50 protein-coding genes and 1 pseudogene (1 of these 51 running past the window's edge) are annotated in these 57,671 nt (G+C 55.0%); 27 read left to right on the top strand and 24 right to left on the bottom strand.

All coding sequences use genetic code 11. The features are described from left to right. The 3 genes in view from bcsA to bcsR are tightly spaced (at most 3 nt apart) and all read right to left on the bottom strand, a layout consistent with a single transcriptional unit that may run on beyond the window. A protein-coding gene (bcsA, locus tag EAH77_RS16600) for a UDP-forming cellulose synthase catalytic subunit (RefSeq protein WP_140473926.1) crosses the window boundary here: on the bottom strand, positions 1 to 1,618 show its 5' portion. 995 nt of this gene lie to the left of the window's left edge; the window shows 1,618 of its 2,613 coding nt (coding positions 1-1,618); it begins with the start codon at positions 1,616 to 1,618; the stop codon falls past the left edge of the window. Continuing rightward, positions 1,615 to 2,325, bottom strand: a complete 711-nt coding sequence (bcsQ, locus tag EAH77_RS16595; RefSeq protein ID WP_140473925.1) for a cellulose biosynthesis protein BcsQ — start codon at positions 2,323 to 2,325, stop codon at positions 1,615 to 1,617. Before bcsQ ends, bcsA begins: the two co-directional genes overlap by 4 nt. 3 nt (positions 2,326 to 2,328) lie before the next feature. After that, positions 2,329 to 2,532, bottom strand: coding sequence for a cellulose biosynthesis protein BcsR (gene bcsR / locus EAH77_RS16590; protein ID WP_140473924.1), 204 nt, complete (start codon positions 2,530 to 2,532; stop codon positions 2,329 to 2,331). A gap of 259 nt (positions 2,533 to 2,791) precedes the next feature. Here bcsR and bcsE point away from each other — a divergent pair, with 259 nt between their 5' ends. Genes bcsE through bcsG form a run of 3 tightly spaced genes read left to right on the top strand, consistent with a single transcriptional unit; the run spans position 2,792 to position 6,317 of the window. Then, complete coding sequence (gene bcsE, locus EAH77_RS16585; RefSeq protein WP_140473923.1) at positions 2,792 to 4,411, top strand: cellulose biosynthesis protein BcsE; 1,620 nt, start codon at positions 2,792 to 2,794, stop codon at positions 4,409 to 4,411. Between the two features lie 17 nt (positions 4,412 to 4,428). Continuing rightward, on the top strand, positions 4,429 to 4,671 hold the full coding sequence (gene bcsF, locus EAH77_RS16580) for a cellulose biosynthesis protein BcsF (protein ID WP_140473922.1): 243 nt from the start codon (positions 4,429 to 4,431) through the stop codon (positions 4,669 to 4,671). Further along, entirely contained in the window at positions 4,668 to 6,317 is a 1,650-nt protein-coding gene (bcsG, locus tag EAH77_RS16575; protein ID WP_140473921.1) for a cellulose biosynthesis protein BcsG, read from the top strand. Before bcsF ends, bcsG begins: the two co-directional genes overlap by 4 nt. Here the strand turns inward: bcsG and xdhC are convergent. From xdhC to EAH77_RS16545, 6 genes are all read right to left on the bottom strand, one after another. Next, positions 6,272 to 7,093 carry a xanthine dehydrogenase accessory protein XdhC gene (gene xdhC / locus EAH77_RS16570; protein ID WP_140473920.1) on the bottom strand — a complete coding sequence of 274 codons (822 nt, stop codon included), beginning with the start codon at positions 7,091 to 7,093 and terminating at the stop codon, positions 6,272 to 6,274. The genes bcsG and xdhC overlap by 46 nt on opposite strands. A gap of 11 nt (positions 7,094 to 7,104) precedes the next feature. Next, positions 7,105 to 9,495, bottom strand: a complete 2,391-nt coding sequence (gene xdhB / locus EAH77_RS16565; protein ID WP_140473919.1) for a xanthine dehydrogenase molybdopterin binding subunit — start codon at positions 9,493 to 9,495, stop codon at positions 7,105 to 7,107. Beyond that, positions 9,488 to 10,894 carry a xanthine dehydrogenase small subunit gene (gene xdhA / locus EAH77_RS16560; protein ID WP_140473918.1) on the bottom strand — a complete coding sequence of 469 codons (1,407 nt, stop codon included), beginning with the start codon at positions 10,892 to 10,894 and terminating at the stop codon, positions 9,488 to 9,490. The genes xdhB and xdhA overlap by 8 nt, the downstream gene beginning before the upstream one ends. Beyond that, positions 10,891 to 11,523 (bottom strand): TetR family transcriptional regulator C-terminal domain-containing protein, encoded by a 633-nt coding sequence (locus EAH77_RS16555; RefSeq protein ID WP_140473917.1) that lies wholly within the window; start codon positions 11,521 to 11,523, stop codon positions 10,891 to 10,893. Before EAH77_RS16555 ends, xdhA begins: the two co-directional genes overlap by 4 nt. Beyond that, positions 11,523 to 12,866: a guanine deaminase gene (gene guaD, locus EAH77_RS16550; RefSeq protein ID WP_140473916.1), complete on the bottom strand. Its 1,344-nt coding sequence runs from the start codon at positions 12,864 to 12,866 to the stop codon at positions 11,523 to 11,525. Before guaD ends, EAH77_RS16555 begins: the two co-directional genes overlap by 1 nt. A 120-nt stretch (positions 12,867 to 12,986) precedes the next feature. Continuing rightward, positions 12,987 to 14,159, bottom strand: a complete 1,173-nt coding sequence (locus EAH77_RS16545; RefSeq protein ID WP_140473915.1) for an ROK family transcriptional regulator — start codon at positions 14,157 to 14,159, stop codon at positions 12,987 to 12,989. Between the two features lie 307 nt (positions 14,160 to 14,466). On the opposite strand from EAH77_RS16545, the gene EAH77_RS16540 reads away from it, so the two are divergent. The 13 genes from EAH77_RS16540 to EAH77_RS16485 all read left to right on the top strand — a co-directional run bounded on the left by EAH77_RS16540 (position 14,467) and on the right by EAH77_RS16485 (position 28,917). Continuing rightward, positions 14,467 to 15,705 (top strand): extracellular solute-binding protein, encoded by a 1,239-nt coding sequence (locus EAH77_RS16540; protein ID WP_140473914.1) that lies wholly within the window; start codon positions 14,467 to 14,469, stop codon positions 15,703 to 15,705. A gap of 78 nt (positions 15,706 to 15,783) precedes the next feature. Next, a complete protein-coding gene (locus EAH77_RS16535; RefSeq protein WP_140473913.1) occupies positions 15,784 to 16,686 on the top strand; it encodes a carbohydrate ABC transporter permease in 903 nt (300 codons plus the stop codon). Then, positions 16,683 to 17,522 (top strand): carbohydrate ABC transporter permease, encoded by an 840-nt coding sequence (locus EAH77_RS16530; protein WP_140473912.1) that lies wholly within the window; start codon positions 16,683 to 16,685, stop codon positions 17,520 to 17,522. The genes EAH77_RS16535 and EAH77_RS16530 overlap by 4 nt, the downstream gene beginning before the upstream one ends. A 42-nt stretch (positions 17,523 to 17,564) precedes the next feature. Next, the gene (locus EAH77_RS16525) at positions 17,565 to 18,518 is read left to right on the top strand and encodes a carbohydrate kinase family protein (protein ID WP_140473911.1); all 954 of its coding nucleotides are present in this window, start codon (positions 17,565 to 17,567) and stop codon (positions 18,516 to 18,518) included. Continuing rightward, positions 18,519 to 19,607, top strand: coding sequence for an ABC transporter ATP-binding protein (locus EAH77_RS16520; protein WP_140473910.1), 1,089 nt, complete (start codon positions 18,519 to 18,521; stop codon positions 19,605 to 19,607). Between the two features lie 999 nt (positions 19,608 to 20,606). Further along, on the top strand, positions 20,607 to 22,184 hold the full coding sequence (locus EAH77_RS16515; RefSeq protein ID WP_140473909.1) for an ABC transporter substrate-binding protein: 1,578 nt from the start codon (positions 20,607 to 20,609) through the stop codon (positions 22,182 to 22,184). Positions 22,185 to 22,212: 28 nt separating this feature from the next. After that, entirely contained in the window at positions 22,213 to 23,178 is a 966-nt protein-coding gene (locus tag EAH77_RS16510) for an ABC transporter permease (protein WP_194150519.1), read from the top strand. 11 nt (positions 23,179 to 23,189) lie between these two features. Beyond that, complete coding sequence (locus tag EAH77_RS16505; protein ID WP_140473908.1) at positions 23,190 to 24,155, top strand: ABC transporter permease; 966 nt, start codon at positions 23,190 to 23,192, stop codon at positions 24,153 to 24,155. A 9-nt stretch (positions 24,156 to 24,164) separates the two neighbouring features. Beyond that, a complete protein-coding gene (locus EAH77_RS16500) occupies positions 24,165 to 25,151 on the top strand; it encodes an ABC transporter ATP-binding protein (RefSeq protein ID WP_170215679.1) in 987 nt (328 codons plus the stop codon). Between the two features lie 10 nt (positions 25,152 to 25,161). After that, complete coding sequence (locus tag EAH77_RS25560; protein ID WP_241673474.1) at positions 25,162 to 25,473, top strand: hypothetical protein; 312 nt, start codon at positions 25,162 to 25,164, stop codon at positions 25,471 to 25,473. Beyond that, complete coding sequence (locus EAH77_RS16495) at positions 25,371 to 26,246, top strand: ABC transporter ATP-binding protein (protein ID WP_241673481.1); 876 nt, start codon at positions 25,371 to 25,373, stop codon at positions 26,244 to 26,246. The genes EAH77_RS25560 and EAH77_RS16495 overlap by 103 nt, the downstream gene beginning before the upstream one ends. Further along, positions 26,243 to 27,433: an amidohydrolase family protein gene (locus EAH77_RS16490; protein WP_140473907.1), complete on the top strand. Its 1,191-nt coding sequence runs from the start codon at positions 26,243 to 26,245 to the stop codon at positions 27,431 to 27,433. Before EAH77_RS16495 ends, EAH77_RS16490 begins: the two co-directional genes overlap by 4 nt. After that, complete coding sequence (locus EAH77_RS16485; RefSeq protein ID WP_140473906.1) at positions 27,433 to 28,917, top strand: chlorohydrolase family protein; 1,485 nt, start codon at positions 27,433 to 27,435, stop codon at positions 28,915 to 28,917. Before EAH77_RS16490 ends, EAH77_RS16485 begins: the two co-directional genes overlap by 1 nt. Positions 28,918 to 28,955: 38 nt before the next feature. Here EAH77_RS16485 and EAH77_RS16480 read toward each other — a convergent pair whose 3' ends face one another. Continuing rightward, positions 28,956 to 29,357 carry a nuclear transport factor 2 family protein gene (locus EAH77_RS16480; protein ID WP_140474084.1) on the bottom strand — a complete coding sequence of 134 codons (402 nt, stop codon included), beginning with the start codon at positions 29,355 to 29,357 and terminating at the stop codon, positions 28,956 to 28,958. Positions 29,358 to 29,538: 181 nt separating this feature from the next. Between EAH77_RS16480 and EAH77_RS16475 the strand changes: the two genes are divergently transcribed. Then, positions 29,539 to 30,804, top strand: coding sequence for an amidohydrolase family protein (locus EAH77_RS16475; RefSeq protein ID WP_140473905.1), 1,266 nt, complete (start codon positions 29,539 to 29,541; stop codon positions 30,802 to 30,804). A gap of 65 nt (positions 30,805 to 30,869) precedes the next feature. Here the strand turns inward: EAH77_RS16475 and EAH77_RS16470 are convergent, their stop codons facing one another. Together EAH77_RS16470 and EAH77_RS16465 are read right to left on the bottom strand one after the other, a co-directional pair. Further along, on the bottom strand, positions 30,870 to 31,565 hold the full coding sequence (locus EAH77_RS16470; protein ID WP_140473904.1) for a GntR family transcriptional regulator: 696 nt from the start codon (positions 31,563 to 31,565) through the stop codon (positions 30,870 to 30,872). Between the two features lie 205 nt (positions 31,566 to 31,770). Next, on the bottom strand, positions 31,771 to 32,421 hold the full coding sequence (locus EAH77_RS16465) for an SDR family oxidoreductase (RefSeq protein ID WP_140473903.1): 651 nt from the start codon (positions 32,419 to 32,421) through the stop codon (positions 31,771 to 31,773). 168 nt (positions 32,422 to 32,589) lie between these two features. Here EAH77_RS16465 and EAH77_RS16460 point away from each other — a divergent pair, with 168 nt between their 5' ends. The 3 genes from EAH77_RS16460 to EAH77_RS16450 all read left to right on the top strand — a co-directional run bounded on the left by EAH77_RS16460 (position 32,590) and on the right by EAH77_RS16450 (position 36,005). Then, entirely contained in the window at positions 32,590 to 33,045 is a 456-nt protein-coding gene (locus EAH77_RS16460) for a MarR family winged helix-turn-helix transcriptional regulator (protein WP_241673473.1), read from the top strand. Positions 33,046 to 33,223: 178 nt separating this feature from the next. Next, positions 33,224 to 34,927 (top strand): MFS transporter, encoded by a 1,704-nt coding sequence (locus tag EAH77_RS16455; RefSeq protein ID WP_140473902.1) that lies wholly within the window; start codon positions 33,224 to 33,226, stop codon positions 34,925 to 34,927. Positions 34,928 to 34,964: 37 nt separating this feature from the next. Beyond that, positions 34,965 to 36,005: an HlyD family secretion protein gene (locus EAH77_RS16450; protein WP_140473901.1), complete on the top strand. Its 1,041-nt coding sequence runs from the start codon at positions 34,965 to 34,967 to the stop codon at positions 36,003 to 36,005. Positions 36,006 to 36,011: 6 nt separating this feature from the next. Here the strand turns inward: EAH77_RS16450 and EAH77_RS16445 are convergent, their stop codons facing one another. The 5 genes from EAH77_RS16445 to EAH77_RS16425 form a co-directional block, all read right to left on the bottom strand. After that, on the bottom strand, positions 36,012 to 36,689 hold the full coding sequence (locus tag EAH77_RS16445) for a methionine ABC transporter permease (protein WP_431306775.1): 678 nt from the start codon (positions 36,687 to 36,689) through the stop codon (positions 36,012 to 36,014). Next, positions 36,680 to 37,669: a methionine ABC transporter ATP-binding protein gene (locus EAH77_RS16440; protein WP_140473900.1), complete on the bottom strand. Its 990-nt coding sequence runs from the start codon at positions 37,667 to 37,669 to the stop codon at positions 36,680 to 36,682. The genes EAH77_RS16445 and EAH77_RS16440 overlap by 10 nt, the downstream gene beginning before the upstream one ends. Continuing rightward, entirely contained in the window at positions 37,666 to 38,511 is an 846-nt protein-coding gene (locus EAH77_RS16435; RefSeq protein WP_140473899.1) for a MetQ/NlpA family ABC transporter substrate-binding protein, read from the bottom strand. The genes EAH77_RS16440 and EAH77_RS16435 overlap by 4 nt, the downstream gene beginning before the upstream one ends. A 62-nt stretch (positions 38,512 to 38,573) precedes the next feature. Next, a complete protein-coding gene (locus EAH77_RS16430) occupies positions 38,574 to 39,599 on the bottom strand; it encodes an isopenicillin N synthase family dioxygenase (RefSeq protein WP_161985818.1) in 1,026 nt (341 codons plus the stop codon). A 318-nt stretch (positions 39,600 to 39,917) separates the two neighbouring features. Then, entirely contained in the window at positions 39,918 to 40,799 is an 882-nt protein-coding gene (locus EAH77_RS16425) for an NAD(P)-dependent oxidoreductase (protein ID WP_140473897.1), read from the bottom strand. Between the two features lie 134 nt (positions 40,800 to 40,933). On the opposite strand from EAH77_RS16425, the gene EAH77_RS16420 reads away from it, so the two are divergent. Next, entirely contained in the window at positions 40,934 to 41,317 is a 384-nt protein-coding gene (locus tag EAH77_RS16420) for a protein YebF (RefSeq protein WP_241673472.1), read from the top strand. Positions 41,318 to 42,154: 837 nt separating this feature from the next. Further along, positions 42,155 to 44,260, top strand: coding sequence for a TonB-dependent siderophore receptor (locus EAH77_RS16415; protein WP_140474080.1), 2,106 nt, complete (start codon positions 42,155 to 42,157; stop codon positions 44,258 to 44,260). A gap of 53 nt (positions 44,261 to 44,313) precedes the next feature. Here EAH77_RS16415 and EAH77_RS16410 read toward each other — a convergent pair whose 3' ends face one another. Further along, a complete protein-coding gene (locus tag EAH77_RS16410; RefSeq protein ID WP_140473896.1) occupies positions 44,314 to 45,429 on the bottom strand; it encodes an ABC transporter substrate-binding protein in 1,116 nt (371 codons plus the stop codon). A 47-nt stretch (positions 45,430 to 45,476) separates the two neighbouring features. Then, a complete protein-coding gene (locus EAH77_RS16405; RefSeq protein WP_161985817.1) occupies positions 45,477 to 46,031 on the bottom strand; it encodes a GNAT family N-acetyltransferase in 555 nt (184 codons plus the stop codon). 246 nt (positions 46,032 to 46,277) lie between these two features. Here EAH77_RS16405 and EAH77_RS16400 point away from each other — a divergent pair, with 246 nt between their 5' ends. Then, a complete protein-coding gene (locus EAH77_RS16400) occupies positions 46,278 to 46,544 on the top strand; it encodes a DUF3811 domain-containing protein (protein WP_140473894.1) in 267 nt (88 codons plus the stop codon). Positions 46,545 to 46,728: 184 nt separating this feature from the next. Here the strand turns inward: EAH77_RS16400 and bioD are convergent, their stop codons facing one another. The 3 genes from bioD to EAH77_RS16385 form a co-directional block, all read right to left on the bottom strand. Further along, entirely contained in the window at positions 46,729 to 47,415 is a 687-nt protein-coding gene (gene bioD, locus EAH77_RS16395; RefSeq protein WP_140473893.1) for a dethiobiotin synthase, read from the bottom strand. A gap of 209 nt (positions 47,416 to 47,624) precedes the next feature. Next, positions 47,625 to 48,845, bottom strand: coding sequence for a sugar metabolism global transcriptional regulator Mlc (gene mlc, locus EAH77_RS16390; protein WP_140473892.1), 1,221 nt, complete (start codon positions 48,843 to 48,845; stop codon positions 47,625 to 47,627). A gap of 153 nt (positions 48,846 to 48,998) precedes the next feature. Then, positions 48,999 to 49,904, bottom strand: coding sequence for a LysR family transcriptional regulator (locus EAH77_RS16385; RefSeq protein WP_140473891.1), 906 nt, complete (start codon positions 49,902 to 49,904; stop codon positions 48,999 to 49,001). Between the two features lie 130 nt (positions 49,905 to 50,034). On the opposite strand from EAH77_RS16385, the gene EAH77_RS16380 reads away from it, so the two are divergent. Then, positions 50,035 to 51,354 carry an MFS transporter gene (locus tag EAH77_RS16380; protein ID WP_140473890.1) on the top strand — a complete coding sequence of 440 codons (1,320 nt, stop codon included), beginning with the start codon at positions 50,035 to 50,037 and terminating at the stop codon, positions 51,352 to 51,354. 150 nt (positions 51,355 to 51,504) lie between these two features. After that, positions 51,505 to 52,455 (top strand): DNA replication terminus site-binding protein, encoded by a 951-nt coding sequence (gene tus, locus EAH77_RS16375; RefSeq protein ID WP_140473889.1) that lies wholly within the window; start codon positions 51,505 to 51,507, stop codon positions 52,453 to 52,455. A gap of 304 nt (positions 52,456 to 52,759) precedes the next feature. On the opposite strand, the gene fumC is transcribed toward tus, so the two are convergent. After that, positions 52,760 to 54,157, bottom strand: a complete 1,398-nt coding sequence (fumC, locus tag EAH77_RS16370; protein WP_140473888.1) for a class II fumarate hydratase — start codon at positions 54,155 to 54,157, stop codon at positions 52,760 to 52,762. A gap of 299 nt (positions 54,158 to 54,456) precedes the next feature. On the opposite strand from fumC, the gene manA reads away from it, so the two are divergent. Together manA and EAH77_RS16360 are read left to right on the top strand one after the other, a co-directional pair. Then, positions 54,457 to 55,632 carry a mannose-6-phosphate isomerase gene (gene manA, locus EAH77_RS16365; RefSeq protein WP_140473887.1) on the top strand — a complete coding sequence of 392 codons (1,176 nt, stop codon included), beginning with the start codon at positions 54,457 to 54,459 and terminating at the stop codon, positions 55,630 to 55,632. 152 nt (positions 55,633 to 55,784) lie between these two features. Next, complete coding sequence (locus tag EAH77_RS16360) at positions 55,785 to 57,332, top strand: YdgA family protein (protein ID WP_140473886.1); 1,548 nt, start codon at positions 55,785 to 55,787, stop codon at positions 57,330 to 57,332. A gap of 54 nt (positions 57,333 to 57,386) precedes the next feature. Here the strand turns inward: EAH77_RS16360 and EAH77_RS16355 are convergent. Beyond that, positions 57,387 to 57,671 (bottom strand): annotated as a pseudogene (locus EAH77_RS16355) (IS4 family transposase); the annotation flags it as partial.

The raw sequence follows: 57,671 nt of genomic DNA, 5'->3' as shown, positions 1-57,671 counted from the left end.
GGAAAATCAGCCGTGGGATCCCGGCCAGAAAATGCAACATGGCGTTGGCGTAACACAGCCGTTGGGCCAGTTTCAAACCTTTACCAAACAGCGGATTATCCAGACGAAAAATTTGCACCATACCGCGCGCCCAGCGGATACGCTGATTGACATGGGCTGACAGGCTTTCTGTCGCCAGCCCCGCCGCTTGTGGGATCCGAATGTACGCTGACGTATGCCCATGACGGTGCATCCGCAGCGAGGTATGGGCATCTTCGGTCACCGTTTCTACTGCGATACCGCCAATTTCATCCAGCGCCGAGCGGCGTAACACCGCGCAGGAACCGCAGAAGAAGCTGGCATCCCACAGATCATTACCGTCCTGCACCAGCCCGTAAAACAGTTCGCCTTCATTGGGTGTGCGGCGCATACGGCCGAGATTACGTTCGAAAGGATCGGCGGAGAAAAAGTGGTGCGGCGTCTGCAACATGCCCAGTTTTTTATCTTTGAAGAACCAGCCGACGGTCAGTTGCAGGAAGGAGCGAGTCGGCACATGGTCACAGTCGAAAATCGCCACCAGTTCGCCCTGGCACGCTTTCAGCGCATGATTAATGTTGCCCGCTTTGGCGTGTTCATGCGTCTCACGCGCAATATATTTCACGCCGATTTGTCGGGCGAAATCGGCAAACTCAGGCCGGTTGCCATCATCCAGCAGCCAGACGGTGAGTTTCTCTTTCGGCCAGTCGAGCCCCAGCGCAGCATACAGTGTCGGTTTCACGACGCTGAGACTTTCGTTATAGGTCGGTATCAACAGGTCTACGCCAGGCCAGCTGGAGATGTCGTCCGGCATCGGCACCGGTTTGCGGTTAAGCGGCCAGATGGTCTGGAAATACCCCAGCACCAGGACGGTCCAGGAGTAGGTTTCGGCACCGAGCAACAACAACCCGCAAATCAGGCTGACCGGATCGTCCCAGTTGAGTGTCGAGGTATAACGCCACCACAGATAACGACAGGAGATGGTCAGTGACAGCACGATCAGCATCAGTGCCGGGAAGCGCCCCGGAATGCGCCGCACCAACATGGCGATGCTCCACAGCAGTACCACGAAAACAAATTGCGCCAGATAATCGAAGGGCTGGGAAATACAGAACATCGCCAGCACGGCGGCGAACAGCCCACCGATGATCATCAGCCCCCGGCGGACAATCAGCGTCATACTGCGCATCTGCCCCACCACTTTTTTCTCCAGCGGGCTGTGCGACAGACGGTTGGGAATGGAATCCAGCCATTGATGCGCTTTCTGCCTGACCTGCTGCGGCCAGTCGCTGAAAGTGAGGCGTTCACGCAGTCCGCCCGCAGGAGTGATCAACAACAGCCACAGGGTTTGCAGCAGATAACGTAAAGGATCAAGAGGACGCGGATGCAGTGCCGAAATATGCGGATACCAGTGGTAACGTTCAGCCCGCACGCGCTGCCAGGCCGGAGATTCAAAACGCAGTAGTAACCACCCCAGCGCGGCACAAAACACCATCAATACCGCAGAGAAAGAGGACGCGCCGTTCTGCCGGTACAGGCGATAACGATTTTGCAACACCGTCGCCACCGGCGGCATCAGAAAAGTGTGTAGCAGGCGGCTCATTTAACCGTGCTCCGTAAATTAATCAGACACCAGTTAGCCAACGTGGTGACATCCTGCGTACTTTTGCTTTGCGGGTGCAGTTCACCGACCGGTTGCTTACCGGCCAGGGATTCCGCCATGGCTTCATCACGATGAAGAATAAACGGCAGCAACCGGGGCAAATTCTTTTGCCACAGCAGCAATAAATCCTGCTGTAGCTGACTGCCGGGTGCGAACTGATTGACCAGATAGTGGCTATTGGCCGGTAATGCCTGCTGATGGAGACGGACGTGGGATTGCGTATCTGCCTGTAGCAACGTCAGAGAGTGATCAGCCAGGGAAACCGCCGCCCGCAATGGGGTCTCGGCCGGGACATCCAGCAGGATCCAGTCGTAAATGGCCGTATTGCGAATTTTGGTCAAATTACTTTGCCAGTCACAATTGACCAGCCCTTGTTCGGCATCAGACAACTGACCAAAAGGCAAAAAATCGAGGCGGGAATTGTAGCGCAACGCCCCCTGCTGCCAGCCTAGTCCGGCGCGTTCTGCGGTGGCCCAGCCACGCGGTGAGTCATAAGGCATGGCGAAATGCAAACGCAGGAGATTGGCGGCTGAAAAGTCGATCGCCAGCACTTTCTCGCCCAGTTGGGATAATGCCCAGGCCAGTGCCGCCGTGACTGACGTGGTGCCGGTCCCGCCGCGGATCCCTTGCAGAGCAATGACTGACATAAATCAGGCCTCTCTGGCGGATTCTGGCGTATGGACTTGCGCTAATTCGGCCAATAAGGGCCAACGGTGCAGGATTTGTGGGATTTTCTGCTGACTGGCAATGTCGATATAATGTAATTCTGGTAACGAAAAAAGGTGGGTCAACACAACGAAATCATCATTTTTATCTTTGTTGGTATCATCGCCGACTATTCTATTTTGTTGCATATGATTATTACCCCAATTACACACCACGCCATTTGACAGACAACATCTCGGCTCTCTCTCAATATAGCTGAAAAATACTCGATTCTTTTTTCATCAGTATTATTATTTACAGCGCTGACTGGTTATTTAATCTGGCGATGTTAGAATTTATTATACTCACATTTTGAATTATGCCCCAAGCAGACTTTCAAGCAAAATGCCCTGAGATGCATCGCAGGCAGATCGACCAGACAGACTTTAATTCAGGCAAACCAAAAAAATGGCACTTTCCTTCTCTTTCGGCATGAAGCAATTTTGGAATGAATCGGCTGAAATGCAGGCATCAGGCCTGTACTGGGTTAACGCTGACAGCCAGGACGCCGCGTATCAACTCGGCGGCCAGGTGCTTGAGGCGCAGACTGAAAAAATCGTCACGACGTGTATTTTCCCTAAAGAAAATCCCATTTCCGGCGAATCTGCTTTTGCTCTTGGAGCAGATAATATTTTTATTTCCAAGCTGTTATCTAAAAAAGGCACACCCTCTTATTACCGCATTGCCGCTGGCAATCACGCTTTTCTGGCACTGCCGGATGACTTGAATAGGGTCAGGAATACTCACAATCAACTGATTGTCCTATTATTTCCCGCTATTGCCTGGCAAAACTTGAGCAGCAAAGATTTCAGCGGGTGGATAAAAACCATGTCAGCGTTAGCATTGCGTAAAAATTGTGCACTGCTTATTATCTGTCACGGTCAAACCAGCAGTGTCCTCAACGCGCAACTTAATTCGCATCACCGATTAATATACGGATTTTCGAGCTTGCAGACGGATATTGAGCCGGCCCAACTGGTGATGTCCTGGTGGCATAATAATTTTGGCGTAGAAGCGAATATTTCTTATTCTCTGCAAAAACGTGATCCCGGTTGGAAAATAATGCCCCAATCTGCTGAATTTGCCGCCGCCAATACCCTTAATGATGACCAATGGCTCTATCTTGCACAGCGTGACGTGCTCGAAGGTGCACCGCCCTTGTCCGAAAACTGGCAGTTATTTGACGACAACGTCGTGCTGACCGAGCGCGGAATGCATGCGCGCTCCGCGACCTTAATTTTCTCCCTGAATAATAATGATGAAGTGGAAGCTCTGGCGCGGCAAATTCACTCTCTGCGCATTCAGCGTGGCAGCGGACTGAAAATTGCTGTGCGTGAAATGAACGCCTCACTGCGCTATATCGATCAACGCTTGTTGCAGGCCTGTGGCGCAAACCTGGTGGTTCCCCATGCCGCACGGCTTTCCAGCTTTCTCACTCTGCTCGATGACATCCAACAGTTGAGCTTTACCCGCCATGTGTCCGAAGACATTGAGCAACTGCTTTTGGGACGCTTGCCGACGCACCATAAAGGTTTCCTGCCGTTGCCGACTTTTTGCGACGTGATGCAGTCCATCTGGAGCCACACCACGCTGGTGACAGAAGCGCGTGGGCTATTGATCTCCCTGCGGCCGGTTTCAGGCATTACACCGCAGCAGGCTATTTCGCTGTGCCACCTGCGTCGTGATGGGGATGTGATAACCCTCACCGAGCGCCATCTTTATCTTTTTCTGTCAAACTGTCAGGTCAGCGATCTGGATAAGGTGCTGGATTCTCTGTTCAGTTTGCCGACAGATGAAGTGTTCGTCAGCCGGATTTTCTGGCATCAGGAACGTGATATTCAGTCTGAAATTCGCCGTCTGCTGGCGAAAAAGACTTTGACGGAACAGGTCGTCTGGCCAATACAGACCAATACACCGGTTGTTGCATCGCAACCACGGGCCATGGTTCATCTACCGGAGCCGTTAACGCTCGCGCTCAGTGATGTTCCCATCGCCCGTTCCGTGGCAGAAGCGACGCTTCATCATTAGGGTCAGGAATCGTTGTTATGAACATCATCGACATTATTGAGATTTTTGTTATCGCTGCGGTGATCTTCATTCCTTTTGGAATGATGTTGCACCGGCGGCTGCCGGTATGGAAAAGAGAATTTGCTGCACGTTATCTCTCACCGCGCTATCTCACCCCGATCACGGCTAAGAACCTCAACACGCATCACGCGAACGCCTCTGACCGTCGCGCAGCGACAGCCCCTCTTTCTTCGAACGGGAAATCGAATACACCATCATGAATGACCTTAATTCCGGTTCACCTCAGTGGCGGGTCTGGCGCGGTCTTGGCGCCTGGAACTACTATTTCCTGCTGAAATTTATTCTGCTCTGGCAGGGCTACCTCAATTTTGATGCGCTGAGTAACCTGATCTTTGCCGCAGGCCTGCTGTTTCCGTTGCCGTCGCTGCGTCTGCATCGCTGGCGGCAGTGGCTGGCGCTGCCGTTCGGTCTGGCGCTGTTTTACCATGATACCTGGCTGCCGGGCTGGCGTTCGATTGTCAGCCAGGGCGCTGAGGTCACCGGTTTTAGCATGAGCTATCTGCTTGAACTGGCCGACCGTTTCATCAACTGGCCGTGGGTCGGCGTGGCGTTCGTGCTGCTGGTTGGATATCTGTTTGTTGCGCAGTGGGTCCGTATCACCACGCTTACCGTTGCCCTGCTGTTGTGGCTCAACCTGAGCATGCTGGTGCTGCCTGGCTTATCGCCTTCAGCAGTTTCGGCGGTAGCCAACACCGCGACGCCAGCCAGTGCGCCGTCTGCCGGAACCAACGCGGTGGAAGCATTGCCTAATACCGTCAGCGGTCCGCCAACCAATGACAACCTCAACGCCTATTTACAGCAGTTCTATCAGCGTGAACGCACCCGGCAGACCACGTTCCCGGCGGCCTTACCCGCAGATGCCCAGCCTTTTGACCTGTTGGTGATCAATATCTGTTCGTTGGCCTGGGCCGATCTCGACGCGGTGAATTTATCAAACTCGCCGCTGTGGGCGCGGTTTGACATGGTGTTCAGCAATTTTAATTCCGCCACTGCCTACAGCGGCCCGGCCTCTATTCGCCTGCTGCGTGCCAGTTGCGGTCAGACCTCGCATCACGACTTATATCAGGCGGCGGGTCAGCAATGTTATCTGTTCGACGCTCTGGCTAAGTTGGGTTTCAGCTCACAGCTGACGATGGATCACACCGGTGAATTTGGGAATTACATCAATAACTTACGTGACGATGCCGACATGCAGTCGCCGATTATGTCGCAGGTGGGCCTCAGTCACGAACTGACCTCATTCGACGGCTCACCGATATTCAATGACGGCGAGTTATTCAGCCGTTGGCTGGCGAATCAGCAAAAAGCCGGGACGGCGCGTACCGCCACTTTCTTTAACCTGATCCCGCTGCATGATGGCAATCGTTACGTCGGCAGCAACAAAGGTGCGGATTACCATTCACGGGCGCAAACCCTGCTTAAACAGCTCAACACGTTTATGGATCAGCTGGAGAAATCAGGCCGCAAAGTGATGCTGGTCGTGGTGCCGGAACACGGTGCGGCGCTGGTCGGTGACAAAATGCAGATCTCCGGCCTGCGCGATATTCCAAGCCCTGGCATCACCCACATTCCTGTCGGCGTGAAGTTCTTCGGTATGCAGGCTCCGCACCCCTCTGGCCCGCTGAAAATCGACCAGCCAAGCAGTTATATGGCGATTGCCGAACTGGTCTCCCGCTCGGTAGATGGCAAACTGTTCGTCGCCCCGAGCGTCGACTGGAAAACCCTCTCCGGTGACCTGCCACAAACCCCGCTGGTGTCCGAGAATGAAAACTCCGTGGTGATGGAATATCAGGGGAAAATTTACATTCGTCTGAATGGTGGCTCATGGGTGCCGTACCCGCAGTAAGGCGTGGTCTGCCCATACGTTGCGATGATTTCCCCCGCGACGGCCACCGCGATTTCTGCCGGGAGTTTGCCTTTTACATCGGGTAGCCCTACCGGGCAACGCATGCGGGCAAGCTGTTGATCACTGATGCCTTTACCACTCAGGCGGTAATCGAAGCGTTTGCGTTTGGTCTCTGAACCGATCAGACCGAAATAGCGGAAATCGCCCCGCTTCAGAATGCGTTCGCTGAGGGCGAAATCGAGCTGGTGATCGTGCGTCATCACCACGAAAAAGCTGTTGGCGGGCATTTGCGCCACCGTACCTTCGGGTTCATCGTCGATGATGCAGGTGATCTGTGGGCTGACCTGCGGCGGAAATTCGCTGGCACGGGCATCGACCCAAATAATGCGGCACGGCAGCGTGCTGAGAATAGAGACCAGCGCCCGTCCGACGTGGCCTGCGCCGTAGACCACTATCTGCGGTTGCGGTTGTCCAAGCGGTTCGAAGATCACCGAAGCCATGCCGCCGCAGCACTGCCCGAGACGTGCGCCCAGCGAGAAGCGTTCGAAGCGGCTGGTGTGCTGGTTTTTCGCCAGCATCTCACGGGCAATGGCGATCACCTGAAACTCCAAATTACCGCCGCCCAGCGTATAAAAAATCTGCCCGGTGGTGACAATCATTTTGCTGCCGCCATCGCGCGGTGTGGAACCCTGATGCTCCGCCAGCGTCGCCACAACACAGGGCTCTCCCTGACGCTGCAGGTCAGATAAGGTCGCTATCCAGTCGTCATTACGCATAGATACCTCCGTTAACGGGCTGCTACTACAGCATTTGGCGTGACGTTGTCACGAGCAGTTTGTAACAGCGTAATAGCCTTCAGAACCCGTTCCGGCGTGGCCGGGGCATCGAGAACCGGTACCTGACCGGTGATGCCGCAGCTGGCTACCGCGTCTTTCAGCGCACACCACACGGCGATCCCGAGCATAAACGGCGGTTCGCCGACGGCCTTGGAATGGAACACCGTGTCCTCCGGATTTTTGCGGTTCTCGACCAGCTTCACCCGCAGGTCGTGCGGTACGTCGCCAATCGCCGGAATTTTGTAACCCGCCGGGCCGCTGGTTGTCAGCCTTCCGGCATCATTCCATACCAACTCTTCGGTCGTCAGCCAGCCCATGCCCTGCACAAAACCGCCCTCCACCTGACCGATATCCATCGCCGGGTTCAGCGAGTCGCCGACGTCGTGCAAAATGTCAGCCCGCAGCAGTTTATATTCACCGGTTAAGGTGTCGATCAACACTTCGGCACAGGCCGCACCGTAGGAGAAGTAATAGAACGGATGACCGGCGGCTTTGCTGCGGTCGTAGAAAATCTTCGGCGTTTTGTAGAACCCGGTGGCCGACAGCGATACCTGATTCAGCCAGCACTGCGTGGCGATCTGTTCAAAGCTGAAATACTGCTGCTTCACCCGTACCTGACCATTGCTAAATTCGATGTCGTCGACTTCGGCCTGGTGAACCTTCCTTAGCATCTCCACCATGCGCCCTTTAATGATCTCGGCCGCGTTTTGCGCCGCTTTGCCATTTAAATCTGCGCCAGATGACGCCGCCGTTGGTGAGGTGTTGGGCACTTTGCTGGTATCGGTTGCCGTGATCTGAATCCGGCTGATGTCCACCTGAAACACTTCGGCCACCACCTGTGCCACTTTGGTGTTTAGCCCCTGGCCCATTTCGGTGCCGCCGTGGTTGAGCATAATGCTGCCATCGGTATAAACCAGCACCAACGCCCCGGCCTGATTGAGGAAGCTGGCGGTGAACGAAATACCAAATTTCACCGGCGTCAGCGCTAACCCTTTCTTCATCCAACGGTTTTGTTGATTAAATTTTGTGACCGCGTCACGTCTTGTGGCATATTCCGCACTGCTTTCCAGCTCCGCCGTCATCTCGGCCAGCAGATTTTGCTCCACCGGCTGGTAATAGTGAGTCACGTCGCGCCCCGCACCGCCGTAATAATTCGCTTTGCGCACCGTCAATACATCTTTACCCAGCCAGCGGGCGATGTGGTCGATAATATGTTCAATCGCTACCATGCCCTGTGGCCCGCCAAACCCGCGATAGGCGGTGTTCGACGCCATATTGGTTTTGCAGCGCAGGCCGGTGATGGTGGCGTCGCCGAGGTAATAGGCGTTGTCGGCGTGGAACATCGCACGATCGACGATAGAACCGGAGAGATCCAGCGAATAGCCGCAGTTAGCCGCCAGTTGTATCTCGATGCCGTGCAGTACGCCGTCGTCGGTAAAACCGACGTCATAACGCACATAAAACGGGTGGCGCTTGCCGGTGATCAGCATGTCATCCTGCCTGGAGAGGCGCATTTTCACCGGTCTCCCGGTCAGGTGCGCCGCCAGCGCGGACAGACAGGCAGTGCCTGCCGCCTGCGTCTCTTTGCCGCCAAAACCGCCGCCCATGCGGCGCATGTCCACCACCACTTTATGCATCGGCAGACCCAGCACCGAGGCCACCAGTTTTTGCACTTCGGTCGGATGCTGGGTTGAGCTGTAAACCAGCATCGCACCGTCCTCGCCGGGCATGACCGAAGCGATCTGGGTTTCCAGATAAAAATGCTCCTGGCCACCGATCTCCAGTTCACCCTGTAAACGGTGCGGCGCACGGGACAACGCGGCGGCGGAATCGCCACGCTGATGCTGATGCGGCGCTTCGACGTAGTGTTCCAGCGCCAGCGCCTGTTTAACGGTTAACACCGCATCAAGCGGCTGATAATCGATTTTCACCTTGCCGATGGCTTGCCGTGCGGCCTCCTGCGAGGTGGCGGCTACCACCAGAATCACCTGTCCGACATATTCAACTTTACCGTCGGCCAGCAGCGGATCGCCGGTGGTCAGCGGTGCGATGTCCGGGTTGCCGGGAATGTCTGCGGCAGTGATCACCCGCACCACGCCTGTGACGTTGTAACATTCTCCAAAATCGATATGCAGGATTTTGGCATGGGCGTGCGGGCTAAGCAGCGGTACTAAATGCAGCTGATTGGGGAATTCCAGCCGGTCATCGAGGTACACCGCTTCGCCGCTGACATGTTTGGCGGCGCTCTCATGTTTAACACTTTTACCCACGCCGCTGTTCAGCCCGGCGCGGAACAGCGCTTCCATCTCCTGCTGGGTGAGTGACGTTTTAGATTCAGACATAGTGGGTCACCCGCATCAGGGTTTCAGGGGAAGTGAGTTCGATATGGCAGCGGCGCAGCAGGTTTTTCGCCACCTGCATACGGTATTCGCGGCTGGCGCGGAAGTCGCTCAACGGTGAGAAATCCAGCTCCAGCGCCTGCGCTGCGCGTTCGATGGTCGCCAGTTGCCACGGCTGGCCCAGCAGCCCGGCTTCGCAATGCGCCGCCCTTTTGGCAATTTCCGCCATGCCGCCGAAGGCTACCCGCGCATGCACCACCACGCCCTGCTGTACTTCAATTTGAAGGGCAGCGCACACCGCCGAGATATCATCTTCCAGCCGCTTGGAAACTTTATACACCCGCAGATGGCGGGCGCTGTCTGCCGTGCGGGGAATGCGGATCTGTTCGATAAATTCACCCGGTTGTAACGCGGTTTTCTTGTAGCCGAGGAAAAACTGCTCCAGCGGTAAATGCCGCTGAACCTCACCACGACGCAGTACCAGCGTGGCACCGAGCGCCAGCAGAACAGGAGTACCGTCACCAATCGGCGAGGCGTTGGCAATATTGCCACCAAACGTGCCCTGATTACGGATCTGCTGCGACGCAAAACGCGCCAGCAACTGACCAAAATCAGGAAATTCCTGCTGTATCAGCGGCATGCAGCGACTGATAGGCGCAGCGGCCCCGATCAGCAGTTCGGTTTCTGCCAGGCTGACCTGTTGCAGCTCCGGTATGGCACTGAGTGAAATCAGTTCTGGCAGCCGCTGGTAGCGCTGGGTGACATCGAGCGCCAGATCGGTGCCACCGGCAACCAGCCGTGCATCGGGGTTGGCCAGGTAATGCGCCGCCAGCGCCGCAATATTTTTCGGGATCTGCGCTGTTTCAATGCTTTTCAGCCGCTGCACCGTTTGTTGCTCTGCCCGGTCAAACTGGTCCGTTTCCGGTTGTTCGCACAGCTGCTGCGCGGCGTCCATGATCGGCCGGTAGCCGGTGCAACGGCAGAGATTGCCAGAGAGCGCCTGCTGCGCCTGTTCACGCTCGAAAGTTTGCCGCTGTTTCTCCAGTGCGAACAGCGACATCACAAAGCCCGGCGTGCAGAAACCGCACTGAGAAGCGTGATTGTCTACCATCGCCTGCTGAACGTGATGCAGTTCGCCCCGATGTTTCAGATCTTCAACGGTGATCAGCTGCTTGCCGTGCAGCGCAGAGACAAACGTCAGGCAGGCGTTGACCGTCTGGTAGTGCAGCTTTTCGCCGTCAACCTGTGCCAGCACCACGGTGCAGGCCCCGCAATCGCCAGAGGCGCAGCCCTCTTTGGTACCGCAGCGCCCGGCATCACGACGTAAAAACTGCAACACCGTAGTGTCGGCGGGCAGATCGATAACGCTGTGCAGACGGTTATCCATCAGGAATTGGGTCATATTTTTCCCCCTTTACAGCCATGTAAAATCAGCGCTGTGACTTCACTGATGATGTGCTCGCGGGTGTCGCAGTCAGCCGTGTCGCGGTACATGTGTTTCACCTGCACGGCAAAATCGGCGTAATACTGCGTGATGGCCCAGATGTGCATGATCAGCAGGCGGGCATCAAGGGCGCGTATCTCGCCCTGCGCTATCCACGTGTTGATCAGGTTTTCTTTGTTGATGATGTTGGCGGTGGCCTGTGGCCAGTATTTGTGCAGGTAATGGCCGCCGCTCAGCACTTCGCTGGTGAAAATGCGCGAGAGTTCTGGCTGTTCGAACGAGAAGTGCATTTTGTTGCGGATATAGCGGCTAAGCACCGCCGCCGGTTCGCTCAGCGTCGGGTCGAACTGAATAATATCGGCCCACACCTTCAGGACCTTTTGCAGCAGCTCCTCGTATAACTCCTCTTTTCCGGCGATGTAATAATGCAGCTGGGTTTTCTTCATGCCCGCCCGCAGCGCGATGCTCTGCGTCGTCGCGCCCTGAAAACCCTTCTCGCTGAACTCGGCAATGGCTGCCTGGTGAATACTTTCCATGGTGCGTTCACGCGCTACGCGCACTTTGCCGCTGGTATCCTGCATGACCATCAGGCCACCTCCTGCGCATCGCGCTGATAGACCGGCTCGCCGTCGACAAAGGTGCTGAACACATTGCGGTCATCGCCCAGTGTCATCAGCACAAACAATTTTTCGGCCAGCGTTTTGCTGTTCCCAGCCCGTAGTTTTTGCAAGGCACTGACACCCGGTTCGAGCACCACGAAATCCGCCTCTTTGCCGGAGGCAAAATTGCCGATTTTGTCATCGAGATGCAGCGCCCGCGCACCGCCTAACGTGGCGTGATAAAAGGCTTCAAACGCGGATAAACGGTAGCGTTGCAGTTGCCCGACTTTGTAGGCTTCAGACAACGTTTCCAGCATGTTGAAAGTGGTGCCTGCGCCAACGTCGGTCCCCATACCAACGCGGATTTTCTTCTCCCACGACTTTTGAATATTGAACAGGCCGCTGCCGAGAAACAGGTTGGAGGTCGGGCAAAACGCGATGCTGGAATCGGTGTCGTGCAGGCAGTCCCACTCACGCTCTTCAAGGTGCAAACAGTGAGCAAACACGCAGCGTTGACCGGTCAGGCCGTGCTGGTGATAGACGTCGAGATAGTGTTCATGGTCCGGGTACAACGCCTTCACCCAGCTGATTTCATCGGCGTTTTCGCTCAGGTGGGTGTGAAGGTAGAGATCGGGGAATTCCTGTTTCAGCAGGCGCACTTTTTCCAGTAACGCGGCGGAAGAGGTAGGCGCAAAGCGTGGCGTCAGGGCGTAGCTCAGGCGTTGGCGGTTGTGCCAGCGGCCAATCAGGGCACGCGTGTCGCGCTCGCTCTGTTCAGGGGTTTCCAGTAAGGCGGCGGGCGCGTTTTGGTCCATCATCACTTTGCCTGCGATCAGGCGCATGTTGATGTCTGATGCCACGCTAAACAGCGCATCCACCGACTGCGGGTGCACAGTGCCGAATACCAGCGCGGTGGTGGTGCCGTTGGTCAGCAACTGATCGATAAAGAAACGTGACATGCGCGCCGAATGTTTTTCGCAGTGATACTGCTGTTCGGTCGGAAAAGTATAGCTGGCCAGCCACTCAAGCAGCTGTTCGCCGTAGGCACCGATCATTTCGGTTTGCGGGTAGTGAATATGGGTGTCGATAAAGCCGGGCACAATCAGCTTGTCGCGAAAGTCATCGATCTGAAGTGCGTCGGACCGGGCGGACTGCGCCAGCACCCTCTCCCCGTCGAGCCAGCTGCCGAGCCACAGAATATGACCGCCGCTGAGCAACATCAGCCCATCTTCGATGTAGCGCACATGCGCATCAAGATCTTCTGGCCGTAACACCGGCTCACGGATATCAAAGAAGTTTCCACGTACTGCGCGGGTGATGATTTGACTCATGGCATTTACCTTCTCTGCAACATTCTTATTGATAATTAATAACAGAACGTCTGCAAAGCTTATGCCAAATTTGACCGATCGGTCAGACCGGTTGGGTGTTTTTGTCGAACCCGTAATGCGTTATTTGAGCAGCACCTCATATTGCGGGTTGAATTCATCGAAGATCGGCAGTGCAGCGGCACCCAGCGCCGCCGTGTTGGTGCCCGACATGCCGAGGCGCAGGCGCATGCCCTGCGGGTAACGGCTGCGCACCGAACTGTAGAGCGGCGACAGGCGTTTGATCAGCTTCTCGACCAGCGGCTGCGGCATCATGCCGCCAATGATCACGCACTCGGCGTCGAACACGCACTCCATAATATTGATGGCCTGACAGGCCGGTTCCACGGCGGTGTCCAGCCAGCGGTCGAAGGTTTCCTCGTCAACTTGCAGCAGATCTTCCGGGGTGGCGCTGACCGGATCCAGCCCGCAGGCTTCATAGGCCGCCTGCAATGAAAGATAGCGTTCGAGGCAGCCGTGGTTGCCGCAATAGCACTCGCGGCCGCCCGGTTGCACCACCATGTGGCCAACCTCGCCCGCATTGTGTGCATGACCGGTGTAAATCCGCCCGTCGGTGAAGATGCCTGCGCCGAGGCCGGTACCGATATAGAGATAAACAAACGAAGTGAGCTGCTTGGCAATACCGTGAAAACGTTCGCCGATGGCGGCCACGGTGGCATCGTTCTCCAGCCGCACCGGCCAGCCGCTGGCGGCACTCAAACGCGCTTCCACATCGACATTATCCCAGCCGTGCAAGGTAGTGGGCCCTGCGGACGATATCCCCTCAACGCCAAACGGGCCCGGCATGACGATGCCGATGCCCAACATTTTCCGCCAGTCGATTTTCACCTGTTGGCGCATTTCTTGCAGTATTTGCTCAATCAGGGCCAGCGTCGGTTCGGGCTGCGGTTTTTGCACCGCCACCAGATGTCGAAAACGCACGGTTCCGGTGAGATCGACCAGCACAATCAGCAGCGATTGATGATCAAGATGGATGCCTATCGAATAGGCGCTGTCAGGATTGAGTGTCAGTGGCGTTGCTGGTTGCCCACGACCGCCCGCCCTGCGTGGCAGATGCGAGGAGAGGATCCCCGCGCCTTCGAGTTCGGTGGCGATGTTGGAAACGGTTTGCGGCGTCAGCGACGTTAAACGGGCGATTTCAGCACGGGTCAGCTCGCCATTAAGACGAATCGCTTCGATAACCACGCGGCGGTTGTGAGCGCGGGCGTGTTCGAGGTTAGTACCAGAAGTTGTCATAACTGCCTATGCACCAAGGGAAAGCTTGCAGGCAGTATGCTGGTAGATAATTGAGCAATCAAATTGATTTTATAATTACGATAGGCTGGCTGAATGTGTTCAGAATGACGGCGCTATCACAGCAATGAATGTTATGGTCGTGTTAATACTATGCGACAGAAACTATTCAATACTGACGCTTTTCCCTATTATCACGTGTAGCAACGGGCAAGGATGCTGCTCCACCGCGGAGCCGACGGCGGGATATTTTTACCGCCGATTAAAGCAATCAAATTGATTTAATAATCCTAACGACCGGAGACTAACGATGAAGATTCGATTAACCCCTGCCGCCACCTTATGTGCATTGGCTTGTTTTAGCGCCAGTGCACTGGCTGACACCACCCTCAGCGCGCTGTTTATGACCCAGGCGGCCTACAGCGAAGCGGACATCCGCGCGATGACGGCGGAGTTCACCAAACAGCATCCTGATATCAAAGTGAACCTGGAGTTTGTGCCTTACGAAGCGCTGCATGACAAAATCGTTGCCGCACGGGGTGCCGGTGCCAACGGCTATGACATCGTGCTGTTCGACGCCATCTGGCCAGCAGAATTTAACAAATACGGCCTGTTGCAGGACGTCACCTCGCGCATCACCGCCGATGAAAGCAAAAAAATCTTCGACGGCGCGATCTCCACCGTGACCTACAAAGACAAACGCTGGGGCATGCCGTGGATCCTCGACACCAAATATCTGTATTACAACAAAGCCATGCTGGCAAAAGCGGGGATCACCACCCCGCCGGCGACCTGGGCTGACGTCGAGAAGCAGTCTGAGATCCTCAAAGAAAAAGGCATCGTTAAGTTCCCGCTGGTCTGGAGCTGGTCACAGTCCGAAGCCCTGCTGTGCGACTACACCACGCTGGTGTCGGCGTTCAAAGGCAGTTTCTATCAGGACGGTAAGCTGAACTTCACCAACTCCGGTGCCATGAAAGCCATCGACTTCATGAAAGAGACGCTGGACAAAGGGCTGACCAACCCGAACTCACGTGAGTACCTGGAAGAGGACGTGCGTAAGTCCTTCTCCAACGGTGACGCGGCCTTTGCCCTGAACTGGACGTATATGTACAACATGGCCAACGACCCGAAACAGAGCAAAGTGGCCGGTCAGGTGGGTGTGGTACCGGCTCCGGGTTCCGTGGCTGGTCAGGCGTCTGGCGTCAACGGCTCGATGGGCCTTGGTATCGCCAAAGCCAGTACCCACCCGGACCAGGCGTGGGAATACATTACCTATATGACCTCGCAGCCGGTTCAGGACAAATACGCCAAACTGAGCCTGCCAATCTGGAAGTCCTCTTATGATGACCCGGCAGTACAGAAAGATCAGGAAGCGCTGATCGCCGCGGCCAAAACCTCGCTCAACGTGATGTTGTCGCGCCCGGTCACGCCGGATTACTCGCGTCTGTCGAATATCCTGCAACAGAATATTCAGGGCGTGCTGCAAGGCAAAGTCACCGCCAAAGACGGCATGACCACGGCCACCGACGCCGCCGATCGCCTGCGTTAAGTTTCGTTTAAACAGCTAACACAATGCCCTGAGTATTCCAATACGAAGGGCAAATCAACACCACGGAACTTATTGAACATGCTCAGTCTTCCACAACGAGAACGCAGACAGGCCTGGGTGCTGCTGGCCCCCATGCTGCTGATGATGTTTCTGCTGACCGCCTGGCCGCTGGCCCGCACCCTGTGGCTCAGTTTTACCGATGCTGGCCTTATCGGTGACGGTTCTGCGCCCAACTGGGTGGGCAGCGATAACTTTATTTATGCCCTGACCGACCCGGATTTCCGTGCCGCGTTATGGCGCACGCTGTACTTCACAATTGTCTCGGTGATTTTCGAGGGCATTATCGGTGTGCTGGTTGCGCTGCTGCTCAATCAGCAATTCTGGGGCCGCAGCGCCCTGTGCGTATTGGTGATTTTGCCGTGGGCGCTGCCCACCATCGTCAACGCCACCCTGTGGCGACTGAACTTCAACCCGGATTACGGCAGTATTAACGCCCTGCTGACGCAAATCGGCGTGCTGGACAGCTACCGCAGCTGGCTGGGCGATACCTCATCGGCGCTCAATGCGGTGATGTTTGCGGATATCTGGAAAAATTACCCGCTGATCACTCTGCTGACCCTGGCCGCATTGCAGACCATTCCTGAGGACCTGTTTGAAGCCGCCCGCCTCGACGGCGCCTCACCGTGGCGGCGCTTTTGCAAGATTACGTTCCCGGCGATTGCCGCCCCGCTGGCCGTCGCGCTGGTGCTGCGCACCATCGACGCCTTCAAAGTCTTCGACATTATCTACGTCATGACCCGCGGCGGGCCGCTCGACAGCACCAAAACAGTCAGCTTCTTTGTATATCAGGAGTCCTTCAGCTATTTACGCGCGGGCAGCGGTGCGGCTTACGCCATTCTGATGACCCTGATTTGCGCGGTACTGATTTTGATTTATATGCTGATGTTACTGCGTCAGCGCCGTTCAGGGAGCGTGGAATGAAAGCCAAAATCCGTCTGATTCTGCGTTATGTGTTCGCCTTTTTACTGGCGATATCTATTCTCGGGCCGCTGCTGTGGATGTTCCTGATGAGCGTCAGCTCGGCGGAAGACCTGACCCGCATTCCGCTGGAGTGGCTGCCGCGTCACTGGGATTTCAGCCGTTACGCCAGTCTGCTGACCTTGCAGGCCGGGCAGCCCGGCGCGCTGTTCCTGCATGCGCTCGGCAATAGTCTGCTGGTTGCCTGCGCTGCCACGGCGGTCTCGCTGCTGCTGGCGATCCCGGCGGCCTACAGTTTTTCCCGCTATCCGGGCCGTAACGGCTGGCTGTTCGGCAGCCTGGCGATTTACATGGTGCCGCCGGTGGCCTTCGTGCTGCCGTTGTACTTCATCTTGCAAAAACTGACCCTGCTCAATACCCATCTGGGGCTGGTGCTGGTCTATTGCTCGATGATCCTGCCGTTTCTGACCTGGATGCTAAAAAACCAGTTTGACGCCCTGCCGATTGACATCGAACAGGCCGCACGCCTCGACGGCCTGCGGTTCTGGCAGGTGTTGTTGCGCATCACGTTACCGCTGGCCAAACCGGCGCTCGGTGCGTCGGCGATGTTTGGCTGGCTGCTGGCGTGGGACGAGTTCTTTTATGCGTTGCTGTTCACCAACAATATTGATGCCCAGACCTTACCAGTGACCATTGCCGGATTCACCGCCGGGCGTGCCACCGATGACGGCCTGATCGCCGCCGTCGGTATTCTGGCGGCCATTCCGCCGCTGTTTATTGCGCTATGGCTGCAAAAGACGCTGGTCAGCGGGTTAACCAGTGGCGGCAGTAAAGGGTAAGTCCCCGCGCCAGGGCTATTTATTCATGGAAATATTAAGCAAATGAAGAAACCAGAAACACAGGCCACCCTGTATGTGGTGGGTAATCTGAACGTCGATTTGATCATGAGTACGCTGCATCAGTGGCCGAAAAAAGGCACCGAAGCGATGCTCGACAGCAGTTCGCTGCGCCCCGGTGGTTCCGCCGGTAACTGCGCGCTGGCGCTGGCGGCGCTGGGCACACCGCACCGTCTGGTGGCCAACCAGGGTAACGATCAGTTCACCGGCTGGCTGGCGAGTCTGTTCCCGGAAAGCGCGCCGTACTGGCCGACCGCCAACTGTGAAACCTCGCTGACCTTTGGCGTGACGCATCCGGATCACGAACGCACCTTTTTCAGTAATCAGGGCAACATTGTTCGTTTAAACATGGACGACGTCCTGCTGCAACTCCCCTCTGAAGCCACACCCGGCGATTGGGTGCTGCTGTGCGGCACCTTCCTCTGCACCCGTCTGTTCCAGCAATATGCCTCACTGCTGGCGGCGCTGAAACAGCGCGGTTATCAGGTGGTGGTGGACAGCGGCTGGCCGCCGCAGGACTGGAGCGATGCACTGCGTCAGCAGATCGCGCCCTGGTTGCCCTATTGCGATGCGCTGCTGCTCAACGAAGTGGAAACACTGGGTATGGCTAATGGAAAAACGCTGGATGAAAGTGCGGCGCATTTGCTGGCACACATGGCACCGGGCGCGTTTATGGTGGCGAAATGCGGGCCGGATGGCGCACGGTTGTGGTCTGCGGGGGAATCATCACATCAGACCGCTGATGCCGTGACCGTGGTGGATACCATCGGTGCCGGTGACAGTTTCAACGCCGGTTTTCTGTCGGCGCTGGTTTACGGCCTGGACCATCAACAGGCGCTGCAATGGGGTGTGTGCGTGGCGGGCAGTGCTATCAGCAGCAACCCGCGAAAATACCCGAACTGGCAGACATTGCTTTCCCTCACGGCGGAGAAACAGTAAATGGCATTGGTTGAATTGGTTAAAGTCGCCAAAAATTATGGCAAACAGCAGGTGCTGAAACCGCTGGATCTCACCATCCAGGACGGCAGTTTCACGGTGCTGGTCGGGCCGTCTGGCTGCGGAAAATCTACCCTGCTGCGTTTGCTGGCCGGGCTGGAATCGCTGTCTGACGGCGATATTCTGCTCGACAAAGTGCAGATCAATAATTTTGATCCGGCCGATCGCGACATCGCGATGGTGTTCCAGTCTTACGCGCTCTATCCGCACCTGACGGTGGCCGAGAACATGGCTTTCCATATGCAGGTCAAAAAAGTGCCGAAAGCCGAGCAGCAAACCAAAGTGTTACAGGCGGCGAAAGTGCTGGGGATTGACCACCTGCTCAAACGGCTGCCGAAAGATCTCTCCGGCGGCCAGCGGCAGCGCGTGGCGATGGGCCGTGCACTGGTGCGTAACCCGAAAGTATTTCTGTTCGACGAACCCTTGTCGAATCTGGATGCACAGTTGCGTATGGAGCTGCGGGCTGAGATTAAATCGGTACATCAGCAGTTTCGCACCACCACCGTGTATGTGACGCACGATCAGGTCGAAGCCATGACGCTGGCTGACAATATTGTGGTGATGAAAGATGGCTATATCGTGCAGCAGGGTTCACCGCTGTCGATTTATGACCAGCCGGTTAACACCTTCGTGGCGCGGTTTATCGGTTCGCCGCCAATGAACTTACTGGCCGGCGTTTTCCTTAGCTTCAACGGTACGCCTGGCGTGGGCTGCGGTCAGTTGTGGTTCCCGCTGCCGGAAAAATGGTGGCCGCAGGCACGGCATTCAGAGGGCCAGCCGGTGACGGTAGGTTTACGGCCGCACGATGTCAAAATCGTGGAACACAGTCTTCAGCCTGCGGCAGAACTGCGTCTGCTGGAAGTCACCGGTGAAAGCAGCCTGTTACACGTCACCTGGAACGGTTTCCCGATGCATGTCCAGTGCGCCGGGCGCGCCAGCGTCAGCACCGATAAACCGGTCTGGCTGGAAGCCAACAGCGCCAATATTCATCTGTTTGATGCGAAAAGCGGGGAGCGGTTGCAAAGCGAGTAATTTTTCGTGGGCTTGCCGCCCACACCGTTAAGACCTTGGGCTGCCGCCCAAACCGGCTTACTTCAACTTCAACTTCAAGGTCGTGGGCGTCGGCCCACACCGACCAGAGACCCGCAGTCGCGCGGGCCTCTGGACTCCGCGCTTTTTCATGAGACACCGACAGCTTCGCCGCTGGCAGGGCACGTGTTTCAGCCACTTCCGTTCACGGCGCAAAATGTCACGGCTTCGCCGTCCCCGTATTTCGGGTTCGAGCCATAGGTCTCGAACCTCTCATCCGGTGCCATTTTTGACTGCGCCTTAGCGACTATGTAAGTCAAAAGACAAAAAGCAGAATGTAAAAAGTAAAAAAGAAGCATGGTCTGACTTTGAATTTAAAAAAGTGTGGGCCGCATTCAAAAATGGCGCTGGCAAGAGGTTCGAGCCATTTTTGACTGCGCCTTAGCGGCTATGTAGGTCAAAATATAAAAGACAATAAACCTATCTGGTTTTGATTTTAAAAAAGTGTGGGCCGCATTCAAAAATGGCGCTGAGCAAGAGGTTCGAGACCCTAGGCTCGAACCCGCAGCGAAGGCACCGCCTAAGCGGCGACATTTTGCGGCTATAACGGAAATACCTGAAACACGGCCATCCCGATTCAGCGATAGCGCGCAGTTAAAAAACGCAGGATTCCAAAGGAGGTTCGTTTAAACCTCCTTTGGGCCCGTGTGGGCGGCGAGCCCACGGTCTTGACCTTGAATTTAAAGATTTAAAGATTTAAAGATTGAAAAGCAGGTCCGGGCGGCAGCCCCCATCATTGCTAGCAATGCGCACCACCATAAGGCACCTGTGCACAAAAGGTGCACAACAACGTCAGCTCAAGCTGGTGTTTCCTGTTTATTCCCCTGTAAATCCACTATAAATGCGCAGCTGACTTTCTGGCACGATGGTTGCTTAATAAAATTGCTAGCAATGCAGCTAGTGACTACTTTTAAATAACCCGTGCCGTTAAAGGATGCTTCGATGAAAAAGTTTGTGTTGCCACTTTTGCTGACCTGCATGTCTGCTCATACCGCTCAGGCTGAGAATATCGTTCGCTGGGCGGTCGCTGCCGACATCCCGACGCTGGATCCTTACGCTTTCGCCTCCACCACCGCCCTGACCTTCCAGAACCATATCTACGAGGGGCTGTTGCAGCGCGATAACGACCTCAAATTACAGCCGACGCTGGCCCTGCGCTGGGAATACGTGAACGACACCACGCTGCGTTTTTATCTGCGTCAGGGGGTGAAGTTCCAAAACGGGGATGATTTTGACTCCGCCGATGTGGTCGCGTCGATTGCCCGCGTCACCGACCCCGATTCCGGTATCCGCGCTAACGCTTCCACCATCAAAGATGCCGTCGCCGTCGACAAATACACCGTGGATATTCATCTCAAACAGAAAAGCGGCATCGCGCTCAATGAACTGAGCGGCGTGATGATGATGGATAAAGAGTGGATGACGCAGCATAACGCACTCAAACCGACCAGCATGAGCCAGGGCACCGAAGGGTACGCCACCAACAATACCAACGGCACCGGCCCTTTTATGCTGATCAGCCGCCAGCGTGAAGCGCAGATGGTTCTGAAGAAAAACCCGACCTGGTGGAATGCCGCTCATTCGCAAACCAATATCGACGAAATCATCTTCAAGCCGATCACCTCCGACGCCACCCGCCTTTCCGGCATTCTGGCCAACGAGTACGATCTGGTGACCAGCGTGCCGTTGCAGGACATCGACCGCCTGCGCAAAGATGACAACATCCAGACGCTGGTCAGCCCGTCGCTGCGCGTGGATTTCCTGACCTTCAACCTGCGCGACACCCTCAATGCCGGTAACGTCAACGGCAAAAACCCGCTGAAAGATCTGCGCGTGCGTCAGGCGCTGATGATGGCGGTCAACCGTGAAGCCATTGTGCAAAAAATCATGCGCGGTATGACCACCGTCGCCAATACCTATCTGGCCCCGGCCATTCCCGGCTATGACGTAAGCCACGCCATTGATCTGAAATTCGACCCGGCCAAAGCCAAAACATTGCTCACCGAAGCCGGTTATGGCGACGGTTTCAAACTGGCGTTCGACTGCGTGGAAGGCTCTTACATGAACGCGCCGCAGTGGTGTCAGGCGGTGCAGAGTTACTGGGCGAAAATCGGCGTGAAAGCCACCCTGACCATGCACACCAACAGCGTTTACAACCAGATAACGGACAACGGCAAAACCGATGTCGCCGTACTCGGCTGGGCCAATCTGCCAATCATGGATGCGTACAGCATTTCGGTGCAGCTCTTGCATACCAATGACAACAGCGGGTTTGGCATGTTTAACGTTCCCCGTTACTCCAACCCGAAAGTCGACAGCCTGATTGAGCAGTCGATCCCGGAACTGGACGACGCCAAACGCGTCAGTCTGCTGCGTGATGAAATCAATCTGGCGCAGGCCGACTTGCCTTATATGCCAATGCACTTTGAGCCGGTGGTGTGGGTTGCGGGTAAAAAACTGTCGGTGAAGCAGAGCCCGGATAACGTAGTGCGCCTGTGGTACGCCAAAGTCAGTCCTTAATCTCCACCTTTTTTAGCGGGGAAAATCTATGTTGAGTTACCTGATTAAGCGGCTGGTGCAGGTGGTGTTTCTGATGCTGGCGGTGGCGTTTATCTCGTTCACCATGTTCCAGTATCTCGGAGACCCGGTGAATAACATGCTGCCGGAGAGTGCCACCCAGGCCGAACGTGAGGCGCTGCGCGGTAAGCTCGGGCTGACCGACCCGATGCTGATGCAGTTCTGGCGCTTTGTGGTGCGCCTGTGTCACGGCGATTTTGGCATTTCGTATTACAACCAGGTGGACGTGTTCCACCTGATCCTTGAACGCCTGCCCGCCACGCTGGAGCTGGTCGCCGTGGCGGTGGTGATTTCACTGCTGGTTGGCTTCCCGCTCGGCGTGTGGTCGGCTATCAGTAAGAACCGTTTCCTGCTCAGTCTGGTGCAATTTCTCTCGCTGCTTGGCGTTTCGCTGCCCAGTTTCCTGATGGGGATCCTGCTGATTATTGTGTTCTCCGTCTGGCTGGGGTGGTTTCCTTCCAGCGGACGCGGCGTGACCACGCATCTCGGCTACTGGAGCACCGGCCTGTTAAGCCTCAGCGGCTGGCGTTCCATCGTGCTGCCGGCGTTATCCCTGTCGCTGTTTATGATCACGCTGATCATGCGGCTGGTTCGCTCGGAAATGCTCGAAGTCATGCGCACGGATTACATTAAATTCGCCAAAGCCCGTGGCCTGCCGACCCGCAGCCTCTATTTTCGCCACGCGCTGCGCAATGCGCTGCTGCCGGTGGTGACCATTGTCGGTCTGCAAATCGGCGGGCTGATTGCCTTCGCGATTGTGACCGAAACGGTCTTTCAGTGGCCGGGCATGGGCCTGTTGTTCATTCAGGCAATCAACTACGTCGATATCCCGGTGATCTCCGCCTATCTGGTGTTTATCTCGCTGATATTCATTGTCATCAATACCAGTGTGGATCTGCTCTATTACCTGATCGACCCGCGCATGAAGAAATCCTGAGAGGCTTAACGATGAGTGAATTTTCTAATCCGCAGATTCAGGCGCCGTCCCTCTGGGCCCGGGCCAGACAGCGGCTGGCGGCCTTTCTCGACAGTGATTTTATCTACCGTTTTTGGCAGTCAAAAATCACCGTGCTGGCCTTCATCTGGACCGTCGTGCTGCTGGTTGCCGGGCTGTTCAGCCACTGGACGGCACCCTACGCGATTTTCGATGCCTCGAGCTTTGACCTGATGGACTCCGAACTGCCGCCGTCCTGGATGACCGGTGGTGAAACGCGCTTTTTGCTCGGCAGCGACGTTCAGGGACGGGATTTGCTGTCGCTGATGCTCTACGGCCTGAACATTTCGCTGATCGTCGGGTTAATTAGCGTGACGTTGTCACTGGTGCTCGGCACCCTGCTGGGCGTGCTCAGTGGTTACCTCGGCGGACTGGTGGATACGCTGATCATGCGCTTCGCCGATGCCATGCTGAGCATCCCGACCATTATGTTTTCCCTGCTGATCAGCGGCGTGGCGCGCGGGCTGTTGCCCAAAGACAGTCAGGCGATGATGGCGATGCCAATCATTGTGCTGTCGATCACCCTGACCGGCTGGATGCAGTACGCCCGCACCATCCGCAGCCTGACTATTCTGGAGAAGAATAAAGAGTACGTGCTGGCGTCGAAAATCAGCGGTGGGCGCAACCTGCACATTATGTTCCGGCATATTCTGCCCAACGTACTCAGCCCGATTTCGGTGCTGGCTACCCTGCATCTGGGGCTGGCGATCCTGACCGAGGCCACGCTGTCGTTTCTTGGCGTAGGCATGCCGCCGGACCAGCCATCGCTCGGTACGCTGATTAACGAAGGCAATCAGTACCTGTTCTCCGGCCAGTGGTGGGTGGTGCTGTTTCCGGCGCTGGTTCTGGTGACATTGTCACTTTCATTCAACATCCTCGGCGACTGGCTGCGCGATGTGCTCAACCCTAAATTACGCTAGGAGGCCGATATGCATCAGGACACATCCCCCGCACCGTCAGCCCCGCCGCTGCTGAGCGTCGAAGGTCTGAGCGTGGAGTTTATGCACCGCAAAGGCGCACTGAAAGCCATTCATGACGTTTCATTTTCACTGGCGCCCGGCGAAATTCTTGGCGTGGTGGGTGAATCCGGTGCAGGGAAATCCCTCACCGGCTCGGCCATTTCCGGCCTGCTGGAAGCGCCGGGACGCATCAGCACCGGGCAGATTTTTTTCAACGGCAGGCGCATCGATAATCTGAGCGAAGCCGACCGCCGACAGCTGCGCGGGCGCAAAATCAGCTGCATTTTTCAGGACCCGCTGACCAGCCTCAACCCGGTATTAACCATCGGCGAGCAGCTGACTGAAACCCTCCGCACTCACCTGCCGCTGAATGCCCAACAGGCCCGTCAGCGGGCGCTGGCGCTGATGGCGGAGGTGGGGATCAGCAGTGCCGAACAGCGTCTGGACCAGTATCCGCATCAGTTTTCCGGCGGGATGCGTCAGCGCATTATCATCGCGCTGGCGTTATGTGTTGAACCGGAACTGATCATCGCTGACGAACCGACCACCGCGCTGGACGTCTCGGTGCAGGCGCAGGTATTGAGCCTGCTGAAACGGCTGTGCAAACAGCACCGCGCCGCCGTCATGTTAATCACCCATGACATGGGCGTGATTGCTGAAATCTGCGACCGCGTGGCCGTGATGTACGCCGGTCGGTTGATTGAAATCGGCCCGGTGCAGCAGGTAGTGATGCAGCCGCAACACCCTTACACCCGTGGGCTGATGGCCTCGATCCCCAGCCTGACCGAACGCCGTCCGCGGCTGGCGCAAATTGAGGGCGCGATGCCGCGTCTCAATCAGTTGCCTGACGGTTGTGCTTTTCATCCGCGCTGCGTTAAACGCACCGCCCACTGCAGCACGCAACAACCCGCACTTGATGTGAGCGGGTTGTCGCGTGTCGCCTGTTTGAATCTGTGAGGAGCGGGTAATGAATACTGCAAAACAGCATGAGCCGGAAGGCTTACCCACACCCATCGTGCCCGCCAGCCGCCACGCGCTGATGGAGGTTCAGGATCTGCATATTCGTTTCGACGTCGCGTCGCCGGGGCTGTCTGGCCTCTTCAAGCGGCAGAAAAAAGCGGTGTTACAGGCGGTGAGAGGCATCAGCTTTACGGTCTATCAGGGGAAACCTTCAGCCTGGTCGGCGAGTCGGGTTGCGGCAAATCCACCGTCGCCCGCGCGCTCGCCGGGCTGTATACGCCAAGCGAAGGCAGCATTCACCATGCGGGGCGGCCACTGACCGGCGACAGTACCGCGTCCGGGCGCGGCATCCAGATGATTTTTCAGGACCCTTACGCCAGTCTCAACCCGCGCTGGCGCATTGAACGCATCATTGCCGAACCGCTGATATTGCAAAACCGCGTCGGCAATACGCGTCAGGCCCGCCCGCAGGTGGCTGCCGCACTGCGTCAGGTGGGGCTTGGCGAGGCCGATATGTTCCGCTTCCCGCACGAATTCTCCGGCGGTCAGCGCCAGCGGATCTCCATTGCCCGCGCGCTGGTCACCCAACCCGATTTCCTGATTTGCGATGAGCCGACCTCGGCCCTCGACGTCTCCGTGCAGGCGCAGGTACTCAACCTGATGAGCGACTTGCAGGATAACCTCGGCCTGACCTACTTTTTCATCAGCCATAATATGTCGGTGGTGGCGCATTGCTCCGACCGCGTCGGCGTGATGTACCTCGGACGGATCGTCGAGCTTGGCCCGGTGGAAGAGATTTTCCGCCATCCCGGCCACCCTTATACCCGCATGCTGATTGACGCCATTCCGAAAATTGGCGCCCAATCAGGTGACCGCCAGCCGATAAGCGGCGATGTCCCCAGCCCGCTTTCGCCCCCTGCCGGATGCGCGTTTCACCCGCGCTGCCCGCTGGCGAGCGAACTCTGCCGCCTTGAAGCGCCGCCGGTCAGCCGGTTATCTGAACAACACCATATTGAATGCCACCACCCGGCCGCCGTTGCGCGCCCTCATTTACAGGTTCTGACCGCAATTCACCAGGGAGAAGATCAATGAGTTTGTTAATCAAAAAGGTACGTCTGTACACCGCGCCGGAGCACAGCGTCGATGTGTTGATCGAAAACGGCAAAATCACCCGCATTGGCCCGGATTTGGCGGCTCAGGCTGAACAGGTGCTTGATGGGAAAAATCAGCTGCTGTTGCCGGGGTTTATCGATGGCCACGCGCATATCGACAAAAGTTTGTGGGGCCGCGACGAGTGGTACGAAAATGATGTACCGCGCAATCTGGCGGCGATCATCGCCAATGAACGGCAATTCCGCCGCGAAAACACCCTTGACTCACAGTTGCAGTCCGAGCGCGTAGCACGCCAATGTGTCAGCCGTGGCACGTCGTTTATCCGCACCCATATTGATGTGGATAACGAAATCGGTGTGCGCCATGTGGAAGGGGTGCTCGCCACCAAAGAGAAGCTCAAACATTTGGTTGGCATTGAAACCGTGGCGTTTCCGCAGAGCGGGATTTTGCAAAGCCCTGGCACCGAAAAGCACCTTGAGCAGGCGCTGAAAATGGGCGCGGACCTGATTGGCGGCCTGGATCCTTGCTCGTATGAAAAAGACCCGATTGCCCACCTGAATATCATCTTCCGGCTGGCGGCCGAGTACGGCAAAGGAGTGGATATCCATCTGCATGAACGCGGCGAAATGGGCGCTTTCAGCGTCGAGCGCATCATCGCCAAAACCCGTGAATTCGGACTGGCCGGAAAAGTGACCATCAGCCACGCCTTCTGCCTTGGGATGGTCGAGCCTGAGCAGCAGCAGATTTTCGCTGAACAGCTCGGTGAGCTGAATATTTCGATTGCCACCACCGCGCCGGTGGATGTCGCCGTGCCGCCCTATCTGCTGCTGCGCGCCGCTGGCGTGGATATTTGCGCGGGCAACGACGGTATCCGCGACACCTGGAGCCCGTACGGCAACGGCGACATGTTGTACCGCGCCATGGCCGTCGGCCTGCGTTACCGCTGGCGCAAGGACAGCGAAATGCTCAATGCGCTGGACGCCGTGACCTTCGGCGGCGCGCGTGTAATGAAGCTTACGGACTACGGCATTGACGTTGGCTGCAATGCCGATCTGGTGCTGACGGATGCCCGCGTGGCGGCGGAAGCCATCGTCACGCTCAATGCAAAACATACGGTGATCAAACACGGTCAGGTGATTGTGGATGCCGGGGAGTCGCTGTTCTGATGGCCACCGGACGGATAACCCGCATTCGAGCGGGCTGGGTGGTCGGTTACGCTGAGGGCGATCACCGGCTGTTTGAACGCGGTGAAGTGGTGTATCAGGGTGACCGCGTGCTGTACATCGGCCATGATTATCGCGGTGCGGTCGATGAGGAGATCAGTGCGCCCGACGCGCTGGTTGGCCCCGGTTTTGTCGATCTCGATGCGCTCGGCGACCTCGACACCACGGTACTGGGTTTTGATAATCAACCCGGCTGGCAAAAAGGCCGCGTGGTGGCTGCCGACTGGCCGCGCCGCGATTTGCTCAGCCGTGAACAGCTCGATTTTAACAAGCTCTACGCCTATACCCACTTGCTGCTCAACGGCATTACCAGCGCCCTGCCGATCACCTCAATCCTCTACCGTGAATGGGCCGAAGATCTCGACGAATACCTCCATGCGGCAGAGGTTGCGGAGTCTCTCGGGCTACGGATGTGGCTCGGTCCGGCGTTTATGTCCGGCCATAATGTGGTGGAAACCAACGGCACTATCGGCGCACGTTTCAATGAAAAGCGCGGCCTGCAGGGGCTGGATGACGCGGTGACTTTTGCGCAGGAAATCAGGGCGCGAGGCAATCCGCTACTGAGTGCTGCACTGACGCCGGACCGCATCGAAGGCTGCACGGAAGGTTTGCTGCAGGCGCTGAGCCAGGCGGTGAATGAACTGCACTGCCCGACCCGCCTGCACTGCTGCCAAAGCGAACTGGAAGTGAATGAAATTGCCGCCCGCTTTGGCGGACGTAGCTCATTACAGGTGCTGGAGGATTTCGGTCTGCTGCACCAGCACATGCTGCTGCCGCACGGTCAGTTTCTGGGGGGGAAAGATCCCACCACGCAGAGTATCGGCCAGGATATTGCCCGGCTGGCCTCGTCCGGCGCGTCGCTGGTTGCCTGCCCGCTGGTCTCAGGCCGTCATGCCAAATATATGGAGCAGTACAGCGCACTGCGTCAGGCAAAGATCAATATTGCGCTCGGCACCGACACCTTCCCGCCGGATATGGTCACCAATATGCATCTCGGGACCGTGCTCAGCCGCGTGGTCAGCGGCAATGTCGCGGCGGCCAGTGCGGCAGACTATTACCGTATGGCGACGATTGGCGGCGCGGATGCCCTCGGGCGGCCCGATCTGGGGCGGTTATGTGCGGGCGCGCAGGCCGATATTATCTTCTATGACCTCAGCCAGCCTGCCATCGGCCAGGTGTTTGACCCGATCACCGCGATGGTCATCAACGGCAATGGCCGCGATGTCAGCCATGTGATTGTGGCCGGTGAAAAGGTGCTGTGGGACAGACAATTAGTGAAGCGCCAGATTGATCTCGACCAGTTACACCGCCAGGCGCAAAAGCAGTTGGGTGAGTTGATGCAAACCTACCCCGAACGCAGTTTCCGCCATCCGCCGGTGGAGGCGATTTTCAGACCGTCGTTTGAGGTAGTGCGGCGCAGTGTTTGATATGAGGTACGGGCTCTGCAAACGGAGCCCGGTTAGCATCAGCTTTTTTGCGAAATTTCCGGCACCAGAATCCATTCGGCGCTGTCGTTCCAGACATCCATGCGGGTGATTTTGCCGTCGCGAATTTCATAGCGGTCAACATAACGGTTACCGGCAAACGCCCGGCCGTCGGGCCATTCGCCATACAGCGTGCCATTTGAATACACCACCGTGTGGTCCTCTTTTTCCATCCAGTCATACTGGCCGATAGACTTCTTCACCCAGGCATAACGCGCACCGTTAAACGCGGTGATGTGATGCGCATCCGGCATGACCCGCTTTCCCGTAAAGGTGATCACCACGTCAGGTGCCATATACGTGGCGGCTTTTACCGGATCCGGTGCCATGGAGGCGGCAAGGAAATTGCTAACAATCTCTACGGCGAAATTCTGTTCTTTCATCATCTCTCTCCTTTCAGGTAATTAGACAGGGCTCTCTGTATGCTGTTGGTGCAGCCAATGCCCGCAGACAGTGCGCCTCCTCGCCAGAAAGCTGCCTGACACACGTACAGCCGCCATCTTAACAATGGCATCCATATTGCTAGCAATATTCATGCTAATGCTAGCAAGTGGAGAGGAATAAATGAATAAATCGTTAAGCACGGATTTGCGCATCCTGAATGCCCGCCTGCCGGACCACGAAAATGTGACGTTGTGGATTGAGAATGGCCGGTTTGTACAGCAGCCCGGCCATCAGCATCATCAAACCCTCGACCTGCAGGGCAAACTGGTGATCCCCGGCCTGGTTGAAACCCATATCCACCTGGATAAAGCCTGCATTATGTCGCGCTGTACGCTTAAGGCCGGCACGCTCAGCGAAGCCGTTGAGCAGACCCGGCTAGCCAAGCAGGAATTCACCGAAGAGGATGTTTATCAGCGCGGCGCACAGGTGCTGCGCAGCGCCATCATGCAGGGCACCACGCATATGCGTACCCACGTCGAGATAGACCCGCAGATCGGCCTGACCGGTTTTCGCGCCATCCGCCGTTTACAGGCCGATTTTGCCGCCGCGGTGACGCTGGAGATTTGTGTCTTTCCGCAGGAAGGCATGTTGAATAATCCTGGGACCGAAGCGCTGCTCTGTCAGGCCCTGGAACAAGGTGCGGATCTGCTGGGGGGTTGCCCCTACACGGACAGCGACCCGGCCGGGCAGATAGAGAGATTGTTTGAGCTGGCCTGCCACTATGATTGTTGTTTGGATTTTCATCTGGATTTTGACCTCAACCCGCAGGGCATGCAGCTCGAAGGGGTTATCGACTGCACGAAGCGGTTTGCGCGCGCGGGGCGCGTTACCGTCGGGCATGTTACCAAGCTGTCAGCCCTGCCATTAGCGCGCATTAACGAACTTGGCCATGCGCTGGCACAGGCGGGCGTTCAGGTGACTTCCCTGCCTTCCACCGATCTGTTTCTCACCGGCCGTGAGCACTTTCACCTTAAACCGCGCGGGCTGGCACCGCTGGCCGCGCTTGATGCCTGCGGCGTCACCTGTTCGATCTCCAGCAACAATATTGGCAACCCCTTTACTCCCTATGGCGACGCCTCGCTGGTGCGGCAGGCCAATCTGTTTGCCAACGTTTCACAGCTGGCGACCGGCGCGGAACTGCTACGCTGTCTGGCGTGGATCTCAACGGAGTCCGCCAAAATGCTGCGCCTGAAAGACTACGGTCTGACGCCCGGCTGTCATGCCGATTTTGTGGTCTTCGACGTCCCGTCGGCGTCAGCCGTCATTGCGCAGATAAGCCCGCCGGTGATGGGTTTTAAGGCAGGGATACAGACGTTTGAGCGCCCGGCGGCGCGGCTGCTTAACCGTGAAGGTGTTTTAGCCAACAATAAGGATTTCAGATCCTGAAAATAGCAGGGTGAGATCCTGACGAAGGCCATGGGCCGTCAGGCGCTAAAAACGGGTGGCCGTTCCTAGAGATCCGCCAGCGCCTGGCGCAGGTTGACGTCTCCACCTGGGGTGTCTTCCAGCGTCAGTTGCTGTTCCAGTTCATCGAGGTGTTCAATCATGACGGCGGCGGCCTGTTCGTTATCACCCGCTTCCAGCGCGGTGATGATCGCCTGATGTTCATCCGACTGGCAGGAAGGTACGTCATTGCGCTGATATAAGGCCACGATCAACGAACTGCGCACCATCAGATTGGCAAGAATTTCGCTCAGGACCTCGTTGCCACAAATTTCACCCAGCATCAGGTGGAATTCACTCAGTTCACGGACAATCGCCCGGCGATCGGTGGCGTTGGTGGCTTCACGCTCCCCACGCAGGTGAGCAGCAATGCGGTGCCGGTGGCGGCGCATCAGCTCAGGCGTGATGGTTTCAACGATGGCTCTTTCGATGGCGCGACGGGCGGTAAAGACTTCACGGGCCTCTTTGGCGGTCGGCTGAGCCACCATGGCGCCGCGGTTAGGCTCAATGGTGACGATACGCTGCATTGCCAGACGTTGCAGCGCGACCTGAACGTGATTGCGGTTAGCGTTCAGTGCTTCCACGATCTGCGCTTCAATCAGCCTGGCTCCCGGGCGCAAACGGTGTTGGGCGATGGCTTTGGACAAAATGTCGACAATACGCTGAACTTCCAGCTGCTTGGCGGTAGTGGTTGGAGTACTCATTAAAGCCGGATGCCTCGTTGTGCTGGTGATAAGTTCTTGTAAAAAGAATCCGCTAGATGTCTGGATCGGCTCTTTATTATCGTCTCAGCTTATCATTCCCCCACGTTTTGCCCAACGGTCAATATTTCGCCATGCCGGTGATTTAGGATTATTCGCCCCGTAATACGGCGGCATTTTGCACTAAATCCGCATGCCGCCGGACAGGTTACTGGCTTACCGCATCACGGATGGGCGTATCGCCACCCCGCAGTTCCCACTGCTGGCCGATGGAGTTTGGTGCCTGTAATACCGCGACCACAACCAGCGCCACATCTTCACGCGTCACTTCGCCGCGCCCGGCATTCGGTGACAACGTCACTAAACCGGTGGCCGGGGTATCCGTCAGCGGACCGGGGCGGATAATTGTCCAGTCCAGCGCGCTTTTACGCAGTTCGATATCGGCATCCCGCTTGGCTTCAATGTAAGCCTTCCATACCGGATCGGTGTCGGGTTTTATTGGGTTATCAACGCCGATGGCGGAAATCTGGATATAGCGCCGGACGCCAGCCTGATGCGCCGCCTGCGCCAGCAGCACGGAGCCGGCATAATCGACGGTTCTTTTACGTTCGGCACTGGAGCCGCCTCCGGCCCCGGCGGCAAAGACTACGGCATCAGCCCCTTGCAGGCAGCTTGCCAGCTGGTCAGCGGTGGTATTTTCGATATCCAACAGCACCGGCACAGCCCCGAGTTTTCTCATGGCAGGCACCTGCTCCTCTTTACGTACGATACCGACAGCACCGATGCCCTGCGCCACCAAATGCTTGATGATCAGTTGGCCGATCTGGCCGTGGGCTCCCACTATTGCGACCTTAGTCATAAATCCTCCCCTGGTTTACGTCTTTTTGCACATCGAACGTTAACTGTAGCACAGGGTTTTCCCTGCGGTTTTCTCCCGCGTCGATCGTGATTGACGGGCACTTAGCGAAACGTGCTACCCTGAGCGGCATAATTATTTCTGATTGAAACCATTTCCAACGAGGACCTTGTGACTACCTCCAACCGCCCTGAAATCCACTCTCCGACGCTGCGTTTCCTGCCCGAAACCATGCACATCGGACGCCAGCTTCGTACCTATTGTGATGCCCGTTTCAAAACCATCGGCCTGACGCTGGCGCGTGGTCAGGTGCTGTTGCATCTGGAAGCGGCTAACGGCCGGTTACCACAAGGTGAACTGACGGCGTTGCTGGAAGTGGAGCACCCTACCGCCATTCGCCTGTTTGACAGTCTGCAGGCGCTCGGCTATCTGACGCGCTGCGCTGGCGAGCAGGATCGCCGTTCGAAAGATATCGTACTGACAGAAGCAGGCTTGGCGCTGGCCAATGAGGTCCGCTCGATGACGGATGAGATCCTGATCCGCGTAATGCAGGGTATTTCCGCAGAAGACGTGGCCGTGGCGCATCGGGTCATGGCGAATGTCGCTTCGACACTGGCGGCCATGTAGCCCGCCGCAACCTTGCTTGAATCATTCATTTTTCACCCATTCACGATTGTAAATATCACCTCAATGAATAATTGATCTGGACACCAGTGACCCTTCTGATTACATTAATCGTTATATGTAGCTAGCTACAATGTAGCCGGGTAATTACCTGACGTATCATCACGTACAAGGTTTAGTCATGACTGCGGGATCCACTCCGACACCACAAACAGATCCCAATGAAGAGGTCGGTAATACGCCACAGCCGGTACCGGCATCGCCCCATCACCCCTTCGCCGCCCAGGTCAGCACCTGGCTGTGCCATTTTCCAAAATGGCGCATTGTGGTGTATGCCATGGCGTCATTGATCATCGGCATGACGCAGGGGTTGGGAATTAACCTGGTGGCCTCCAACTTGCCCGGCATTCAGGGATCGCTTGGCATTACCGCCACCGAAAGTTACTGGCTGGTGGCGGCCTACACCGCGACCAGCGTCAGTGGCACGATTTTGCTTTATAAAATCCGCACCCAGTTTGGTATGCGCCGTTTCGGTGAATACGGTCTGCTGTTTTTTGCCGCCGTGTCGCTGGCACAGATCTTTACCCATGATTTTCAGACTGCCGTCGCGGTACGTGCCGTGATGGGGTTCGCCATGGCTTCCCTCGGCCCGCTGGCGATTTTCTATATGTTTGAAATTTTCCCACCGGCCAAAAAACTGACCGCCGGTCTCTGTCTGGGGCTGGCCGGCAGCCAGATTGCCCAGCCGATTTCACGCATTATTTCACCCCATCTGTTGGATCTGGGCCACTGGCATCAACTGGCGTTTCTGGAGTCCGGTCTGGCACTGATCTGTCTGGCGATCATCTGGATCCTGCCACTGACCCATCCGCCACGGGTCAAAGTGTTTGAACGCATTGACTGGTTGAGTTACCCGCTGATTGGCACTGCGATAGCCTGTATTTCAGTGGTGCTCACACTTGGGCGTTACTACTGGTGGTTTGAAAAGTCGTGGCTGGGTGAAGTGCTGGTGCTCGGCATTATTACGCTGACGCTGGCCTTTATGGTCGAGCTGAAGCGCAAGAATCCGATCATTGATTTGCGCTGGTTGATGACGCCTGAAATGCTGATGTTTACCGGCTCGATGCTGTTTGTGCGCATGTTACTGAGCGAGCAAACCACCGGCATGGTGGGTTTTCTGACGCTGGTGGGTTTACAGAATGACCAACTGGTGACGCTGTTTTGGATCGTGCTGGCGATGACTTTCGCCGGGCTGGTGTTTGTCAGCATTATTCACCGCGCTGACCGCATCGTTTACATCCACCTGTTTGCCATGGTGCTGATCGCCACCGGTGCATGGATGGACGCCCACTCCACCGTCGATTCTCGCCCTGAACAGTTCTATATCAGCCAGGGAATGATTGCCTTTGCCGGGGCGATTTTCCTGCCCACTTCGCTGTGGCTGGGTTTTGTCAAAGCATTGCAGTTCGGCCAGAGCCAGATCATCAGCTTTATCCTGGTGTTTCTGACCACGCAAAACATCGGTGCACAGGTTGGCAGCGCCTTCCTCGGCACGATTCAAATTCTGCGCGAGAAGTTTCACTCCAGCGTGCTGATCGACAGCATCACGCTGCAAAATCCGTATGTGGTTGAACGCGTCGCGCACTACACCCAGGCGCTGCAACCGGTGATAAGTGACAGTACGCAACGTAATGCTCAGGGGCTGGCACGGCTGGGCGCTGGCGCCACGCAGCAGGCCGGATTACTGGCGTATAACGATGTATTTATGGTGGTGTTTTACATGGCATGGGGCTGTTTCGCCGTGCTGGCGCTGCATATCGTGGCACCCAAAATAGCAACAAAAATAAAAGCGGGCAAAGACGCGGGCGAAACCGTCGCCGCGTAGTTTCTTCAATCCTCAACCCAGAGATGTGATCCGTTTTATGAAAAATATTTTCCGCTATCCGTCCATTATCGCGGTGTTGTGTCTGGGTATTATCGGGGTGTTTATCGTGCTCTACACCTGGCAACTGTTCCCGTTCAGCTCAAAGGTAGAGACCACGGATAACGCCTATGTGCGTGGCAACGTCACGCTGGTCAGCCCGCAGGTGTCGGGTTATATCACCGCCGTGAAAGTGCAGGACTTTATGCCGGTTAAAAAAGGCGACGTGCTGTTTGAGATCGACGACAGCACCTACCGCCAGGAGTTGTTACAGGCCGAAGCCACTGAAGCGCAACAGCAGGTGACGCTGGATAATTTCGGCCAGAACCGGGCGTCCGGCGCGGCCAGCCTGCAACTGGCGGAAGCCGAGTTGCAAAGTGCGCAGGCCACCGCCAATAAAGCTTCGCTGGACTCGAGCCGTAACGGCCCGCTGCTGGCCAGCGGTGTGGTGGCGAAAACCACCGGTGATGAAGTGCGGGCTGCCCAGCTTAAAGCGCAGGCCGAGGTGGCAAAAGCCAAAGCTTCAGTCAATATCGCTCAGCAGGATTTGGCGCTTATCGATGCGGGCAAGGCGTCGTTACAGGCAGCGTTAAAATCGGCGCAGGCCAAAGTCGCCGTCGCGCGTATTAATTTACTGCATACGCGGATTATTGCGCCGGCTGACGGTCAGCTTGGCGAAGTCAGTGGCCGTGCGGGGCAATATGTGTCGGCGGGCACCCTGCTGACCTCGGTCACGCCACAAACGGTCTGGGTGAACGCCAATTTCAAAGAGCGCCAGTTGGCGGAGATGGTCACCGGCATGCCGGTAACATTTACGGTAGATGCGCTGAACGATCATAAATTCCAGGGACATATTTCGCGGATTTCCCCGGCAACGGGTTCAGAGTTCAGCGTACTAAAAGCCGATAACGCCACCGGGAATTTCACCAAAATTTCACAGCGTATCGCGGTCAGAATTGAGATAGACACCAACCAGCCGCAAAGCAAGCAACTGCGGCCAGGAATGTCTGCGGTGGTCAATGTGGATACGGCGGCGCGATAAAGAAAATCAGCGCCGGTGTGCCAGCGAGCGGACAACACGGTCGCCTAAGGTTTGAATGATCTGCACCATGATCACCAGCACCACGATGGTCGCAACCATCACCTGATTATTGAAGCGCTGGTAGCCGTAGCGGATCGCCAGATCGCCCAGCCCACCACCGCCAATCACGCCGGCCATAGATGAGAAACCAATCAGCATCACGATGGTCAGCGTGAGGCCCGCCAGCAGCGCGGGCAGCGCCTCGGGTAACAGCACGGTGAAAATCACGTAACGCAGCCCGCCGCCCATCGCCTGAATGGCTTCAATGCGGCCTTTATCCACTTCATCCAGCGCATTCTCGACAATACGCGCAAAAAACGGGATCGCCCCCAGTGTGATAGGCACCACGGCGGCGGTACTGCCGAGCGTGGTGCCGACAATCAGACGGGTCAGCGGGATCAGAGCAATCAGCAGCACCACAAACGGCAGCGAGCGGCCAATATTGACCACCGTGCCGAGCGTGGCACTCAGTTTAGGCAACGGCGTTAACCCATGACGGCGGCTGATAAACAGCAGCACCCCAAGCGGTAAACCGACCAGCAGCGTGAAGAGCGTCGCCAGGCTGACCATATACAGCGTTTCGCCCGTGGCATTGAGCACCAGCGCGTAAAGTTCGTCCCACGACAAACTGTTTCTTATACCCATTCTGCTTTCACTCCCCGCTGATTCAGAAACAGCATCACTTCAGACAGATCCACGCCACCCATCGGCGGCTGGAATGCCACCCGTAAACGGCCAACCCGCTGACCGGCGATTGACTCCACCCCACCGCCAAATAAGGTCACGCCAACGCCGTGTTCCTGCGCCAGCGAACTGAGTACCGGCGAGGCCCGCAGAATGTCGTAAAACGTCAGCTCTGCCACCGGCAGCAGCGGATTGACCGGCAGTTCCGGCAAACCGCAATCTGGCATCAGCGCTTTGCCGAGCAGCGAATGGGGGTCAGACAGCAGTTGGGCTATCGGCCCGCTCTCCTGCAACTTTCCGCCTGACAGCAGCGCCGCATGGTCACAGATGGATTTCACCACGTTGAGTTCATGGGTGATGAGCACAATGGTCAGCCCGAGCTGTTGATTAATGCTGCGCAATAAGGCCAGGATGGAATCGGTGGTTTCCGGGTCCAGCGCACTGGTCGCTTCATCCGATAACAGATAGCTGGGCCGCGCCGCCAGCGCACGGGCGATGCCGACCCGCTGCTTCTGACCGCCGGAAAGTTGCGAGGGAAAGGCGTGGGCTTTATCGCTCAGCCCCACTAAGTCCAGCAGTTCCGCCACGCGTTTTTGCCGCTCATTACGACCCATACCAGCAATTTGCAGCGGCACTGCCACGTTATCGCTGACGTTGCGCGCATGGAGCAGATTGAAATTCTGAAAGATCATGCCGATACGCTGACGCTGCAACCGCAGGTCTTTGTCGCTGAGCTGCGTCAGATCACGCCCGTCAACCAGAATACGGCCCGAATCGGGCCGCTCCAGTAAATTCAGACAGCGGATCAGGGTACTTTTCCCCGCGCCGCTGCGGCCAATAATGCCGAACACCGCACCGTCGTTGATGGTCAGAGAGACGTCCTGCAATGCCGGAGCGCCCTGTCCTGCGTACTGTTTGGTCAGATGTTCGGCGACTATCATGATTTATTGCCTGCCGCAGAAACCGGAATGACCGAACCGTGGTATTTGTCGGTAATAAATTTCGCCACTTCCGGTGACTCCAGATCTTTTGCCAGCTGTTTAATACGCGGATCAGACGCCAGTTTTTCGCTGGTGACCAGAATATTGGCGTACGGATTGCCCTTGGCTTTTTCCAGGCCCAGCGCATCTTTGGCCGGGTTCAGCCCGGCTTCCAGCGCGTAGTTGCCGTTAATCACCGCCAGATCGACATCATCCAGTGAGCGCGGGATCTGCGGTGATTCAATCTCGATGATTTTCAGGTGCTTCGGGTTATCCGCGATATCTTTTGGTGTGGCCTGATCTTTGGCCGGGTCATTAAAGCCCGACTTCAGCGTGATCAACCCCTGATCGCGCAGCAGATAGAGCGCACGGCTCAGATTGGTGACGTTATTGGGCACGGCCACTTTGCCGTTGTCCGGCACCTCTTTGTAGCTTTTGTATTTGCTTGAGTAGACACCCAGCGGCTCAATATGCACGTTAGCGGCCACGGCGAACTTCACGCCCAGCGCCTGTTCCTGTGAACGCAGGTACGGCAGATGCTGGAAATAGTTGGCATCCACATCGCCGTGCGCCAGCAGTTCGTTGGAGTTCACGCCGTTCGGAATTTCGATGATTTTAAGATCCAGACTCGGATCGATTTTCTGCACATAAGCCAGAATTTCGGCGTGCGGTACCGGGTCAGCGGCAACCCGCAAAGGCTCAGCGGCAAAGGCCGATACTGACGCAACCAGCGCCGCCGCTGCGGTGAAACGCCCGATCACTGACGGGGAAAAAGACCAACCTGCAACCACATTTTTCAGCATAGAGAACCCTTAGTATTGTTGTTTTATGTTGTGATGGAACGAACGTGTGACGAAAAAATGCATCAGGCCGTGGTGGTCAAAATGTCAGCGTAGTAGCGCTGTGCCACGTCGGGGTGCGAACGCAGGCGGCCTTTAAGGTAGTTAAAGCCGACATCGCGGAATAAAGGATTGAGCGGATCGCTGGCCGGGCCGCGTGCGTCGCGGGCCAGTTCTGCCGGAAGCGGGAACAGCGGCACTACGGCGTCGAGCTGAGCACCAAGGAAAAAGGCTAATGAGAGACGCTCCTGACCGGCAGGCGGTGAGACCACGCGGTGCACGGTGGCCCGCAGATAGCCGTTAGTCGCGAGCTCCAGCAGTTCGCCGATATTCACCACCAACGTATCTTCCAGCGGCAGGGCATCCACCCACTGGCCCTCTTCCACTTCTACCTGCAAACCGCGCTGTTGATCCTGCAAAAGGAAACTCAGAAAACCGGAGTCTTTATGCGCGCCAACGCCCTGTCCGCTCTGGCCTTCGCTGTGGCCGGGATAGCGAATCAGCTTGATATGTTCGTTGGGTTTATCGCCGTACAGCGGGTCGAAGGTTTTCTCCGGCAGTTGCAGCGCCAGCGCAAAGGCACGCAGCAGGCGCAGCGACATGTGTGTCATCTCCTGCTGCCAGCGCAGCAGCAGCGGGCGTAACTCCGGCAGAGATTCCGGCCATTGGTTCGGCCCTTGCAGTCTGGCCCAGCCAGGGGTTTTGGCTTCCAGCGGTAAAGGCTGGCGTTCGGCACCCAGATCAAACTGTTCTCGCCAGTCCGGCTGACCGCGGGTGATTTCCGACGCCGCGCGGTTGTAGCCGCGAAAGTGCGGTGAGTTGATCATGCCCACTGCCAGTTTCTGTTCATCCGGCAGGGCAAAAAAAGCCCGCGAAGCCTGCTGTACATCGCTCAGCAATTGTTTATCAATGCCGTGGCCTTTCAGGTAGAAAAAACCGATATCCCGTGCGGCAGAGCGCAGTTGCGAGAGGAACGCTTCGCGTGACTGGCCTGGCTCGGCAAACTGGGCAAAATCAATTAAGGGGATATTGCTCACTTTATTTTCCAACATAGCTTCTCCAATATAGCGCCTCCAGTACGGAGTCATGAAATAACGCTAACACTGGCGCAGTCAGGCGCTCTAATATTTAAATGAACTAAGATATGACGTTAATTAAAAGAGAGAGATTCACGGCATTACTTTGCAAGGCGTTTATTTTATAAACATGATTTATAACGATTTTATAAAAACGAAAGAAGTCGAAAGTGGCCTATATTCAACAGATGGATGACGTTTTGCGATTAATGACTAAGGGAGTTGGGAGGATTGAGGGAAAAGGTATTTTAATGTCGCCCTCCCCTGAGGAGAGAGGAAGGCGTGAACGGAAATTTATTTTTTATCCGCACCCAGATAACGATAAACCACGCTGAGATCTTGATCGCCATAACCGGCATCGACCGCGCTTTGCCAGGTTTCGCTGATGCGTTTCATCACCGGCAACTGGCAGTTTTTACCGGCGCTCAGCGCCAGATTGATGTCTTTCAGCGCCCAGGTCAGATGCATCTGTGGCGTGTAGTCACCGCTTTTGAACATCTCCATTTTGCCTTTGATATAAGGCGCGGCTAACGGACCGCCTTCCAGCACGTCCCAGAGGTCATCAGTGGTGAAACCGAACTCATCGGCCAGTTGGGCGCTTTCGGCGATACCTTCCATCATCGAGATCAGCCAGGCATTGACCACCAGTTTCATTTTCGACGCCCTGCCCGCTTCGCCGAGCCACTTCACGCCTTTGGAGATGGCGGCAAAGACCGGCTCAACATGGGCGGCGGCGGCGCGGTCACCGCTGGCCAGTACCACAATCTGGGCATTTTCCGCCGGGGTTTTGGTCCCTGACACCGGTGCGTCGATAAAGACGGCGTCCGGGCGCTGCTGTTTGACCAGGGCGATCAGCGCCTCGGTGGCTTCCACGCCCAGGGTGCCCATCTGAGCAATCACGGCGCCCTGTTTTAGACCGGCCAGTAAACCGTCGGCGCTTTCGAACACCGTCTGCGTCGTTGGGCCGTCGGTCAGCATCGTGATCACCACATCAACGCCTTCGACCGTTTCACGCACCGTTTTTCCCTGGAGTGCACCGGCTTTAACCAGATCCTCACCCCGGGACGCTGTACGGTTCCATACGTGGGTTTCGAAGCCCTTTTTCAGCAGGTTGGCAGCAAATGCATGGCCCATGGCGCCCAGCCCGAGCACGGCGACGGTGGGTTGTTGACTCATAAAATTCTCCTCCGGGTAAAGTGAAAATGGATCATAGATCGCGTTCTATCGTAACATGCACGATTGTGACGTTATGATTTACATCGAATTAACAACTCAGTCTAAGCATGAATAGCGGCTGATCAGGAGCGAACGTGGTTGGAAATAAGAGCAAAGTGATACTCATCGGCATGATTTCAGCCATTTTTATCATCATGGTGGTGATGTTAGGGTCAGTTTACGTCTATCCGATGTGGATGCAGCGTACTACGCCGCAGGCCTGTGCCACTATTACGCCGCAAAATGCCATCGACAGCGTGACGGCTGACTTCATGCAAAACCGTATTCCCAACTGGGGCAATGACAAAGACAACATCGGTACCGCCGTACCCGTCCTGTCGTTCATCAGCGATGACGTGAAAAATGATCAGGGCACCTACCGTGTACCGTTCACGGCCAAAGGCCCGGACGGCGAACTGCATTATGTGGGGAATTTTAACTGTACGAACCACTACATCAAGTATTCGACGGTCGACTAACTGCGGTTAGTCATGGGCGGCTGCCCAAACCGGCCTTAAGGTCCAAACCTTGGGTTCCCACCCAAACTGGCCTTAAGGTCCAAACCTTGGGCTGCCGCCCAAACCGGCCTTAAGGTCCAAACCTTGGGCTGCCGCCCAAACCGGCCTTAAGGTCCAAACCTTGGGCTGCCGCCCAAACCGGCCCAAAAGGAGGCGTAAACGCGCCTCCTCTTGGAACTCCTGCGTTTTTTTAAAAAGCAGCTGCGCTGGTCACAATGGCCGTGTTTCAGGGGCCAAGACGATAGCCGCAAACTCCGCCGCTGCGCGGTCCTCTCAGTTCGGGCTTCAACCCGCGTAAAAAGACTCGCGGTTTTGCGCCTCTCCCTCGACGTCGTTTTGAACGCGGCCTCGACTTTTTTAAAGGAAAATACCCTGTCGGTTTTGATTTTGAATTTAAAGAAGCTTCGGCCGCATTCAAAAATGTCACCGGCAAGTCGGTGGAGAGACAACATTTTTACCGTTGGCTCGAACCCGCAGCCGGGAAGCCCGTCAGGGCTGACATTTTGCGGCTATATCTGTGATACCTGAAACACGGCCATCCCGATTCAGCGATAGCGCGCAGTTAAAAAACGCAGGATTGTTAAGGGCCGCGTTTACGGCCCTTGACCCGGTGTGGGCCGGCGCCCACGACCTTGAATTTGAATTTGAATTTGAATTTTAAGTTAAAATTTTAAAGGCTTTTCAAAAAAGCCGAAATTTCACTTCACATCGTGGCGATCTTAATTAGAATGCAAACCGTTATCATTTGCATTTTCAGGGAAAGTTCACGTGTCTGTTAAAAAAAATCAAAAAATTGCCATGAGCGGATTCAAAAAATCCGTACTGGCGTTGGCAATACTTCATGGGTCCCCGCTGCTGGCAGCGACGGAAACCGCCCCGCAGGCGGATACGCTGACCGTCACCGCCGCTGACAATTCTGTCTATTCGACGGATTACAGCGCCAGTCAGTCCTCTACCGCCAGCAAAAGCAATACACCACTCAATGAGACGCCGCAGTCGGTCAGCGTAGTGACGTCATCAATGATCAACGATTATCAGATGAAATCTCTCGACGACGCGATGAAGTTCGTCAGCGGCGTGACGCAAGGCAACACGCTCGGTGGCACCGAGGATGGTTTCGTCAAACGCGGTTTTGGCGCCAACAGTGATGGGTCAATTTTACTCGACGGCGTGCGCAGTAATCAGGGGCTGGGATTTAACGCCACCACCGATCACGTCGAAGTGCTGAAAGGCTCCGCGTCGTTGTTGTACGGGATCCAAAACCCCGGCGGTGTGATCAACATCATCAGTAAAAAACCGCAATATGAGTGGAATACCCAGGTCAACGGCAGCACCGGTGGTTTCGGCGGCGGCAGTGGCGGGATTGATGTCACCGGCCCGTTGGGTAACGGTTTCGCTTTCCGTATGATCGCTGAAAGGCAGTCGGAGGATTACTGGCGCAACTTCGGTAAAGATCAGCATACCCTGCTCGCTCCTTCCCTGAGTTGGTTTGGTGATAAAGCCAGTTTCAATATCAGTTATCAAGAGTACAAATACGATATTCCCTACGATCGCGGAACCGCTTTTATTAATGGCCAGCCGATTGATATCCCCTATGAGCGTCGTCTCGATGAGCAGGCAAACCACGCCTGGGGCAAAAATAAGCGCCTGAATACCACCTGGGAATACGAACTTAGCCCCGAGTGGAAAACACGCCTGACTTACGCCTGGATGCAGCGCCGTTACGACAGTAACGAAGTGCGTGCGACGGCGATCAACACCACCACCGGCGCCGTGACGCGCCGTGCGGATGCCAACCGGGGCTTCAATCATCAGACGGATTACACCGCCTGGGACTGGATCGGAAATCAGGAGATCTTCGGCATGACCCATGATCTGTTGTTGGGCGTGGATTATGAGAAGAATGAAACCTACAAGCAGTACTCTTATCGTGGAAAAGTGAACAGTCAGTTCAATATGTATAACCCGGTGTATGGCCTGTCACCGACCACTGACAGCACCACCTATAACGATAAACTGAGCAATCTGCGCAATACCCTATTCAATAAGTCCGTCTATGTGAAAGACAGTATTCACTTTACCGATCAGTGGATTGGTGTGGTGGGTGGCCGTTATCAGCATTATAACCAGAAGTCCTCTTACGGTTTTGTTGACCCAACGCAAACGCTGGACGATAGCGACAATAAGTTTCTGCCACAGCTGGGGCTGGTGTATAAGCTGACGGAAGATCTCTCATTTTATGGCAGTTTCAGCCGCTCATTTACGCCGTCAACCGATACCGATGACAACGGCAATGTGTCGCAACCAGAGCTGGGCACCACCTATGAAGTGGGCACCAAATGGCAGATTTCACCACGAGTTGACGCCACACTGGCGCTGTATCGCATTGATGAAAAAGATATGTCAGTGTTTATCAACGGTGTGACGCGCAGTATTCCTAAAGCGCGTTCGACCGGGGCTGAGCTGGAAGTGAACGGTGAGATTGCGACCGACTGGAGTGTCAGCGCCAATTACAGCTATGACAAAACCGAAATCACCGAGGACAACGTGAACCCGGCTAACGTCGGTAACCGCCTGGTGAATGCGCCAACGCAAATGGGTAGCCTGTACCTGAGCCACACACTGCGTTGGGTGCCGGTTCCGGGGGATGTGCGCATCGGTGGCGGTGCTCGTTATGTTGGTAGCCGTGCCGGAGACCCTGAAAACAGTTTCACCATGCCGTCTTACACCGTTGCAGATGCCTTTATTGCCTGGGACAGCCCGCTGTTAGGCAAACATACCCAACTGAAATTGAACATTAATAACCTGTTCGATAAGGAATATTATTCCTCCAGTGCCGGGAATCTGCGTGTCATTGAAGGCGAGCCACGCAACGTGGTGCTGTCCGCCGTGGTGGATTTCTAACCCGCCCACAGGGGGTTAATCCCCCACCTTGCGCAGAGGTGGGGGATCACCTTTTAACGTGGATGAAGCTGCGTCCAATAGGTCCCGCTAAAAGGAATGGGCAGGAACTGCGTATAGATCTCTTTTACCGTCTGCTGTGGATCGACATCCTTGAACAGTTGCGGGTAGAGCGCTTTGGCAAACACTTCGACATCCACCATATGGTACGGGCTGAGGTAGAAGTTATGCCATACCGCATAGGCCCGCCCTTCCCGGACCGGCTTCAAGTGTGAGAGCAACGGCTGTTTGTCCATCATCAGACGGAAACTCCCCTGAGCCTGCACCTCTGTAACCTGCGGCCCAAGCATGATCTCTGAGCCCGGGTTCCCCTGCGGACTCCCCATACCGGTACTGATATAGACATCAGGATCCGCGGCAATCACCGCTTCGGGATTCATCTCACCGTAGACGCTTTTGAATGCACCACGGGCGATGTTTTCCCCGCCAGCGAAATCGAGTAAATCGGCCAGGTTGCCGTGCGAAACCGTCGTGCAACAACTTTCACGGCGGCCCGGTTGCAACTGCAACATGACGCGAGTTTTCTTGCCGTGGTACTGCGCGATGCGCTGTTTTACCCGCTCCATATGCTGCTGATAAAACGTAATAAACCGGGCGGCTTTTTGCGGACTATTCAGCACGTCGCCTAACAGTTTGACACTGGGCACGGTGTTGTTGATCTGATCAACACGCAAGTCGACGTAAATCACCGGGATCCCCGCACGGGTCAGGCTGTCCAGCATCTGGTCATGGTCTGACGGCTGCTTGGCATAACGCGGAAGGATGACTAAATCCGGCTTCAGGGCGATCACTTTCTCCGGGTTCATCTGGGTGAAGTTGTTTTTTCCGAACTGAGGGATGTCAGCAATCGCGGGAAACGCTTTGACGTATAACTGCCAGCTTTGCGGATCGAGGTTTTGCATATCACCCGGCCATCCCACCACGTTTTTGGCAGGGTTACCGTCTTGTATCAGGCTCAACGTATAGAGCATCCGGCTTTCGCCGAGCACAATACGTTGAGGATTATCCGGGACGTCAACCGTTCGATCAGACAGGTCAATAACCGTTTTGGCCTGCGCCAGCCCGGAGGCAATCAGGCTTGCAAGTAACAATATCTGGCAGGAAATACGCATAACGTCTCAGAATCCAGTGATCAGGAACGAGATGATAATGATTATCGTTAATTTCCGCAATTGCCCGGTAACGTAATATCGCCGTCGCCCAGCTCCAGCTGCATCAGCACCGTGTCAATCCAGCGGCCATGTTTGAAACCTACGCTTTTGAGCGTGCCGACGATCACAAACCCCAGCGATTCATGCAGTTTTATAGAACCCACATTACTGCTGTTGCCGACGTTGGCAATCATCTGTCGCCAGCCACCTTCTGTGGCCCGCTTTACCGCTTCCTGCATTAGCCGCTTGCCAATCCCCTGACCCTGTTCAGTTTCATCGATATACACCGATCCTTCGCAGGTGAAACGGTAGGCATAACGTGGCCGGTAAGGCGCCAGATAGCAGTAGCCCAGAACCTGGTCATCGCGTTTGGCGACCAGATACGGCAGGCCTTTACTGAGGATATTTTCGCGCCGTGACAGCATTTCATCCCGCGTTGGCGGCTCTGTTTCAAAAGAGGCAATTCCATGGATCACGTGATGGGCGTAAATCTGCTGGATTTGCGCCATATCGGCAATACTTGCATCGTGAAGCGTGATGGTCTCACGCAATGAAACAGACATGATAGGTTCTCTCGTCAGGGGTAAGGTTCTCATTGTTAAAAGAAAGAATAGGCCTGGGTCAGGTAATTGGATAATAAGTAAATCTTATAGCTGAGAGTTTTTACAGCCCGATCACGGGGATGTGCTCAATAAAAAATCGCTTTGCCGGATTTTGGCAGCAACTTTAAGGATTAACGCGTTATCACTGAGTTTTTTGCACGAAAAAGGCTACACTGGAGGACACTTTCCTCACACGGATGCCCGTAAATGAAAAGATTAACTCAGCAAGATATGACGGAAAGCGAGCAGCGCGAGCTTAAAACGCTGACCGACCAGAGCCGCAAAGCGCAGGGTCGCGAACTGACCAACTCCGAAACCAACCGTATTAAAGACAACTTCATCGATAAACTCATGGAAGAAAAAGAGAAAGTTGCCGCCAAAGCCCGTGCAGAAAAACGCCGTGCCAAAGCCGTTCCTAGTACGTCTGCGACCTATGACTGGACGGCAAGAACGCATCCACGTGGCCGTCGTTAAGAGATTCAACGCTGGCTCAGCCATCTGTGCTGAGCCATCAGGTAATATCAACGCCGCATGCCCAAAGCTGCCCGTGAGCCACGGAGAAAACAGAATGAAGGGAGAAACCGTAAAAACGAGGCAATAAAAAGGCTCAGCATGCTGAGCCTCGGCGGCGGTTATCAGAAAAGCGGCCCGGAAAAGTTTAGGCCGTTTGCTCACTTTTGATATGTATCAGTGAGAGATCAATATATTTCGCCATATCGCGTGATTCCGCGCGTGGTAAATAAGGAATTTCACCAAGGAGTGGCGCGGTTATATTGGTGCCGATAGCATCAATTGTTTCCTGATAATGTGCAAGGCATGGGTTAATACGGTTTGCTACCCAGCCAACCAATGGTAAACCATCAGCAATGATTGCCTGCGCACTTAATAACGCATGGCTGACACAACCTTCCTGAATACCGACAACCAGAATAACCGGTATATTCTGCTGACGAACCCAGTCGGAATAAAAACGCTGTGGAGTGATCAATGCTCTCCAGCCATCACAGCCTTCAACCACCACGACATCCCCACCTTCACGCATAAATTTCAAACCTGCGGTCATTATTTCAAAAATATTGTCCGGGGTGTCGCTGGCATAGATATCTTCGTCCAGTAATGCTAAAGGCGTTATTTTTTCGTAAGGATAAGAAACAGATGAGGAGTTTTGCAGCGTTACCGCATCTTTATTTCGGATACCGTCTGCCAGCTCCTGGCTTCCTGTTGCGACAGGTTTATAACCCAATGCACATTTGCCCTGCGCTACTAGCGCCTGCAGCAGAGCGCGAGTCACGATGGTTTTACCTACACGAGCGTCCGTACCCGTGACGAAAAAGTGCGTTAACATGGAATTCTGGCTCCGGGATCTCTCCGTTTGACTAAGAAATTATCTCCGGCAGGTTCGCCTGAGACTGAGTGACAGGTTGAAAGTCTAGGCGATAGGATTCGAGAACGATTTGCGTTAGCGCAATGTTTTGGTCACTGAGGAGAATAATTGGCAAAATAAGATTTTTATTACTTTTAATATAAATAACTCAAGTTAATTTATAGCAATAATTAACCCTGCAATAACTTAATTAACAAGGAACCATTATACAGCGCATCTTTGACTAACGCAGCACCGGGCATTGTCCCTTTGTTATAGAATTCCGTCGATTCCAGTTTGATATTTTCACTGTAAGCCGGCAGTGACTGTTGTTGGATGCAGGACATAATCGCTGGATGCAAAATCTCTTTGGCAAAATTAAGCGGCGAGCCGATCAGGACTTTCTCAGGATTAAATAAATTTACCATGATCGCCAGAATCCGCCCGACGCTGTGACCAACGCTGACTATCACATCTCGCGCCAGTTGATCACCGCGGTTGGCGGCGTCACAAACAGCTTCGATCGTCAACGGTATCCCCTGCAGGCTTGAACCGACGGCGGTGATGAGGCGCTGGCGAACCAGATCCAAAATATTGTCGGTGCTGGCCACGGTTTCCAGGCAACCGTGGTTACCGCAGTAACAGCGTTTACCGTAAGGGTCCACCTGAGTGTGGCCAATCTCTACCACACTGCTGCTCCCCCCGTGCAGAACGCGCCCACCAGTGATAATACCGGCACCTACGTTGTGATCGATCACCACCTGAATGACGTTTTTACAACCACGTGAAGCACCGTACAACGCTTCCGCCATGGTCCAGGCACCGATGTCATGCTGCACAAACACCGGTAACCCAGTGTGTTCACCTAATGCGGTGCCAAGGGGCATCTCGTTAACATCATCATAAAACGGCATACGGTGAACCACCCCGGCACGCGCGTTAATCATGCCTGGTAAAGTGATGGCTATCGCGGTAAGGCGCTCAAGTTTGCTTTGGTGACGGATAAAGAACTGGTCCATCTCGCTGATAATGCGCTCAAGCAGCGGCAACTCAGCCTTGGCGGGCAGAGGCAACACCTCTTCTACCACTAATTTACTGCTGAGATCGCGCAGACCCAGGGTGATGGTGCCCAGACTGATACGTGCTGAAAGGTAGTGCCAGGCATCGGTGTCGAGCACCAGACCAATCGCCGGACGGCCACGGCTGCCCGGTTCCTGAAATTCCGCTTCCTGAACCAGATGCGCCTGCAACAATTCACGGACAATTTTGGTAATGCTGGCGGGAGCAAGCTGCGCTTTTTTGGAAAGTTCAATACGCGAAACTGGCCCAAACTGATCTATCAGCCGGTAAACAACACCGACGTTGGTTTGCTTGATTTGATCAATGTGTCCGGGTTGCCCATCAGGGTTCACAGAAAAAACTCCGTTATTTTTCGCGCTTCAAAATAAAGATTAATGGCTATGTTGAGGTTTTTGCCATATGCCGTCAACTTTTTGATTTGTTATGTGATTGGGTGCACATATTGGCCTCAAACCGGATAAGAATTGACTGTAAAAACAGCGCTTTCAGGGCTGCTGGTCCTGCATCATCAATTTCATGAATGCGTTAGCCGGTGCGCTAACGGGCCGGTAGCGGTGGTTAACCATCCACACTTGCGTTGTGCCCTGCTGTTTCCCAAAGCGTAAATAGCGCACACCATCAACCTGAATGCGCAAATAAGAGGCAGGTAAAATAGACACACCTAATCCGGCAGAGACCAGCCCGATAATGGTCAGCGGTTCACCGACGTCCTGAGTGATAAACGGCGTGATCCCTTGCGAATCCAGCAGCGTAAGAATGTCGTCGTACAACGAGGTTCCTGCATCTTTTGAGAAAAATACAAAAGGCTGATCCGCCAGGTGCTGAAAGGTCAGTTCACCCGCGGGTAGATTCACCAGCGGGTTGTCTTCATGCACCACGGCCACCAACGGTTCTGACAGTAACAACTGATGATTGAGGGTGTCGGGCAACTGGCGGTTACGCATGATGCCGAGATCAATGCGCCCCTCAAGCAAGGGTTCAATCTGCTGAGTACTGTTCATTTCTTCGATACGGATATTAACGTCAGGGTATAACAGGTGAAAACGCTGGATCGTGCGCTGAACGCGCCGCAAAAAAGGGGCCGATGACGTCAGCCCGAGGGTGAGATTTCCCGCTTCGCCCCGGTGAATTTTAGCAGCCTGCAAAGATGCGTCATTCACCCGGCTGATGATTTGGCGGGCCTCTTTAAGAAACATCTCCCCCGCCTGTGTCAGGCTGACATTACGATTATTACGATTAAGTAACTGAGCGCCAATATGGGCCTCCAGCGCCTGAATTTGTTGGCTGAGAGGCGGCTGCGAGATATGCAGCCTTTCCGCCGCCCGCCCAAAATGCAGCTCATCAGCAACGGCAATAAAATAACGTAAATGGCGCAGTTCAATATGATTCATGATGGCTGATTGATATCTTAAATATATTAATTCACAGAGATTAATATATTAGACAAAAGAAGTCGCCCTGTTAAAATTTTCATACATTTTAAAATTTAGTTGTATGAAATGCTTTCGCTAAGGAACTTCAGTGAACACCACAGGGCGTAAGTCTGCCGCATCAGATTCCAACCACCGTTCAGTTAATGAGGGAAAATCGGTTAACGACGACGAATTAGCGCCCGCCAGTCCCTATTCCCCGCCGACAAAAACGCCGTTTATCCGGCGCGGTACTCCTCAGTTTATTCGTGTAACCCTGGCGCTGTTTTCTGCCGGGCTGGCAACGTTTGCGCTGTTGTATTGCGTACAACCTATCTTACCTGTGCTCTCACATGACTTCGGGGTGTCGCCAGCGACCAGTAGCCTGACGCTCTCCTTATCTACAGGGTTGATGGCCGTAGGTTTGCTGTTTACCGGCCCGGTATCCGATGCTGTTGGACGTAAATCGGTGATGGTTGTCGCCCTGATGCTGGCCGCCGCCTGTACGTTGATTTGTGCTTTTATGCAGAGTTGGAATGCTATTTTGCTGATGCGCGCATTGATCGGGCTGTCATTGAGTGGCGTGGCGGCGGTTGCCATGACTTATCTGAGTGAAGAGATCCACCCCAGCGTGGTGGCTTTTTCGATGGGCCTCTATATCAGCGGGAATTCGATCGGCGGCATGAGCGGGCGTCTGGTCAGTGGCGTACTGACTGATTTCTTCTCATGGCGTATTGCGGTGGCGGTTGTCGGCCTGTTTGCGCTCGCGGCGGCCATTATGTTCTGGCGTATTTTACCGCCATCGAAGCATTTCCGCGCCAGCTCGTTGAAACCTCGCAAAATGCTGATTAACTTTAAGCTACATTGGCGCGATAGCGGTCTGCCGATGCTGTTCGTCGAAGGTTTTCTGCTCATGGGCAGCTTCGTCACCATGTTTAATTACATTGGTTATCGGTTACTCAGCTCGCCCTATCATCTCAGCCAGGCAGTCGTCGGGGTGTTATCGGTGGTGTATTTGATGGGGACATACAGTTCACCGAAAGCTGGCGCACTGACCGCCGTTTACGGCCGCGGCCCGGTGCTGATTGGATCCACCTCGATGATGTTGGCAGGGATCCTGATCACGTCGTTTGCTTCTGTATGGGCCATTTTCGCCGGTATGATCCTCGTTACCGGCGGTTTCTTTGCTGCGCACTCCGTAGCGAGTGGCTGGATTGGTCGCCGCGCCCGGCGAGCTAAAGGACAGGCTTCGTCGCTGTATTTGTTCTCGTATTATACCGGTTCCAGCGTGGCCGGGACCTTGGGCGGATATTTCTGGAACAGCTTTGGCTGGTATGGCATCACCACTTTTATCAGTCTAATGCTCATCGCGTCGATAATTGTCGCTTACAGGCTAATGCGCCTGCCGGAAGCGCGACCGATCATTGCCTGAAGTGGACTCACCGTGCACTATAGAGGGCGTTCGCGCCCTTTTCCCTCCTGTCAGACACTTATCCACCGAACTTTAACGCTTCTCTAAGATTGAGGTGTGCACATTGATTACTTTATACCACACTGTATGTTGTAACTAAATGGAGGCTGTATGGCCCACTATGACCTTATTGCTCGTATGAATGAGTGTTTCAACGAACTGGAACTGGCTCTGGCGGATCTCAGCCGTTTATTGAAACAACTCGATTTATTGCAGGCTCGCGTCTTCAGCCTGCCCGATATTGCCAAAGGTGCAGAGCACAACCCTGCCGACCGTATTCAGGTCACCCCCCATGTTGGTGAGGCCGCTCACCAGTTGGCATTACAACATTTTCAGAATCTGTTTATTCATCATCAGGGGGAGAACATCAGCAGCAAATCCGCCGTTCGTCTGCCCGGTGTGTTGTGCTATGCGGTCGATGCCTCAGAACAGATGGCCGCCCTGCTGTTGATTGAAGAGGTGAATAAGTTGAAGGCTGAGCTGGAACATATTGTGACGGTGGAATCGGGTCTGGCACGCGAACAGCGCTTCGAGTTTGTGCATAGCCACCTGCGCGGGCTGATCACGCTGAATGCTTACCGGTCGATATCTTTTTTGCATGACCCGGATTCCGTGCGGTTTGGCTGGGCCAATAAGCACATTATCAAGAATGTCCGCCGCGATGAGATACTGGCGCAGCTCGAAAAAAGCCTGAATGCCGGGCGTTCGGTGCCGCCTTACAGCCGCGAACAGTGGATAGACAACATCACGCGTGAGATGAACGATGTTCAGCGAATTCCCGAAAATGCGGTGCTGAAAATCAAACGGCCAGTGAAGGTCCAACCCATAGCCCGCGTTTGGTATCGCAACAGCCAAAAACAGGTACAACATCCCTGCCCGATGCCGCTGATAGCATTGTGTTTGAAAGCACCAAATGTTCACGTACCGAAACTCGGTGAGTTAAACGATTATGACGTGGCCGCAGTGAAGCATAAATACAAGCCGGAGGCACAGCCGCTTAACCTGCTGGTTAAGCGCTTGCACTTGTATACGGATTGGTCTGTTGATCAAACTTCAGTTTGATTTTTAATTTCAACTTCAACTTCAACTTCAACTTCAAAACCGTGGGCGCCGGCCCACACCGGGGTAAGGGGATTTAAACGAATCCCCTTACCCATCCCGCGTTTCTCCGGCGCCATTTTTGAATGCGGCCGAAGCTGCTTTAAATTCAAAATCCAAAACCAACACGGTGTTTGTCTTTAAAAATGTCGAGGCCGCGTTCAAAACGACGTCGACGAGTTGTCATTAAAACAAAAAAGCGAACCCAGATCGCAATCTGGGCTCGCTCAAAATTAGCCTTTAAAAGGTGATTAGACTGAATCCCGTTTTATCCCTTCATGCTTCCTACCATCGCTTCAGGTCTTACCCACTCGTCGAATTGAGCGTCGGTCAGGTAACCGAGTTTTAGCGCTGCGTCTTTCAGGGTCAGGCCCTCTTTGTGGGCTTTCTTGGCGATTTCAGCCGCTTTGTCATAACCAATATGAGTATTGAGCGCCGTCACCAGCATCAGTGATTCGTTGAGCAACTGAGTGATGCGGTCACGCACAGGCTCAATACCCACGGCGCAGTGTTCATTGAAGCCGCGCATACCGTCAGCCAACAGGCGAATGGACTGCAGGAAGTTGTGGATCACCATCGGACGGAACACGTTCAGCTCAAAGTTCCCGGAAGCGCCGCCGATATTCACAGCCACGTCATTGCCCAGCACCTGCGCGCACAACATGGTCATGGCTTCGCACTGTGTCGGGTTCACTTTGCCCGGCATGATGGAACTGCCTGGCTCGTTTTCAGGAATAGCAATCTCACCGATGCCGCAACGCGGGCCAGAGGATAACCAGCGAACATCATTCGCAATTTTCATCAATGAAGCCGCCAGACCTTTCAGCGCGCCGTGGCCGTGGACCAGTGCATCACAGGTGGCCAGCGCTTCGAATTTATTCGGCGCAGTCACAAACGGCTGTTTGGTTGCTTCAGCCAGCGCTTTGGCAACGCGCACCGCGTATTCAGGATGGGTATTCAACCCGGTTCCTACCGCCGTCCCGCCCAGTGCCAATTCGGCAATATGCGGAATGCTGGCTTCGATATGCACCCGATTATGTGCCAGCATCGCGACCCAGCCGGAAATCTCCTGGCCCAGCGTCAGGGGCGTGGCGTCCTGCAAGTGGGTGCGGCCAATTTTAACGATGTCTTTGAAAGCATCAGATTTCGCTGCCAGCGTCTTGTGCAGCGCTTTCAGCTCAGGCAATAACGTTTCGCGCAGTTCAATCACGGCTGCAACGTGCATGGCCGTCGGGAAGACGTCGTTGGAACTTTGGCTTTTGTTTACATCATCGTTCGGATGAATTTTACGCCCTTCGCCACGCTCGCCACCGAGGATCTCGCTGGCCCGGTTTGCCAACACTTCGTTCATATTCATATTCGTTTGCGTACCCGAACCGGTCTGCCAGATAGCCAGCGGGAACTCAGTCGGGTGCTGCCCTGCCAGCACTTCATCGGCAGCGGCAATAATGGCATTGCCGCGCTCGGCCGGTAGCAGGCCTAAGTCCATGTTAACCACTGCGGCTGCCCGCTTAGTTTGCGCGAGCGCGTGGATCAATGCCTCCGGCATTTTTTCAGAAGAGATACGGAAATGTTCGAGTGAACGCTGCGTTTGAGCGCCCCAGAGCTTATCGGCTGGTACGTCTATAGGACCCATTGAGTCTTTTTCAATGCGAGTCGCCGCCATAACTTTCTCCTTCTATCCCCTTCCGTCTTGATGTTAGGGATACGTTTTATGAATATTTCTGTTTATTTGCAGGGTTTACCGCCGCACGCTCCCACGCAACGTAATCGGCTGGCGGCCCGTCGATTATAGTGACATATAAGCCAGACGTATAATTGCAGGCCATCAGATGTGCGAGATTTTGCACACACCGCATTTTTTCATCATCAGGAGTTGCTTATGCGGCGCGGGTCATTGTTTACTACGCGGCAGAGTTTTTATTTACTTTTATCCCTGATGTAAGCGGGAATTTAGGACCAAATATGCAAAAAATGAACAATGGCGTACAGAATTACGCCTGGGGCAGTACAGATGCATTAACCCATTTGTACGGCATTGCTAATCCCGATGGCAAGCCGATGGCCGAATTGTGGATGGGTGCGCACCCGAAAAGCAGCTCTTATGTCAAGAATGCTGCAGGTCAGGAAATAAGCCTGCGCGCACAAATCAGCGCCAATCTGCAACAGCAACTCGGTAAGAAAGTCGCTGAGCGTTTCGGTGAATTGCCTTTCCTGTTTAAAGTGCTGTGCGCCGATCAGCCCCTCTCCATTCAAGTTCATCCAAGCAAACGCGCTGCCGAAATTGGCTTCGCGAAAGAGAACGCGGCCGGTATTGCACTCGATGCTGCAGAGCGTAATTACAAAGATCCTAACCATAAACCTGAACTGGTTTATGCCCTGACGCCTTTCCAGGCGATGAACGGTTTTCGCGAATTAAGTGATATCGTCTCTCTGCTGCAACCGGTATCGGGCGCCAACCCGCACATTGCTGAATTCCTTACCTACCCTGATGTCGACCATCTGCGCACCCTGTTCGCCGGTTTGCTGAGTCTGGAAGGGGACGCCAAATCACTGGCACTTGGCGTGCTGAAATCCGCGCTAAACAACCAGCAGGGCCAGCCGTGGGACACTATCCGTAGCATCAGCGCGTTTTATCCTGATGACAGCGGCCTGTTCTCCCCCTTGCTGCTCAATGTCATCACTCTGCAACCGGGTGAAGGCATGTTCCTGTATGCCGAAACCCCGCATGCTTATCTGAGCGGGGTTTCGCTCGAAGTCATGGCCAATTCCGACAACGTGCTGCGCGCCGGTCTGACACCTAAATATATTGATATCCCCGAATTACTGGCTAACCTCAAATTCACGGCAAAACCTGCCGCTGATTTGCTGACCACGCCGGTAGAGCATGGTGCAGAACTCAACTTCCCTATTCCGGTCGACGATTTTGCTTTCTCGATTCACACCCTGTCAGCCACTGAGCAAACACTGGCGCAGCAGAGTGCTGCGATTGTCTTCTGTATTGAAGGCCAATCAGTGCTGGTGAAAGGGGAAGAGACCGTGGTGCTCAAGCCGGGTGAATCCTGCTATCTGTCAGCCAGCGAATCACCGGTGAATATCAGTGGGAATGGCCGAGTTGCACGGGTATTCAACCAGCTCTGATGGAATAAGCCGTAGATAAAAAAGAGGGTTGATGAGGCGAAATCTCTCTTTTTAGTGAAAAATTTGCCATTTAGGTCCTATCTCACCCACAATAAATGGCGCTCTAAAAGCGTCATTTAATTTCGGGACATTTTCTAAGGATGAACAGAACTATGAAAAAATCGTTAGTCGCTGTAAGCGTCATTGTGGTCATTGGCGCGGCCTGGACAGGCGTCTCGTGGTATACCGGTAAGATGATCGAGCAGCATATGGCCGACGTTGCGACCAATGCCAACAGCCAGCTCCAGTCGTCATTCCCCAAAGCCGGGGTTAACGTTTCCTATCAGGATTACCACCGTGGCCTGTTCAGCAGCCAGGTGCGTATCGTCCTGAAACCTGATGCAGCCGCCGCCGCCGCCGGAACCAGCGCGCTGAAAACCGGTGATGAAATTGCTTTTATCGAAACTATCGATCACGGCCCTTTCCCTGCTGCCCAGCTAAAAAAACTCAATCTGATCCCAAGCATGGCGTCAGTGCATTCTGAACTGCAAAACACCCCAACGCTGAAACCGCTGTTTGACGTAACCAAAGGCAAATCTCTGGTCACAGCAGATACTCGCGTCTCTTACAACGGTGGCAGTTCTTCAGCGATCAATATCATTGCCGTTGATTACGACAAGAACAACAGCAAGCTGCAATTTGGCGGGGCTGACATCAATGTCGCCGTTGATAAAGACCTGACCAAAATGACCCTGGATGCAAAAAGCGACAGTATTGCGCTGACCTCGCAGAACCAGTTCGGCCAGCTTGAAAAAGTGACGCTTAACGGGTTTAGCATGGACAGCGACACCCATCAGGGCAAGTTTAAAGTCAGCGTAGGCGACCAGAATCTGACCGTTAAACAAATCCTGGTGAATGTCGATGGTAAAGATGCAGCGTCACTGGACAACTTTAAGCTGGTCAGTAAATTCAGCGAAAACGGCACTAACATCCAGGGCCAGCAGGATTACACCCTCGATGCGCTGAAAATTCAGGGTGCGGATTTCGGTTCAGGCAAACTGACGATTAAACTCAGCGGTCTTGACGGCGCGGCGCTGAAAACCTTCTCTGACAGCTACAACCAGCAGTCCCAGCAATTACTGGCACAGGCGGGTGATATTGACCCGGCAGTTTACCAGCAACAGGCGACTGAATTGCTGATGGCTAACCTGCCGCTGTTGCTCAAAGGCAACCCTGGCATCAGCATCTCCCCGCTGAGCTGGAAAAACAGCAAAGGCGAAAGCAGCTTCAATCTGCAACTTGACCTGAAAAATCCGGCTGCCGGTTCTCAGGCGCAGAGTGGTGATCAACTGATTTCACAATGGGTAAGCAAAGTTGACGCTAAACTGACCATTCCGGTGGCGATGGCCACCGAGATGACCATCCAGACCGCAAAACTTCAGGGTTATACCGGTGACGACGCCGAGAAGCTGGCTAAACAGCAGGTTCAGGGCGTTGCCGCGATGGGCCAGATGTTTAAAATTACCACGCTGAAAGATGACACCATCTCCAGCAGCTTCCAGTATGCCGACAACCAGGTGAACCTGAACGGCCAGAAAATGACCCTTCAGGAATTCGCCGGCCTGTTTGGCATCTTCGGCGGTAATGCCGTTGCGCCACAAACTGAAGCACCAGCGCCATTGGCACCACCGGTCGCACCTGTCGCGCCGAACGCTCAATAAGCACTGACTGAAAGCACCATGCAAAAGCCCGTCTCAGGACGTAATGCCGTTCACTTAAGCCTCACGTGACTTAAAACTGAACGGATATTTAGGTGGTATGTAAAGCACTGTACGATCGTATCGTCGGTGCTTTCTTTTTTCCGGAAGGATAAACGCTTTTACATTTTCCCTCATTCCTTTCAGATGCTTAGGGATGTTTCCCGCAGCACCTTTACCGCTCACTCTGACCTGCGATACCAGGATATTTAATGCCGCAACAAAGCTAATTCGCGTCGGTATGACTCCAGCCTCCCCTGCTATATCAACCATTTCCTTTCTCAGCAGATTATAGGAGACCAG

This window comes from Ewingella americana (assembly GCF_006438725.1).
Lineage (GTDB): Bacteria > Pseudomonadota > Gammaproteobacteria > Enterobacterales > Enterobacteriaceae > Ewingella > Ewingella americana_A.
The sequence above is the reverse complement of the archived record's forward strand: the minus strand, read 5'-3'. Positions and strand labels throughout refer to the sequence as shown.

Bases quoted from the DNA above. Each gene is read 5' to 3' on its own strand.
- guaD (WP_140473916.1), bottom strand. From the start codon at position 12,866: ATGAGTCAAATCATCACCCGCGCAGTACGTGGAAACTTCTTTGATATC.
- EAH77_RS16430 (WP_161985818.1), bottom strand. From the start codon at position 39,599: ATGTTGGAAAATAAAGTGAGCAATATCCCCTTAATTGATTTTGCCCAG.
- EAH77_RS16530 (WP_140473912.1), top strand. From the start codon at position 16,683: ATGAAAGCCAAAATCCGTCTGATTCTGCGTTATGTGTTCGCCTTTTTA.
- EAH77_RS16435 (WP_140473899.1), bottom strand. From the start codon at position 38,511: ATGCTGAAAAATGTGGTTGCAGGTTGGTCTTTTTCCCCGTCAGTGATC.
- xdhA (WP_140473918.1), bottom strand. From the start codon at position 10,894: ATGACCCAATTCCTGATGGATAACCGTCTGCACAGCGTTATCGATCTG.
- EAH77_RS16465 (WP_140473903.1), bottom strand. From the start codon at position 32,421: ATGACTAAGGTCGCAATAGTGGGAGCCCACGGCCAGATCGGCCAACTG.
- xdhC (WP_140473920.1), bottom strand. From the start codon at position 7,093: ATGCGTAATGACGACTGGATAGCGACCTTATCTGACCTGCAGCGTCAG.
- EAH77_RS16515 (WP_140473909.1), top strand. From the start codon at position 20,607: ATGAAAAAGTTTGTGTTGCCACTTTTGCTGACCTGCATGTCTGCTCAT.
- EAH77_RS16480 (WP_140474084.1), bottom strand. From the start codon at position 29,357: ATGAAAGAACAGAATTTCGCCGTAGAGATTGTTAGCAATTTCCTTGCC.
- manA (WP_140473887.1), top strand. From the start codon at position 54,457: ATGCAAAAAATGAACAATGGCGTACAGAATTACGCCTGGGGCAGTACA.
- EAH77_RS16455 (WP_140473902.1), top strand. From the start codon at position 33,224: ATGACTGCGGGATCCACTCCGACACCACAAACAGATCCCAATGAAGAG.
- xdhB (WP_140473919.1), bottom strand. From the start codon at position 9,495: ATGTCTGAATCTAAAACGTCACTCACCCAGCAGGAGATGGAAGCGCTG.
- bioD (WP_140473893.1), bottom strand. From the start codon at position 47,415: ATGTTAACGCACTTTTTCGTCACGGGTACGGACGCTCGTGTAGGTAAA.
- bcsF (WP_140473922.1), top strand. From the start codon at position 4,429: ATGAACATCATCGACATTATTGAGATTTTTGTTATCGCTGCGGTGATC.
- EAH77_RS16525 (WP_140473911.1), top strand. From the start codon at position 17,565: ATGAAGAAACCAGAAACACAGGCCACCCTGTATGTGGTGGGTAATCTG.
- EAH77_RS16385 (WP_140473891.1), bottom strand. From the start codon at position 49,904: ATGAATCATATTGAACTGCGCCATTTACGTTATTTTATTGCCGTTGCT.
- EAH77_RS16400 (WP_140473894.1), top strand. From the start codon at position 46,278: ATGAAAAGATTAACTCAGCAAGATATGACGGAAAGCGAGCAGCGCGAG.
- bcsR (WP_140473924.1), bottom strand. From the start codon at position 2,532: ATGCAACAAAATAGAATAGTCGGCGATGATACCAACAAAGATAAAAAT.
- EAH77_RS16475 (WP_140473905.1), top strand. From the start codon at position 29,539: ATGAATAAATCGTTAAGCACGGATTTGCGCATCCTGAATGCCCGCCTG.
- EAH77_RS16360 (WP_140473886.1), top strand. From the start codon at position 55,785: ATGAAAAAATCGTTAGTCGCTGTAAGCGTCATTGTGGTCATTGGCGCG.
- EAH77_RS16405 (WP_161985817.1), bottom strand. From the start codon at position 46,031: ATGTCTGTTTCATTGCGTGAGACCATCACGCTTCACGATGCAAGTATT.
- EAH77_RS16545 (WP_140473915.1), bottom strand. From the start codon at position 14,159: ATGACAACTTCTGGTACTAACCTCGAACACGCCCGCGCTCACAACCGC.
- EAH77_RS16415 (WP_140474080.1), top strand. From the start codon at position 42,155: ATGAGCGGATTCAAAAAATCCGTACTGGCGTTGGCAATACTTCATGGG.
- bcsG (WP_140473921.1), top strand. From the start codon at position 4,668: ATGAATGACCTTAATTCCGGTTCACCTCAGTGGCGGGTCTGGCGCGGT.
- EAH77_RS16555 (WP_140473917.1), bottom strand. From the start codon at position 11,523: ATGGTCATGCAGGATACCAGCGGCAAAGTGCGCGTAGCGCGTGAACGC.
- EAH77_RS16450 (WP_140473901.1), top strand. From the start codon at position 34,965: ATGAAAAATATTTTCCGCTATCCGTCCATTATCGCGGTGTTGTGTCTG.
- EAH77_RS25560 (WP_241673474.1), top strand. From the start codon at position 25,162: ATGAATACTGCAAAACAGCATGAGCCGGAAGGCTTACCCACACCCATC.
- EAH77_RS16470 (WP_140473904.1), bottom strand. From the start codon at position 31,565: ATGAGTACTCCAACCACTACCGCCAAGCAGCTGGAAGTTCAGCGTATT.
- EAH77_RS16485 (WP_140473906.1), top strand. From the start codon at position 27,433: ATGGCCACCGGACGGATAACCCGCATTCGAGCGGGCTGGGTGGTCGGT.
- EAH77_RS16445 (WP_431306775.1), bottom strand. From the start codon at position 36,689: ATGGGTATAAGAAACAGTTTGTCGTGGGACGAACTTTACGCGCTGGTG.
- EAH77_RS16490 (WP_140473907.1), top strand. From the start codon at position 26,243: ATGAGTTTGTTAATCAAAAAGGTACGTCTGTACACCGCGCCGGAGCAC.
- EAH77_RS16540 (WP_140473914.1), top strand. From the start codon at position 14,467: ATGAAGATTCGATTAACCCCTGCCGCCACCTTATGTGCATTGGCTTGT.
- EAH77_RS16425 (WP_140473897.1), bottom strand. From the start codon at position 40,799: ATGAGTCAACAACCCACCGTCGCCGTGCTCGGGCTGGGCGCCATGGGC.
- EAH77_RS16440 (WP_140473900.1), bottom strand. From the start codon at position 37,669: ATGATAGTCGCCGAACATCTGACCAAACAGTACGCAGGACAGGGCGCT.
- tus (WP_140473889.1), top strand. From the start codon at position 51,505: ATGGCCCACTATGACCTTATTGCTCGTATGAATGAGTGTTTCAACGAA.
- EAH77_RS16505 (WP_140473908.1), top strand. From the start codon at position 23,190: ATGAGTGAATTTTCTAATCCGCAGATTCAGGCGCCGTCCCTCTGGGCC.
- EAH77_RS16520 (WP_140473910.1), top strand. From the start codon at position 18,519: ATGGCATTGGTTGAATTGGTTAAAGTCGCCAAAAATTATGGCAAACAG.
- bcsE (WP_140473923.1), top strand. From the start codon at position 2,792: ATGGCACTTTCCTTCTCTTTCGGCATGAAGCAATTTTGGAATGAATCG.
- EAH77_RS16500 (WP_170215679.1), top strand. From the start codon at position 24,165: ATGCATCAGGACACATCCCCCGCACCGTCAGCCCCGCCGCTGCTGAGC.
- bcsQ (WP_140473925.1), bottom strand. From the start codon at position 2,325: ATGTCAGTCATTGCTCTGCAAGGGATCCGCGGCGGGACCGGCACCACG.
- fumC (WP_140473888.1), bottom strand. From the start codon at position 54,157: ATGGCGGCGACTCGCATTGAAAAAGACTCAATGGGTCCTATAGACGTA.
- EAH77_RS16510 (WP_194150519.1), top strand. From the start codon at position 22,213: ATGTTGAGTTACCTGATTAAGCGGCTGGTGCAGGTGGTGTTTCTGATG.
- EAH77_RS16410 (WP_140473896.1), bottom strand. From the start codon at position 45,429: ATGCGTATTTCCTGCCAGATATTGTTACTTGCAAGCCTGATTGCCTCC.
- EAH77_RS16535 (WP_140473913.1), top strand. From the start codon at position 15,784: ATGCTCAGTCTTCCACAACGAGAACGCAGACAGGCCTGGGTGCTGCTG.